The following is a 55,826-nucleotide window of genomic DNA, read 5'->3' on the forward strand; positions in this document are numbered from 1 at the left end:
CATCCGGCGCGAGATCGACCGCCATCGATTGCGTCAGCATCTTCACCGCGCCCTTCGAACCCGAGTACCCGATGCAGCCGGCCTGCGCGATGAACGCCGCGCCCGAGGCAATGTTGATGACGCAGCCTCGCGTCTGGCGCAACGCCGGCAGGAAGGCATGCAGCACGTTGAAGCCGCCCAGCACGTTGACATCGAAAACGCGGCGGATCTTGCGATGCGCGTCGGGCGTGTCGATGCCTTCGCGCAGGAGGATGCCGGCGTTGTTGACCAGCACGTCCAGCACGCCGATCTCGTTGCCGATCCGTTCGGCCAGGGCGGCGCAGGCCGCCACGTCGGTGATGTCCAGCGCGAAGGCCCAGGCGCTGCCGCCCGCTTCGGCGATCTCGCGCACGGCGGCTTCGCAGTCCTCGGCGCGCAGATCGGCCAGCACCACGCGAGCGCCGGCTCGTGCATAGCGCAGCGCGATGGCCCGGCCGATGCCGCCGGCGGCGCCGGTCACGAGAGCGAGCCGGCCGCGCAGCAGAAGGACGTCGGAACGCTCAGACATGGACAGCTCCAGTGTGTGTCGCGAGAAGCTGGGTCATGGGGTTCCCTCACGCGCCGTTGCGGAAGCGGCTGGGCCGGCGCGTGGGGCCCGGGGAGGCGTCGAGGACACTTCGGGAGGGGTGTTGCCGAGTCTCGTGCGACGGGCCAGGAACGCATTGATTTCGCCCACGATGCCCCGGCGGAACAGCATGACCACCACCACGAAGACGGCGCCTTGCACGATCAGCACCGCCTCCGCGAATCCGGAGAGCTCGTTGGCCATGGTCACGACCACCATGGCGCCCACCACCGGACCGAACATGGTCTGCAGGCCTCCGACGATGCCCATCAGCAGGGCTTCGCCCGAGGTGACCCAGCTCACGTCGGTGAGCGTGGCGATCTGGAACACGATGCTCTTCATTCCGCCGGCCAGTCCGGCCAGCGCGGCCGAGAGCGTGAAGGCCAGCAGCTTGTAGCGGTTGACCCGGTAGCCCAGCGAGATCGCGCGCGGCTCGTTGTCGCGGATCGCGGTCAGCACCTGGCCGAAGGGCGAATGCACCACGCGCCAGATCAGCCAGAAGGCGGCCACCACCGTGACCATGACCACGTAGTAGAGCGTGAGGTTGTCCTGCAGGCTCAGCAGGCCGAGGAGCTTGCCGCGCGGTACGTTCTGGATGCCATCCTCGCCGCCGGTGAAGGGCGAACGCAGCGCGATGAAGTAGACCAGTTGCGCGCAGGCGAGCGTGATCATCGAGAAGGCGATGCCCGCGCGACGGATCGCCAGCGCGCCGGTGGTGGCACCGATCGCCGCCGCCACGGCCGCACCGAAGAGCACGCCCAGCGCGGGATCGAAGCCCCAGACCTTGACGGCATGCGCCGTCGCGTAGCCGGCCGAGCCGAAGAACATCGCATGCCCGAAAGACAGCAGCCCGACGTAGCCAACCATCAGGTTCAGCGAGGCCGCGAGCAGCGCGAAGCACATCAGCTTCATCAGGAAGACGGGGTACGCCACGAACGGCGCCAGCACCAGCGCGAGCGCGCCAGCGACCAGCAGGGCCGCCCAGTGGCGCTCGGAGAACGAGGGGGTTGCGGTCACGTTGTCTCCTTCGACCGATTTCAACGCAGGCTGCCGAACAGGCCCTGCGGACGCACGGCGAGCACGATGAGCATCACCACGAACACCACCATGCCGGCGCCGTCCGGGTACACGAGCTTGGTGATGCCTTCGATCACGCCCAAGCCGAAGCCGGCCACGATCGCGCCCATGATCGAGCCCATGCCGCCGATCACGACCACCGCGAAGACCACGATGATCAACTGGGAGCCCATCAGCGGATTGACCTGGTAGATGGGCGCAGCCATCACGCCGCTGAAGCCGGCGAGCGCCACGCCCAGGCCGTAGGTCAGCATCAGCATGCGCGGCACGCGCACGCCGAAGGTCCGCACCAGATTCGGGTTCTCGGTGGCGGCGCGCAGGTAGGAGCCGAGCTTGGTCCGCTCGATGACGAACCAGGTCAGGATGCACATGCCCATGGAGGCGGCGATCACCCACAGCCGATACCAGGGGAAGAAGGCCATCGGCGTGTCGAGCCCGCCCGCAATCGGGTTCGGATAGGGCTGGCCGGTGGCGCCGAACTTGTAGCGGAACACGCCTTCGAGAATCAGCGCGAAGCCGAAGGTCAGCAACAGCGCGTAGACATGGTCGACGTGATAGAGCCGGCGCAGCAGCGTGCGCTCCAGCGCGACGCCGCTCAGGCCGACCAGCAGCGGCGCCAGCACCAGGGCCCACCAGTAGTTCAGGCCCAGGTACTCGAGGAGGCCCCAGGCCACGAAGGCGCCGAGCATGTACTGCGCGCCGTGCGCGAAATTCACCACGCGCAACAGCCCGAAGATGATCGCCAGGCCCAGGCTCATCAACGAATACAGCGAGCCGTTGATCATGCCCACCAGCACCTGGCCCGCGATGGCGGCCAGTGGGAATCCAAACAAGGTGTCCGGCATAGGTGTCTCTTTGTTCGCTCGTTTCTGGTCGGCTCGGTCAGACGCCGAGCAGCGCCTCGATCCGCGCGTGGTCGGAGGCCAGCGTCTGCCGGTCGAAATGCTCGGCGACCCTGCCTTCCTCGATCACGTAGAAGCGGTCGCCGACACCCGAGGCGAAGCGGAAGTTCTGCTCCACCATCAGGATGGTGAAGCCGCGCTGGCGCAGGATGCCGATGGCCTCGCCGATCTCCTCGATGATCACGGGTGCCAGGCCTTCGGTGGGTTCGTCCAGCAGCAGCAGCTTGGCGCCGGTGCGCAGGATGCGGGCGATCGCCAGCATCTGCTGTTCGCCGCCCGAGAGCCGCGTGCCGGGGCTCTTGCGACGCAGCTTGAGGTTGGGGAACAGCATGTAGATCTCGTCGATCGTCATGCCGCCGGGCATCAGCACCGGGGGCAGCAGCAGGTTCTCTTCCACGTCCAGGCTCGCGAAGATGCCGCGCTCCTCGGGACAGTAGGCGACGCCCAGGCGCGCGATGTCCTCGGGCGCCATGCCCTGGGTGGGGCGGCCGTCGATCGCGATGTGGCCCCGGCGCTTGGCCAGCAGGCCCACCACCGCACGCAGCGTGGTGGTCTTGCCGGCACCGTTGCGGCCGAGCAGGCACACCGCTTCCCCCGGCTGCACCACGAAATCGATGCCGTGCAGCGCCTGCGTTTCGCCGTAGAAGCCGGTGAGGCCACGCACCTCCAGGCAGGGTACGTTCTGCTCAGGCATGAGCGCCTCCCACGTAGGCCGCGCGCACGCGCGCGTCGTTCGAGACTTCTTCGTAGCTGCCTTCGGCCAGCACCTCGCCGGCCTGCAGCACCGTGATGCGGTCGCACAACTCGGCCACGACCTTCATGTTGTGTTCCACCATCAGCACCGTGCGGTCCTTCGCGACCTGCGCGATCAGGCGCGTCACCGGCCCGATGTCCTCGTGGCCCAGGCCGGCGATCGGCTCGTCGAGGAGGATGAGCTCGGGCTCCAGCGCCAGCGTGGTCGCCAGCTCCAGCGCGCGCTTGCGGCCGTACGACAGGTCGGCGGCGGAAAAGTTCGCGTAGGGCTCGAGGTTGACCGCAGCCAGCAGTTCGCGCGCGCGTCCGGTGTAGCGCTCCAGCACCCGCGCGCTGCGCCAGAAGGCAAAGGTGCCGCCGGCCTTGCGCTGCAGCGCCACGCGCACGTTGTCCAGCACGCTCATCTGGCCGAACACCGCCGAGATCTGGAAAGAACGCACCATGCCGCCGATCGCGACGCTGGCCGGGTCGCTCTTGGTGATGTCGTGCTCGTTGTAGTAGATGCGTCCGGCGCTGGCCGGGATGAAGGTGGTCAGCAGGTTGAAGCAGGTGGTCTTGCCGGCGCCGTTGGGGCCGATCAAGGCATGGATGCTGTGGCGCCGGATGTTCAGCGACACGTTCTTCACGGCATGGAAGCCGAGGAACTCCTTGCTGAGCCCTTCGGTGCGAAGAATGCAGTCGCTGGCGCGCGCGGGGTTCGTCATGCGAGCCTCCCGTCGTCGAAGAGCACCTCGGGCAGGCCGCGCACACCCAGGCCGTGGAAGGCGAACAGCGCGCCAGCATCCGGATGGTCGCTGCGCAGCAGGTTGCCGGTGTTGCGGATGCTGGTCAGGTACAGGACATCCAGGTCCGGCCCGCCGAAGCAGGGGCAGGTCGGAAACGGCGTGGGCACGTCGAGCAGCGTGAGCAGCTTGCCGTCGGGCTGGAAGCGGCCGAGCTTGCCGCACTGCACCAGCGCGATCCACAGGCAGCCTTCGGCATCCACCGTGGCACCGTCGGGCGCCGAGCCGTGCGGCTTCGTGCTGAAGAGCGTGCGGCGCGGCCCGACCGCTCCGGTCGCCGGTTCGTAGTCCACCACGCTGACGTTGCCGCTCAGGCTGTCGGCGTGATAGAGCCGGCGACCGTCGGGGCTGAAGCAGGTGGCATTGGCCAGCGCGATGCCGTCGAAGAGCGGCGTCGCGCTGCCGTCGGCCTCCAACCGGTAGTAGCCGCCATCGGTGTCGTGCCGGCCCATCACCATCGAGCCGGCGACGAAGCGGCCCTGCCGGTCGGTGCGGCCGTCGTTCATGCGCATGCCCGGGCCCTTGTGCCGCACCTCGGCCAGCCGCCGTACCGCGCCCGTGGACAGGTCCATCAGGTGGAAGCCGTCCTCGAGCGCCAGGACCAGCCGGCCGCTGCGCGTCAGCGCGATCGAGCCCACCTCACTCGGGGTGCTCCATTCGCTATATCGGCCTTCCGACATGCGCCGAACCAGCCTCGCCTTGGAATCGACCCAGTACAGCGACTGGTCGCGGACGTCCCACACCGGACACTCGCCCAGCCTGTCGCGCGTGTCGCCGATGATCTCGTGTCGTAGTTTCATGAAAGTACCTTCGCCTTCGTCTGCGGTACAAGCCCCCTTCGGAACGGCCGGGCTGGGGCGCATGTGGCACCCTGCCCCGCCCGCCGCGCCTACTTCTTGACGAAATCGCAGCCGCCTTCGGACAGCGGACGGAAGATCTTCTCGGCGGGGATGGCGGTGCCGATCGTGTAGAAGTCGTACTTGCCCTTGGACTGCGCGGGGGTCTTCACCTCCACCGGATAGACCGGGCGCATCACCTGGCCGTCCTCGCGGATCTTCACGTCCTTGGACATGAAGTCATTCACCGGCGTCGCCTTCATCTTCGCCACCACCGCCGGGCCGGCATCGGTGCCGGCCGCCTGCACGCTCTTCAGGTAGTGCGTCACGGCGCTGTAGACGCCCGCCATGATGTAGGTCGGCACCACGCCGTTGTTGCGCTCCATGAAGCGCTTGCTCCAGGCACGCGAGGCTTCGTCACGGTCCCAGTAGAAAGGCACGGTGATGTTCAGGCCCTGCGCGGTCTCCAGGCCCATCGCGGCGACGCTGTTGATCGTCATGCCGAACACGCTCACGCTCTGGCCGCCTTTGGTGATATGGAACTCGGCCGCCTGCTTGAGCGAATTGGACAGGTCCAGCCCCGCATTCAGGATCACGATCGCCTTGGCGCCGCTAGCCTGCGCCTGCAGCAGGTACGACGAGAAGTCGGTGGTGCCCAACGGATGCTTGACCGAACCCACCACCTTGCCGCCCGCCTGCTCGATGAAGCGCGTGGCCTCGGTCTGCAGCGCCGTGCCGAAGGCGTAGTCCACGGTCACGAAGAAGAAGGTCTTGATGCCCTTGTCGATCAGCGTCTGCACGCCGGCCTTGGGCAGCGAGTAGGTGTCGACCAGGAACTGGAAGGCCATCGGCGAGCAGGCCTTGCCGGTGAGGTCGGAGGTGACGGTGCCGGCGATCAGGTAGGGCTTCTGCTTCTCTTTCATCAGGGTCTGCACGCCCAGCGCAATCGACGAGGCCGAGCCGCCCACGATCGCGTCCACCTTGTCCGTCTCCAACCATTTGCGCGCGGCGTTCAGACCGACGTCGGGCTTGTTCTGGTCGTCCAGCGTCAGCAGCTCGACCGGCTTGCCGTTGACCTTGCCGCCGAAGTCCTCGATGGCCATCTTGGCGGCCAGCACGGAACCCGGTCCGCCGTTGCCGGAATAGGGGCCGCTCAAATCGCCCATCAGGCCGATGCGCACCATGTCGTCCGAGATCTGGGCATGGGCCAGGCCGGCGATCGCGGCCAGGCCGGCTGCGGCGAGCACGGCACGCAAGGCCGCGAGGGAGTGCCGAAAGTCATTCATTCCTGTGTCTCCTGTGCTGTCGTTGGTGAATGGTTGGCCGGGGTATCAGGCGCGGCCCGAAGGCAGCGCCAGGATCTGCTTGGCGAGGATGTTGCGCTGGATCTCGTTCGAGCCGCCGAAGATGGCGGGCATGCGCGAGTCCAGGTACTGGTTCATCACGTCGGCCGCAATGCCGCCGATGACCACGTCGTCGATCTGGCCGCCGTGGTCGCCTGCGAGCTGCACGAGTTCGTCCGTGATGCGCTGGTAGGTCTCGGTGCCCCAGACCTTGAGGTAGGAGACCTCGGGCCCGAGCTCTTCGCCGCTGCGCAATCGCCCCATGAAGAGTTCGAAGGCGGACTTGAGATCGCGCACATCGAGCACCAGCTGCGCGTAGCGGTCGCGGAAGTCGCCCATCGCGAGCGCATTCGTGGCCTCGGCCAGCCGATCGAGCTGTCCCAGTGCGTATTCGCACTGGCGAGGCGTGCCGAAGAAGATGCGCTCCTCGCGCAGGAAGGAGTTGGCCACGCTCCAGCCGTCGTCGATGCGGCCCACGACGTTCGAGACGGGCACGCGCACGTTGTCGAAAAAGACTTCGCTGAACTCGCCCTCGCCCTTGAGGTTGACGATGGGGCGCACCTTCACGCCGGGTGTCTTGAGGTCGATCAACAGGAAGGTGATGCCACTCTGCTTGGCGCCGTCGACCTTGCTGGTGCGCACCAGCGCGAACATCCAGTCCGCGCCCGGACCCAGCGTGGTCCAGGTCTTCTGGCCGTTGACCACGAGGAAGTCGCCGTCGCGCTCGGCGCGCGTGCGCAGGCTGGCCAGGTCGGAGCCCGCATTGGGCTCGGAATAGCCCTGGCACCACATGATCTCGCCGCTCAGCACGCGCGGCAGGTGGTAGTCGATCTGCTCGGGCGTGCCGTGCAGGAGCAGCAGCTTGCCGATGGCCAGGCCGTGGTCCGGAATGCGCGCGCAGCCATGGCGTGCGATTTCCTCGGCGTAGATCACCTGCTTGGTCGCCGACAGGCCCATGCCGCCGGCCGTCTTGGGCCAGGAGGGTGCGAGCCAGCCCTTCTTCGACAGCGCCTGGTACCAGTCGGAGATGTCGGCGTAATAGGCGCGCTTCTTCATGAAGCGCTTCTCGGGCGGGTAGTTGGCGGCGATCCAGGTCGCCAGCACGCGACGGAACTCCTCGTCCGGCAGCTCGGCCACGTCCACGTCGTCGGCCACCACCAGGGGCGCGTTGTCGGACTGGCGCACGCGGCCGGTCTTCATCATTTCGTCCAGGAAGCGGGCGCGCTGCCAGAGCGGATTTCCGAGCCAGGCCGACAACGCCAGCGCACGCTTCAAGCACAGGCCGATGTCCGTTTCATCGGCGATGCCCATGCCGCCGTGCAGTTGGATGGCCGCCTTCCCAACCAGCAGCGCGGTGGCGCCGGCGCGTGCGCGCGCCGCGCGCAGCGACTGGATTCGCGTGCCCTCGTCGGCCGGGCGGGCCCAGTCCAGCAGCGCGTTCTCGGCCGAGGCGCGCGCCAGCTGGCAATGCATCCACATGTCGACCATGCGATGCTGCAGCGCCTGGAACGAGGCGATGGGCTTGCCGAACTGGACGCGCTGCGAGGTGTAGGCCACGGTGGCGTCCAGCGCGCGTTCGGCCACCCCCACGAGTTCGAAGGCGCTGGCCAGGCGGCCCAGCTCGATGGCCTGTGCGACGGCATCGCGCACCACCGGGCCGCTGGCGAGCCGGGCATCGGCCGAGAGCACCAGGCCCTCGACGTCCACCTCGCCGAAGTTCAGTCCATCGACGGTGCGGGTCGTGCGAATCGCCGCCGGTCGCGTGATCCAGAACAGCACCGGGTTGCCGTCCTCCAGCGCGTAGACAAGAAAGCCGTCGGCGGCGTCGGCCAGTGGCACGAAACGCTTGACCCCCCCTTCCAACTGCCAGCCCTCGCCCTTTCGGACGGCTCGCATCCGGACATCGTCGATGCCCAGCTCGCCGGCGGCTTCCTGCCAGGCCAGCGCGACCAGCGTCTGCCCGGCGAGCACCTGCTCGAGCAGCGCACGTGCAGGCGCCGAGTCGGTGGCGATCGGCACCAGCGCCTGCACCACCATCAAGCCGCAGGCGACGTAGGGTTCCGGTGCCAGGCCGCGTCCCAGTTCGCTCGCGATCAGCATCGCCTCCGCCGCGCCGAGGCCGTGACCGCCGAGCGCTTCGGGCACCAGCACGCCACTCCAGCCCGCCTCTGCCATGTCGCGCCAGATGCTTCGGTCGAAAGGGATGGCCTGGTCGCGCAGGCGGCGCACGCGTGCCGGGGCCGGGTGTCTCTCATGGAATGCCTGCACGCTGTCGCGCAGCATCGTCTGGGTTTCGTCGAGATGAGTCATGGGTGGGGAGCCTTGGTGCTGTGCGGAAGGTCGCGCGTCTCATTCGGCGGGGCCGCTTCGGGCCACGTCCGTCGGAAGCTGGTGATCTCTGTACTGCTCGCGCAGCTTGAGCTTCTGCAACTTGCCGGTGGCGGTGTGGGGGAGCGCGTCCACGAACAGCACGTCGTCAGGCATCCACCACTTGACGACCTTGCCCGCCATGAAGGCGAGGATGTCCTCGCGTGTGGGCTGCGCGTCGGCCTTGGGCACGATCAGGAGCAGCGGGCGCTCCTGCCAGCGCGGGTGGGACACGCCGATCACGGCGGCCTCCTGCACGTCGGGATGGGCCACGGCCGCATTCTCGAGGTCGATGGACGAAATCCATTCGCCGCCGGATTTGATGACGTCCTTGGAACGGTCGGTGATCTGCACGAAGCCGTCGGCGTCGAGCGTGGCCACGTCGCCGGTCGGGAACCAGCCCGCGGCGTCGGTCGCGTCGCCGTCGGCGCGGTAGTAGCCCGAAGCGACCCAGGGCCCGCGCGCCTTCAGGTCGCCGAAGACCTTGCCGTCGTGCGGCAGCGGCTGGCCGTCCTCGCCGAAGATCTCGATCTCCACGCCGTAGATCGCGCGGCCCTGCTTCGCCTGCACGTCATAGCGCTGCGGCAGCGGCAGCTCGCGGTGCTTGTCGAGCAGCGTGCCGATGGTCGCGAGAGGACTGGTCTCGGACATGCCCCAGGCATGGATCACGTAGGCGCCGAAGAGCTCCTCGAACTTCTGGATCATGGCGCGCGGCGCCGCCGAGCCGCCGACGATCAGCCGTTTGAGCACGATCTCCGACAGGTCGAGCGCGGCGCGGTTGCGCTCGATGTAGTCGAACAGGCCCAGCCACACCGTGGGCACACCCAGCGAGAAATTGCAGCGCTCGTCGCGCAGCAGCCGATAGATGTTCTCGCCCGACAGATGCGGCCCGGGCAGCACCAGCTTGGCGCCGCACATCGCGCCCGCGTAGGGCACGCCCCAGGCGTTGACATGAAAGAGCGGCACCACCAGCAGCACGCTGTCGCGCGCGGAAATAGCCAGGCCATCGGCCGCGCATGCGGTGAAGGAATGCAGCACCGTCGAGCGGTGGCTGTACAGCACGCCCTTCGGGTTGCCGGTGGTGCCCGAGGTGTAGCAGAGCGACGAGGCAGTGTTCTCGTCGAAGACCGGCCATTCGAAATCAGCGGATGCCTGGGCCAGCAGTTCCTCGTAGCACAGCAGGTTGGGCAGCTGCACGTCCGGCATCTGGGAACGCTCGCAGAGCGCGACGAAGCCCTTCACGCGGCGCAGCTGCGGCGCCAGTTCGGCCAGCGTCGCGGCGAAGCTGTTGTCGAAGAAGACATAGCCATCCTCGGCATGGTCGAGGATGTAGGCGATCTGCTCCGGAAAGAGCCGCGGGTTTACCGTGTGCAGGATGGCCTGCATGCCCGAGACGCCGAAGTACAGCTCCAGGTGGCGGTGCGTGTTCCAGGCCAGCGTGGCGACCCGGTCGCCCGCGCCGACACCCAGGCCGGTCAGGGCGTTGGCCAGGCGCTTGGCGCGCTGTTGCACTTCGCGCCAGTTGCTGCGGTGGGTGCTGCCGTCCGGCATGTGGCTGACGATCTCGCGCTCGCCGTGGAAGGCGGCAGCATGGTCGATGAGTCCGGACAGCAGCAGGGGATGCTGTTGCATCAGGCCGTTCATGAAGTCTCCTTTTGTCCGGTCCAGCTCAGTGGTAACTGCGCCCGCCATCGACCGCCGGCACGATGCCGGTGACGAAGGAGGATTCGGCGCTGCTCAGGCAGGGCGCTTCCGACTTCAGGAAATTACCGGCCGACCGGTCAATAACGAAGCCGAGATGGGTGGAGGGCATGGTCCTGATCCTCATGGGTCAAGCGTCGGTCGTGATGGGGGCGCTGCGACTTCTGGTCGAGCGCGGCTTGGCGCGCGAGGTCGGCGACGGCACCATCGACGAGGCGGACGCGGACTGCGCTGCCGGCGGCCGGTTGTCTGCCGCCTGCGCCGGACGCGCTTCGACCAGCAAGCCGTACAGCGCCATGTCCAGGAACTGCTGCATCACCTCGGTGACGCCCAGGCGCCCATCGGGCCGGTGCCAGTTGGTCATCTGGTTCAGGCCGGAGAGCAGGAACCGGCCCGCGATGGCTGGATCGATGGCGCGCACCTCGCCGCTGGCGATGCCCTCGGCAATGCACTGCCGCAACAGGCTCTCGTAGCGGTCGCGTAGCGCGATCGCGGCCAGGTGCTGGCCTCTTCTGCCGCCTTCGCGAAAGGCCCGGGAGCCGGCGATCCACCGGTCGCGCGCCAGGTCGAACACGTCGGCCGAGGACTGCATGAAGGCGCGGATGCGCGCCGTCGGCGAGGACTCGGCGGCCACGGCGGCCGAGACATCGTCCACCAGCGACTGCATCGACTCCAGCACCACTCGCTCGTACAGCGCCTCCTTGTTCGGGAAGTAGTAGTACAGCGCAGCCTTGGTGATATCCGCGGCTTCCGCGATGTCCCGCAGCGAGGTGCGCTCGTAACCGTCGCGCGCGAACAGGCGGCGCGCGATGGCCAACAGCTGGTTCTCGCGCGTGTCCGGCGCACCGGACTTGCCCGCGCGAGCGGGTGGCGAAGAGGCAGTTCGGCGGGACATGATGATGCGATGGGGGCGACGGTGGAACGCGAACGCAGTGCCCGGCTCAGCGCCCGGTGAAAACCGGTTTGCGCTTCTCGAAGAAGGCGCGCTGCGCTTCCTTGGTGTCTTCGGTCTTCGACAGCGCCACCGTGTTGCCCTGCTCGTATCGATAGGCGTCGCGCGGCGGCATCGTCAACGTCATGCGGGCGGCTTCCTTGGCCAGACGCACGGCGATCGGGCTCTTGGACGCGATCTCCCGCGCGATGCCCATCGCGTAGGGCATCAGCTCGGCGGCCGGCACGCAGGCTTCGATCAGACCGAGGCGGTACAGCTCCTGCGCCGACACCTGCATGCCGGTGTAGAACATGCGGCGCGCGCGCGACTGGCTGAAGAACTTCTGCAGGAAGGTGACGCCGCCGGCCAGGCCGACGTTGATCTCGGGCATGGAGACATAGGCGTCCTCCGAGGCGACCCAGATGTCCGAACCCATCACCAGGCCGAAGCCCGCGCCGAGCGCGGCGCCGTTGATGGCGGCGATCACGGGCTTGGAGCACTCGACCACCGCGTAGTACGACTCACGCACCAGCCGGTTGTGCCGGCCATAGGCGCCCGGCGTGGCCGCCAGGTTGGGCCGCTCGCGGATGTCGGCGCCGGCCGAGAACACCTTGCCGGCGCCGGTCAGCACGATGGCGGCGACATCGTCCATGTCGCTGAGCGTGTCGAACAGCTCGGTGATCTCCGCGCGCATCTCGGCGTTCTGCGCATTGACCGGCGGGCGGTTCAGCGTGACGACGGCGATGCCGTCCTCGATCGTCAGAAGGAGTGTCTTGAGTTCCATCATGTGTGTTCTCTCGGGCTGGGGTTGGCGGGGGCTTGTCGCATGGAGATCAGGGCATCCAGGCACACGGCTCCCTGCAGGTTGACGACAAAGGGGTTGATGTCGATGCCGGCCAGCTGGTCGGCATGGCGCACCGCGAATTCGGACAGGCGGCTGAGCGCATCGGCCAGGGCCTGCGTGTCGTAGGCCGGCCCACCGCGCCAGCCCTTGAGCAGGGCCGATGAACGCACCGCGTCGATCAGCGACATCGCGTGCGCGGCGGTGAGCGGCGCGGAAGCAAAGGCCACGTCCTTGAACAGCTCCACCGCGGTGCCGCCCAGGCCGAACATGACCATCGGGCCGAACACCGGATCCATGTGGATGCCGATGATGGTTTCCACGCCGCCGCGCACCATCGGCGCGATCAGCACGCCATCGATGCGGGCCTGCGGCGCACGCTCGGCCGCTCGGGACATGAGCGTGCGGTAGGCGGCAGAGACCGCGCTGGCATCCGGCAGGTCCACGAGTACGCCGCCGACCTCGGTCTTGTGCGGAATGTCGGCCGAGACGATCTTCGCGACCACCGGGTAGCCCATGCCGTGCGCGGCACGCGCGGCCGACTCGGCACTGGTGCAGGTCTGTTCGGGCAGCACGGGGATGCCGGCCGCGCCGAGGAGCGCCTTGGCCTCGGCCTCGGTCGAGGCCGGCGGCAGGGGCTGCGAGCCGCTTGCCGCTGCGATGCCGCTGCGCATCCCGCGCCGCAGTCTCGCCATGCGAGCGGCACCGGCGATCGCGCGCACCGCCCGGGAGGGATCGGCGAAGACAGCCACGCCCGCGGCCTCGAGCCGCTCGGTCACGCCCTGCTCTGACAGCATCACCAGCACCAGTGGCCGGTCCGGATGCGCCGCCCGGATGTCGATCATTCGTCGCTCCGTCGCCGCGAAGCGCGACGGCGACAGGCCGACATGGGCCAGGTAGGCGAACAGGGTGCCGAAGGGCGAGCCGGGCAACAGCATCGCATCGAGCACGCGGGCCACGCCATCGGGCACCGAGGTGACCTGCGCGGTGGTGTCGTAGGGGTTGGCCGGCACCGCGAAGGGCAGCAGCTCGCGCAGGGCCTCGGCCGATTCGGTGGCGAGCGGCGGAAGCACCATGCCCAGATCGGACGCGTCGTCCGCCATCAGGATGCCGATGCCGCCGGAGCCGGTCATGATGCCGATGCGCTCGTTCGCCGGCAGCTGGCCGGTGACGGCGCACAGGTGCGCGATGTCGAGCATCTCCTCGATCGAGGCCGCGCGGTGCGCGCCGCATTCCGCGAATACCGCGTCGTAGATCGCGTCATTGCCGGCCAGCGAGCCGGTGTGCGTCGCGGCAGCGGCCGCGCCGACCTCGGTGCGGCCGATCTTCATGATGACCAGCGGCTTGCCGGCGGCGGCAGCCTTGCGCAGTGCCGCGCGCAATCGAGCACCGTCCTTGCAGGCCTCCAGCGCGGCGCAGATCACGCGCGTGTCGGCGTCGTCGGCCAGGTAGTCGATGCACTCCGCCACGTCCACGTCGGCCTCGTTGCCGGTCGCGATCACGCGGCTCAGGCCGATGCCGCGCAAGGTCGCCATGCCGTACGCCGCCGAACCGAAGGCGCCGCTCTGCGTGGCCATGCCGATCACGCCCGGCTTGGGCCGCAAGCCATTGAGGGCGGTGGAGAAGGTCGCGTAGAACTTGGCCGATGGATTGAGCAGCCCGAGCGCGTTCGGGCCGACCATGCGCATGCCTGCTTCGCGGCAGATGCGCACCAGCCGGGCCTGCAGTTCGGCACCCGCGGCATCGGCCTCGGCGAAGCCTGCGGTGAAGATCTGGACCACCTTGACGGCCTTGCGGGCGCAGTCCTGCAGTGCGGCCTCGACGCCGGGTACGGGCACCGCGACGATGACATGGTCCACCGGGCCGGGCACATCGGCCAGGCTGGCGAATGCGGGCAGGCCCTGGATCTCGGCGGCGCCGCTTCGGTTGACGGGGTACAACGCGCCGGCGAAGCCCGCTTCGACCAGGAAGCGAAGCGGCCGGCCGCCGATGCGCTCGGGGTCGGACGACGCGCCGATGATCGCCACCGATGACGGGAAGAAGAGAGGATGGAGCGAATGCATGGACGGTGTGCGATCAGAGGAATGCGTGCGTCACACCGCCGTCGATCAGCATCGATTCGCCGGTCATGAAGCCGCTGTCATCGCCCGCCAGGAACACCGCGGCATTCGCGATGTCGTCGACCTGGCCCAGGCGCCCGACCGGCGTGCGAGCAATGCGCTTCGCCATGCCGGCTTCGTCGACGTTGATGCGCACACCCTCGGTCATGATGGTGCCGGGCGCAATGGCGTTGACGCGGATCTTCTTCGGTCCGAGCTCGACCGCCGAGGCGCGCGTCAAGCCCAGCACGCCGGCCTTGACGCCGCAATAGATCAGGCTGTTGGGAATGCCGAGAAAGCCGGCGGCGGAGGCGATGTTGATGATGGAGCCACCGCCGCCCTTTGCCATCGAGGCAGCGGCGATCTGCGTGCCCCAGACCACCGACTTGAAGCCGGTGCCGACCATGCGATCGAGCATCTCGGGCGTGATCGCATCGATGGGACCGTAGCGCACCCAGATGGCGTTGTTGACCAGCACGTCGAGCCGGCCGTACAAGCCTTCGAGGGTGGCGACCGCCGATTCGAAGGTGGCACGCTCGGCCACGTTGCCGGCGCAGGCCACGGCCTGCCCGCCCTGTTCGCGGATCGCCTGCGCGGCGCGCTCGGCATGGTCGGCCTTGATGTCGAGCACCGCGACGATCGCGCCCTCCGCCGCAAAGCGATCGCAGATGGCGCGCCCGATGCCTTGTGCGCCGCCGGTCACCAGGGCAACCTTGCCTTCCATGCGTAATGCCATGCTTGTCTTCCGTGCTCTATTTGCACAAAATTCTACCGGCCGGTTAGTAAGTTGCGCAGCCCCATTTTGATCAGGAATTACCCTATGGACACCCTCGATATGACCCGGAAAGTAGGCGAGCTGATGGACCGCGAGGCCATCCGCGAATGCATGTTTCGCTATTGCCGCGGCATCGACCGCCAGGACGAGGCGGCCCTACGCAGTTCCTATTGGCCGGACGCCACCGACCGCCACGGCCCCTACCAGGGTAGCGCCATGGGCTTTGTCGACTGGGCCTTGGCCAAGCTGCGCACACAAGGCGAACGCTCGGTGCACAACGTCGCCAATCTGTCGATCACCTTGCGCGGCGAACAGGCGGCGGTGGAGACCTACTTCATGGCGCTGCAGCGCGACCGCGATGCGCAAGGCACGGCGCGCGAGGTCTTCTTGGCCGGTCGCTACCTCGATCGCTTCGAGAAGCGCTCGGGGGAGTGGCGCATCGCGCAGCGCACGGTGGTGTACGACTGGGTGCGGCCTCTGGGCACGCCCGAGGGGACAGAGGCGGAGCGCTTCGGTCCGCGGCAGCCGATCGGCGGGGTGCAGGGCAACGATCCGATCCACGCGTTCTTGGCGGCAGTGGAGCAGCCGGGCAGTTAGGAGCCTGCGCGGCAGAAGACCGCCGAAGCGAAAACGCGCGTCGAGCCATAGCCCGGTATGGACGACCGCTCGGCGCGGGATTACCGCCTCAAGACTTCGCTGTCTGCCGCCCCGCCATCGATCTCGCTGGCTTGGCCGCGCCGGGCGCCTTCATCCCGATCAGGACGATGTCGAGGTATTGCTCGATCACCTGCCTGGGCGTCAGCCGCCCGTCCCGCTTGATCCATCGCGTCATCTGATTGAGTGCCGATAGCAGCAAGCGCCCGGCCGTCGCTGCGTCGACCTCGCGAAACTCGCCCGAGGCGATGCCTTTGGCGATGCAATCGCGCAGCAGCTTCTCGAACCTGTCGCGGCGGCTGACCGCGGCCGAGCGGATCTGTGGGCCCATGCTGGACCAGAAGACATTCGATCCGGCGATCCAGGCATCGGGCGCTTCGGCAAAGACATCGGCCGCGGTGACCATGAAGGCGCGCACCTGCTCGGTCGCGCTGTCGGCCTGATCGATCGCGTCGCTGACGCGATCGATCAGGGCCTGGAGGTTGTCCACCACGATCTGCTCGTAGAGCGCTTCCTTGTTGGGGAAGTGGTAGTAGAGCGCGGCCTTGGTGATCTTGGCTTGCTGCGCGATGTCGCGCAGCGAGGTGCCGGCGTAGCCATGTGTGGCAAAGAGGCGGGACGCGATTTCGATCAGCTGGGTCGGTCGGTCCTCGACCGCGGCGCCACGGTTCGTCTTCGTCTTTGCTGCTCTATCGGTTGCCATCCATGCCTTCGTAGGTGGCCTTGAATATACTTCATGGCCTCGGGACGGAAGGGGCCGCTGTCGCCGTTTTGGCCGAACCGCGACCCGGGCGTCCACTGCGGGATGACTGACGATTCGGTCGCCATGCCCCCGTCAAGACATGATGGTCGCTCGGCATTGGCCGGCGAACCGAAAGTCACCATGCATGCGGGCCATCGGCGCTGAAGAACCCGGGGAGATCCTTCGCCATGGATGGAGCCCGACGCCGGTTCGAGCCGACCCTCGCCAGCCTGCCCCGTCTGATTCGGATCAGATCAGCGCTTGCGGGCCTTCGTCTCATCTGTCCCACCACCACTCGGGACGTAGCTCACACCATGATGGGCCAAGTAATCGCGAATCAGGCGCCTCACCACTTGAGAAGGCGTCACGTCCTGTTGCGCGCAAAGTGTCTCGAAGGCCTGTTTCTTGGCCGGATCAATGAGGACCGTAAGACGAGCAGTCTTGAGCTCCATGACGACTCCAAGTATGTCAATGTATGTTAATCCAACACACATACCAGTCAATCTATCAGCGAGGCAGCATTCTGAGTTCCTCAATCGCATGGCGTTCATATACTATGTGCATCGGGTACCTATTGCATTGCCATGCTGAGGATCCATGGAGCTCAAACCTGCGCGCTTGACCCTGCTCGCCGCCCCTCATGGGAGGGAAGCCTTCGAGCGGCCTTGTGCGCCGCAGGATGGGACGGCATCGCAGAGGGTGCGCCGGCTGCCCGGTGAGCCTGCGCAGCACGGTACCTGAGTCATGAGTGGCCTGCCCCCCATCGCGCAATGGATCCATCTCGATTGGATGCTTGTTGTGACGATGGCCTGGTTGGTCGTGGGGGCCACCGGGATCTTCGCCTTGCGTCGATTCAGCCTGGTGTCGCAGGTGCTCTTCCCCATCGGGGGACTGCTCGGGCTGGTGCTCTTCGGGCTGGCCCTGGACGCACTGTTCAGTCGCCCCGAGGTCGCCGTGTTGCCCATCGGGCTGCCGGCACTGCCCTTCCATCTCCGCCTGGACAGCCTCTCGGCCTATTTCCTGATGGTGATCGGTGGCGCGTCAGCCGGCATCTCCGTGTTTGCGGCCGGATACTTCCGCAAGGGCGAAGGCACGCCCCCCGGCCTGCTGTGCCTGGAGTACCACCTCTTTCTGGTCAGCATGGTGGGGGTGGTCCTCGCCGACGACGCCTATTCGTTCATGGTGATGTGGGAGACGATGGCACTGTCGTCGTTCTTCCTGGTGACCGCGAACCACCGCATGGCCGAGGTGCGCAGCGCGGGCTATCTCTACATCACGATGGCGCGAATCGGCGCGATCGCTGTCCTGCTGTGCTTCGGTGTGCTGCAGGCCAACACGGGCGACTACACCTTCGCCAACATGCGTGCCCAGGTGCTTTCTCCATCCTGGGCCTCCGTCGGCTTCTTGCTCGCCTTGCTGGGCTTCGGCGCCAAGGCCGGCATCCTGCCGCTGCATGTTTGGCTGCCCGAGGCCCACCCCGCCGCGCCGTCCCCCGTCTCGGCCATGATGAGCGGGGTCATGCTCAACACGGCCATCTACGGGCTGTTGCGCGTGTCTTTCGACCTGCTGCATGTCCGCCTGTGGTGGTGGGGCGGGCTGCTGCTCGGGGTCGGCCTGGCGACCGCCCTCTTCGGTGTGATCTTCGCGGCGGTACAGACGGATATGAAGCGGCTGCTGGCCTATTCGTCGATCGAGAACATGGGCCTGCTGTTCGTCGGCATGGGCCTGACCCTGATTTTTTCCGCCTACGGCATGCAGCCGATGGCCGCGCTCGCGTTGACGGCCACCCTCTATCACGTTGCAGGCCACGCCTTTTTCAAGAGCCTGCTCTTCCTCGGGACCGGCTGTGTGCTTCATGCCACGTCCGAGAGAAGCCTCGGCAAGATGGGAGGGCTGATCCGGATGATGCCCTGGGTGGCCTGGCTCACGCTGCTGGGCGTGTTGACCAGCGCGGGCCTGCCGCCGCTGGGGGGCTTCGTGTCGGAATGGCTGCTGCTGCAGAGCTTCCTCTTCACGCCGGGGCTGCCGGTGCCCTTGCTGACCATGCTGATTCCGGTCGTGGCCGCGCTCATCGCCCTGGTGGCCGCGCTGGCCGGGTACACCATGGTCAAGTTCTTCGGCGTGATCTTCCTCGGGCAGCCGCGCGAGGAGAAGCTCGCCCACGCCCACGATGCGGGCCACTGGGAGCGAGTGGGCATGGTGTGGCTGGCGCTTGGCTGCATCGCGTTGGGACTGCTGCCGACACAGTTCATTCAATTGATCGATCCGGTGACGCAGCAGCTTGTCCAATCGGGTCTCGGCGCCAAGGCGGCAGCCAGCGGCTGGCTGTTGGCGCCGAGCAGTCTCGCGCAGGCCAGCTACGGTCCCGTGATCTTTCTGCTCGGAATCCTGGGAAGCTTTGCGCTCGCCTTCCTGCTGGTCCGCAGGCTCTACCACGGTCGCATCCGCCGCGGCCTGCCCTGGGCCTGCGGCTTCCCGTGGGGCACGGCCCGCATGCAGGACACCGCCGAAGGATTTGGTCAGCCGATCCGCCAGATCTTCGAGCCATTTTTCCTGATGCGACGCGATCTGCCCACGCCCTTCGATGCGAAACCGCACTATCGCGTCACGATCGAGGATCACTTCTGGCGCTGGCTCTATGTCCCCGTGGCGGACCTGGCGGCGTACCTCGCTCGGCTGATCGGCCTGATGCAGCAGGGCCGGATCTCGGTGTACCTGCTGTACAGCTTCCTGACGCTCGCGGCCACGCTGCTCGTGGTGATGCGATGAGGTCGCCATGAGCTTCTCTGCCTTCATGTCGCAGTTGCTCGAGATCGTCATCGCGATCGGGCTGGCCCCCCTGCTGACCGGCTGGGTCAACCTGTGGCGCGCGTGGCTCCAGAACAAGACGGCACCCAGCCTCTGGCAGCCCTATCGGATGCTGCACAAGCTGTTCAACAAGGAGTCGATGCTTGCCGACCACGCATCGCGACTGTTTCGCGTCACGCCCTACGTGATGTTCGGCTGCATGGTGCTGGCTTGCGCCATCATCCCCACGCTGTCGACCGATCTGCCGTTGGCGCCGGCGGCCGATGCGATCGCACTGGTCGGCCTGTTCGCCCTGGCGCGGGTGTTCGTATCGTTGGCCGCCATGGACATCGGCACCGCATTCGGCACCATGGGGGCACGGCGCGAAATGCTGATCGGGTTTCTGGCCGAGCCCGCGCTGTTGATGGTCCTGTTCTCGGCTTCGCTGATTTCCCAGTCGACCTCACTCACCACCATTGTCGAGACGCTGACGCAGCGCGAACTCGCGATCTATCCCGGCATGGCCTTTGCCGGGGTTGCATTCACGATGGTGTCGCTGGCCGAGAACGCGCGCGTACCGGTGGACAATCCGGCCACGCACCTCGAGCTGACGATGATTCACGAGGCGCTCATCCTCGAGTACTCGGGTCGCCACCTGGCGCTGATCGAATGGGCGGCCAGCCTGAAGCTGTTCGCCTATTCGTGCATCGGCCTGGCCCTGTTCTTCCCATGGGGCGTCGCGCAGGCTCAGGCCCCGCTGGAGATGCTGTTGGCCCTGCCCGTATTGGCAGCCAAGCTCGCCGTGGGCGGCTTTCTGCTTGCCACGCTGGAGACGGCAAGCGCCAAGATGCGCATCTTCCGCGTGCCCGAGTTCCTGGCCACCGCCTTCCTGCTCGCGGTGATCGGCATGCTGGTACACCTGCTCCTCCATCAGTGACATGAGCAGCAGCATCCTGACCCAACTCGTCAACCTGCTCGGCGCGGTGCTGCTGATGCTCGCCTTCGCGATGATCTCGCAGCGGCGCATCCTCACCCTGATTCACCTGTTCACCATGCAGGGTGCGACGCTGGCGCTCGCGACCGCGGTGGTCGGCTATGCGACCGACCAGCACCACCTGTACCTGTCGGCCGGGCTGACCGTGGTGCTCAAGGTGCTGTTGATCCCGTACCTGCTGCACCGGGTGATCGACCGCCTCGACATCCGCTGGGACGTCGAGACGCTGATCAACATCCCGACGACGATGCTGATCGGCATCGGGGTCGTGATCTTCGCGTTCAATCTGGCGATACCCATTTCCCAGTTGTCGTCGGCGCTGGCCAGCGGCACGCTGGGCATCGCGCTGGCCTGCGTGCTGCTGTCGTTCCTGATGATGATCGCGCGCGCGAAGGCGGTTCCGCAGGTGATCGGCTTCCTTGCGATGGAGAACGGCCTGTTCTTTGCCGCCACGTCGGCCACCTACGGTATGCCGATGGTGGTCGAGTTGGGCATCGCGCTGGACGTGCTGATCGGCGTCCTGATTCTGGGCGTCTTCATGTTCCAGATTCGCGAGCAATTCGACAGCCTGGACATCCGCCACCTCGAAAAGCTGAAGGAAGACTGAGTTGCTCGCATTGGCCTTCCTACTCGCAACCCCGCTGGCCGGCGGGCTGGTGCTGGCGCTGGTGGGCCAGCGCGACAACGCACGCGACGTCAACGTCGCCTTCAGCCTGGGCACCTTCGTCGCCGCCTGCGTCCTCACCGCGCAGATCGTCGAAAGCGGGCCGATGCTGGTGTGGGACCGCGAGTTCTATATCGATCCGCTGAACGTCTTCCTCGTCACGCTGACCGCGTTCGTCGGACTGACCACGTCCATCTTCTCGCGCCCCTACATGCGCGTGGAGCGCGACCACGGCAAGATGACGCCGCCGCGCCTGCGCCTGTACCACAGCATGTACCAGCTGTTCAGCTTCACGATGCTGCTGGCATTGACGACCAACAACATGGGCATCATCTGGGTCGCGATGGAGGCCGCCACGCTGACCACCGTGCTGCTGGTCAGCGTCTATCGCACTGCGGCCAGCCTGGAGGCCGCATGGAAATACTTCATCCTGTGCGGCGTAGGGATTGCGCAGGCGTTGTTCGGAACCGTGCTGCTGTACATGGCGGCCGAGAAGGTGATCGGCCCCGAAGGAGGCGCCTTGCTCTGGACCAACCTCGACGCGATGAAGGATCAGCTCGACCCGAACATCATCACGCTGGCATTTGCGTTCCTGTTCATCGGCTACGGCACCAAGGTCGGTCTGGTGCCGATTCACAACTGGCTGCCGGATGCCCACGCCGAGGGCCCAACGCCGGTGTCGGCCGTGCTGTCGGGCCTGCTGCTGAACGTCGCGCTCTATGCAATCTTGCGCTGCAAGGTGTTGACCGACGGGGCGCTGCACTACCCGCTGGCCGGACGGTTGATGATGGGCTTCGGCCTGCTGTCCGTCGTGGCGGCGGTGTTCTTCCTGATCCGGCAGAAGGACGTGAAGCGCATGTTCGCCTACTCGTCGATCGAGCACATGGGGATGATGACCTTCGCTTTCGGCATGGGAGGGCCGATTGCCAGCTACGCCGGGCTGCTTCACATGACGGTGCATTCGCTGGTCAAGTCCGCGATCTTCTTTGCCGTCGGCCACGCCGCGCAGAAGGCCGGCACGCAGCTCATGGAAAACATCCGCGGGCTCATCAAGGTCAGCCCGACGGTCGCCTGGGGTCTGATGCTCGGGTCGCTCGCCATCCTGGGCATGCCCCCGTTCGGGGTCTTCGCCAGCGAGTTCCTGATCGTCACCACGGCGATGCGCGAGCAGCCCTGGGCGACCCCATTCCTGCTGATCGCGCTGGGTCTGGCGTTTGCATCCGTCTTCAGCCGGGTCCAGCCGATGGTGTTTGGCGAGACCAACGTGAAGCCCCTGACGCATCCGCCGGCCCTGGTTCCGGTGTTCATGCACCTGGCGCTTGGCCTGATGCTCGGTGTCTACATCCCCCCCTATCTCAATGCCTGGTACGTCCAGGCGGCGGCGATGCTGGGGAACTGATCAAATGACGCGGCCGGAACTCGGAACCGATCTGCGACGCCTGCCGGCGCCCCTGCCTGCCTGGCATGCGCGGGTGAGTCGGGACGCCTGGGGCACCGCGGCGCGCAGCATCGCGCACGCGGGTGGACGGCTGGTTTCGGTCTGGGGCGTTGACCGCAGCGCGTCCGGCGACGGAATGGCAGCCTGTGCAGCCTATGCCGTTTCCGAGGGGCTGGTCTGGGTCGAACTGAAGCTCGACGACGCGGCGCAAGGGTTTCCCGATCTGGCCGTTGCATTCCCGTGCGCGGAGCGCATGCAGCGCGCCGTGGCCGACCTGTCAGGCATCCGGGCCGAGGGCAGCCGTGATGATCGCCCTTGGCTCAACCACGGGGTGTGGCCACCCGGATCATCGCCGCTGCAGCACGCGCCCCAGCCCGACGCAACTGCTGCCGCCGGCGCGCTACCTGCCAACTACCCCTTCGTGCGCGTCGACGGCGACGGGGTACACGAGATCGCCGTCGGGCCCGTGCATGCCGGCATCATCGAGCCCGGCCACTTTCGCTTCTCTGTCGTGGGCGAGAAGGTGCTCAGGCTGGAACAGCATCTTGGGTACACGCACAAGGGCATCGAGCGCCGGTTCACGGAACTGATGCCGCTCGAGGGGCACCGCCTCGCGGGACGAATCTCGGGCGACACGACGGTGGCTTACGCCTGGGCCTACAGCATGGCGCTCGAGACGGCGTGGAACTGCGAGATCCCGCCTCGCGCCGCCTGGCTGCGCGCGCTGATGCTGGAGCGCGAGCGTGTGGCCAATCACCTGGGCGATCTCGGCGCTCTCGGGAACGATGCAGCCCTGGCCTTCGGGCTGGCGCAGTTCTCTCGCCTGCGCGAGGACTGGTTGCGGCTGTCCAAGGAGATCTTTGGCCACCGCCTGATGATGGATGCCATCGTGCCCGGCGGCGTGGCGACCGATCTGACACCCCCGATGCGGGCTCGCCTGAGCACGCAGTGCGACGCGATCGAGCGAGAGGTGCGCGCGCTGCGTCGCATCTACGATGAACACGCGGGCCTGCAGGACCGCTTTGTCGGCACCGGACGGGTAATGCCTCAGCTGGCTGCACAACTCGGCCTGACGGGCCTCGCGGGGCGCGCCAGCGCGCAGATGGCCGACCTGCGCTGCGACTTCCCATGGCCGCCCTACGATCGGTTGAAGGCCACGATCGTGACGCACAGCGACGGCGATGTTGCCGCACGCGTGGCGGTGCGGTTCGAGGAAACATTCGAGTCATTGCGGCTCATCCGCGCCATCTGCTCGGGCTTGCCGGACGGCGCCGCTCATGTCGAGCTTCGGCCCCAGGCCTCGGCATCGCTGGGTGCAGGCTGGGTCGAAGGCTGGCGGGGCGAGGTTCTCGTCGCACTGGAGATCGATGGAGATGACCGCATCGTGCGATGCCATTGCCATGATCCGTCCTGGCAGAACTGGCCGGTGCTCGAGCACGCCATCATCGGCAACATCGTTCCGGACTTTCCGCTGATCAACAAGTCCTTCAACCTGAGCTACTCGGGTCACGACCTCTGATGTGGCACATCCTCAAGCAGATCGTCCGTACCGGCATCGTCACCGAGCCGGCACCCCAGGTTGATGAGGCCGACCACGCCGCTGTCGATCGCATCCAGCGCGACATCCTCGCCATCCTGGGTCAGGCGCTGACGATCCGCCAGGTCGATGCCGGCTCATGCAACGGGTGTGAGCTCGAGATCCACGCACTCAACAACCCTTACTACAACATCGAGGGACTCGGCATCAAGTTCGTCGCCAGTCCGCGCCACGCGGACATGCTGCTGGTGACCGGGCCGGTGTCGCGCAACATGGAAGAGGCATTGCGGCGCACCTACGATGCCACGCCGGAGCCGAAGCTGGTGGTCGCCGTGGGCGATTGCGGCTGCACCGGCGGCGTTTTCGGCGAGAGCTACGCCAGTTGCGGCAAGGTGGCGAATGTGATTCCTGTGGATGTGGCGGTACCCGGCTGTCCCCCGCCGCCGATCGAGATCCTGCGTGGGATCCTTGGCGCTGTTCAGGAGCGACAGCAGGTCCATCGCCGTAGGCGCTCTCCATGAAGATACCGGGCAGTGGCATGGCCGAGGGGATTCTTGCGAATGCAGCGCAAGGCCCTGATGCCTTGCACCGTCGGCTGCAGGAGGATCAACCCAAGTCGCAAAGTTGGAGGCTGAACCGGCTTGCCCCGACGGAGAGCGGGAAGAGCGCGGGCAGCAAACCTGAAAACGAAAGATCGAAATGGATGCGCAGCGATTTTCTGTCCTGAGCAAGCGTGCCTTGGATGAAGTACGTTTGCAGGATGCGCGGATGGGCTTGCGGGAGATTCCGTCGTGCGCACTTCAACGCCTTGCCGCAGCACTGGACTGTGACTGGGCGACGTACTGGAAGGTCGACGCGGTCACCATGACGTTGCGCGCAGCCGTCGTCTGGTCCAAGCCAGGTTTGCAGACGGCGTCGCTGCAGTCGAACACTGTTGCTCGCAGACTCTCGCTGAGCGAAGGCACAGCAGGTCACGTTTGGCGAAGTCGACGCTCGATCTGGACAACTGATCTGGTGAGGGACATGTGCTTGCCGCGATCGCTGGACGCTCGGGCCGCCGGCATGCAAGGTGGCATCTGGATCGCAGTGCAAACCGACGCGGAGGTCTTGGGGGTCGTGGAAATGCTCGGTACCAAGATCCCACCTCCCAGCCGAGCCTTGCTGGCGGCGGCCGATTGCCTAGGACTTGAGTTGGCGACGCTTTTGGTGTGATGTCGGTCGACTCGCGCATCGTTCGGCTGGAGCCCATGGGCTGAACAACGGCGCTTTTGCGCACCAATGCGAAGTCATCCATCGACACGAATCGACGCCGCGACGGACATGCCGACGCGCAACCTGGCCGCCGCCGCTTGCCCTGGGTCGATGCGAATCCGCACAGGCAGGCGCTGGACGATCTTCGTGAAGTTGCCGGTGGCCTCGTGGGGGGCGACGGCGGAATAGCTGACACCACTGGCCGGGCCCAGGCTTTCCACGACACCCTTCAGCTTCTCGCCCGGCAAGGCGTCGACCTCGATCTGCACGGCCTGCCCCGGCCGTACACGCGCCAACTGGGTCTCCCGAAAATTGGCGGTGATGTAGGCATCTGCCAGCGGGACGATCGCCAGCAGGGGCTGGCCGGCGTTGACGAAGGCGCCGACGCGAACTGATTTGTGATCGACCGTCCCTCCGATCGGCGCCGTGATTCGGGTATACGAATGCTTGAGTTCAGCGGCCGATTCTGCAGACCGTGCCTGGTCGAGAGCTGCCCGCGCGTTTTCCAAGTCCGCATTGAGAATCGTCACTTGCTGCCGGGCGGCCGAGACGCCCGCCTGGTTCTTCTCGCGGATGGCCAACTGGATGCTGACCTGCGCATCGGCCTGTTGCAAGGCCTGCACCGTACCGGCCCCGTCCTTGGACAGATTGCGATAGCGCACCTGGTTTTCCCTGGCCAACTGGAGCGAGGCATCGTCTGCTGCAAGCGCCGCTTGCGCCTGGCGAATGGCAGCCTCCTGCTGAACCAGGTGCGCCTGCAGGCTTCCGATGCTCGCCTGGGCACTGGCGACCCGGGCCTTCGCCGCATTCAGGGCCACGACCAGGTCACGGTCGTCGAGCACGGCCAGGAGATCGCCTGCCCGGACCGGCTGATTGTCCTTGACCAGCACGTTGTTCACGATGCCGGGCACTTGCGGCGCAACCATCGTGAAATCCGCCTGGACGTAGGCGTCATCCGTGGACTGGGTTGATGCGCTGGATTCGGCCCGATTGAGGTAGAGGGTGCAGCCGGTCGCCACCGCGAGCAGCAGCGCAACACCGGTGATCTTGGCCTTTTTTGGTGATGCCATGGTGGTCATCCTTGCGAAGGAGATGGGACAGGGGAGGTCGCGGAGGGCGCGCGCGTGTCCGGCGGGGGAACGTAGCTGAGCTTGAGGACCATCGGGATCAGCAGCAGTGCCAGCACGCCAAGCACGAGATAGGCATCGCCGACTGACATCACCAGCGATTGCCGGCCGACGATTCCCAACAGTTGCGAAGGGGGCAATGCATCCGGGACCGAGTGGGCCACCCGCGCCGCGTGATCGAGGAGCATTTCGGCGTGAAAGCGCTTGCGGACGATCATGAGCTGCGCGACCAGTGCCACGCCGGCCAGCGACCCGAAGGCGCGCAAGGTGTTGATCAGTCCGGACACATAGGGGCCTTCGTGGGGCTGCACGACGCTGGTCGCCAGGAACAGCATGGCCACGACGGCCATGGGCTGGCCGACGGCCTGCAGCGTTTGCGCCATGACGAACTGGTCTCGGTTCCAGTCGGAGCTCAGATGCATGCCGAAGAAACAGGCCAGGGCAATCAGCGCCAGCCCTGACGCGAACACGATGCGCGCATCGACCCACTTCTGGTACAGCAACACCGCGACGGCCGACCCCAGGATCAGCTGAGGCAGCGCGACGAGCAACGCGACAGGCGCCATCTGCACGGGGCGGTAGTCCTGCACGTTGCCCAGGTAGTAGGCCGGCAGCAGGGAACCGGATGTCAGCGTCACCAACAGGAAGAGGAAGAGCGTGAAGCCCAGCCCCAGGTTGCGGCGCTCCAAGATCTGCAGCTTGACGAAGGGAGATGGGTGGTACCACTCGGTCAGCAGGAAGACGGCGAACAGAACCGACCCGGCCACCAGCGACACGGCGATCAGCGGCGACTGGAACCAGTCCAGCCGTACGCCCTGGTCCAATGCAACGACGATGAGGCCGAGCCCGGGCACTCCGCACGCCATGCCGGACCAGTTGCCTTCCCGGAAGCGTCCGATCTGGATCGGCTCGCGCGGCAAACCCCATGCCACCAGCGATGCCGCGATGCCTGCGAGAGGAATGATCTGCCAGTACACCCAGCGCCAATCGAACAATCCATCCGTCCAATGCCCGGCCAGCCAGGTCGACAGCTGGGGCGCGAAGGTCGCGGTCAACGCATAGAGTGCCAGCCCGTGCAGGCGGATCGATGGTGGCAGGGACTTCAAGGCCACCATCATCAGCAATGGAATGAGCGTGCCGCTTGCGAGACCTTGCAGGAATCGCAGGGCCAGCAACAGATCCAGGTTCTGGAGAAGGGGAAGGGCCACCGCGACGGTGGCGCAGACGCCCAGCGTCCAGAGACTGAAGCGGCGGACCGAAAGCGTGATGGCAAACCATGCAGCGAATGGCATGGCGATCAGCTCGCCGGCGTTGTAAGCGGTGGTCAACCAGGATGCGTCATCCAGGCCGAGGCCGAGTGCGCCGCGGATATCCGCGAGCGCCAGCGAAGCGACGCGGCTGTTCAAGCCTGCCATCAAGGCGGCCAGCAGAATGCCTGCGAGCCCGGCCAGCGCCCGCTTCGAGGGCTTGGCGGCGCCCGCTTCAGCGGCGGGCATGCCGGCGGGCTCAGGCCATGCGGCAGTGTTCATGGCCGCGCCTCCGGGTCCCAGCCGCCCCCCAGCGACTTGTAGAGATGCACCAGGGCGAGCGTCGCACCGGTTGCACTGGCGTTGAGGCTGCTCTGGCTGGCAAACACGTTGCGCTGCGCCGTCAGTACGCTGAGGTAGTCGGCGGCTCCCTCCTGGTAGCCCCGCTCGGCAACATGCAGGGCCTGCCTGTTCTGCTCATACGAAGCCAGCAGCTCGGCGTACTGCCGCTCCCGGGCCGTCAAGGCATCCAATGCGTTGTCGACTTCGTGCCACGCGCGCAGCACCGTTTGCCGATAGGCGAGCGCGGCCTCCCGTTGCCGCGCTTCGCTGAGCGCGAGGCGTTGCACCAACCGGCCGCCCTGGAAGAGGGGGAGATACACGGTCGGGCCCACGGAGAAGAATCGCGAGTCCCAACTGCCAAGGTCGCCGAGCTCGAACGCTTCCAGGCCAACCCGCCCCCGCAATCCGATGCGTGGATAAAAATCAGCCTTGGCGACCCCGATGGACGCCACCGCAGCATGAAGTTGTGCTTCGGCGCGCAGGATGTCGGGCCGGCGATGCGCCAATTCGGAGGTGATGCCTACCGGCACGCTTGCAGGAAGCGAAGGCAGCGGCATGGTTCCGCGCAATTGAGCGTCGAGTGCGCGCGGCTCCTCGCCCAGCAACAAGGCAAGGGCGTTCATGAGTGCGTTGCGATGCTCGGTCAGCCCGGGGATCGTGGACTTGATCGTCCCCAGCTGCGCGAGAGCCGAAGAGATCTCGAACCGGGTCGCGATGCCGTTGCGCCCGCGGCTTTCCGCCAGGCCAACGAGGCGTTCCGCGACCGCAAGGTTCTGCTGCGCAATGTCCAGTTGCGCCTGCGTGCCCCGCAACTCCAGGTACGTGCGTGCCACTTCGGCGGACAGCGCCACCCGCGTCGCTTCACGGTCGTACAGCGTGGCTTCCAGCGAAGCCGTGGCTCCCTCGCGGGCGCGTCGCGCACGGCCCCACAGGTCGATCTCCCAGCTGGCATCGAATCCAAGCTGCCAGAAATCGCTGGGGCGCGTAGGCGCTCCCAGTGCGGCGAATTTGCCGTGTTCGCTGAGCGCCTCACGGACGTAGCTCGCCCCGGCTCCCACGCTGGGCAGTAGATCTGCGGAGGTGATTCCCAGTTGCGCACGGCCTTGTTCAATGCGTTCGGACGCCATTTGCAGATCGAGGTTGTGGCCTTGGGCACGCAATTCGAGGTCCGCCAGCACGGCATCGTTGAACAGCATCCACCATTGAGAGGGAACTCCGGCGTCGGAAGTCGTGGGAACGCTTGCGCCCTCTTGCCGGGGCGTCAGAGCCATGTCATGAAGCGCGGTCACCGGCTTCGCGAAGTCGGGGCCGACCGCGCAGCCGGCCAGCGACGCTGCGCACAGCGCCGCGCCGATGCACCGCTGCAGTTGTGACAGAGCCCACGGCAAGTTCATTGGTCAACTCCGTGGCTTGGGCGCCGTGACCGGCCCACCGTGAAGGCAAGCATGGCGTCGACCGGCTGTCCAGGCGGCGAATCCATGGAAGTCTCGAACTGGCCGCCGAGACGATTCCCGGCCGAGTCCTCCAAAGTGCCGCGGGCTACGAGCTGGTACGTGCCTGCTCGCCAACGCGCGTTCGGCGTGAACGTCCAGGTGTTTTCGCCGTCCGTGAGCCGGGCACGCCCGGGCACTCGGCGCTTGTGGGCGTCGGCGACCGCCAGGTAGTCGGCGTCCCGTCCGTCGATCGGCGCGTCGAGCCTCACCACGAGGGGTTCTTTCGACTCGACGCGCACGTCGGACACCTTCCACGCCGACGCCACCGGGCCGGTCTCATCCGCGGGCCCGACCCTCCATCGCTTGATGGGACGTCCATCGAGCGCAAGCGCCACCTCGTCTCCCGTCGAGAAGATCGGACCCATCGCCGCGCGTGCGTTCAGTCCGCTCTTGACGCGTCCAGGATGCATCATGATCGTCAGCACCTTGCCGCCTGGAGACCAGAGCTCCTGCTCGAGAAAGGGCTCCTCGATCGGCCTTCCGTCGGCACGCATCAAGGAGAGCCTGGGAAGCAATGCGCCTTCGACCGACGCTGCAAAGCGCATCGAGATGCGAAGAAGGTTGGCCGGGACCTCCGGCCCCGACGGTTGAACCTCGACGACGCGTGCCGTTGGCTGCCGGGCCTGCGAAGGACCACAAGCGAGCGCAATCGCGAGACCGGTCACGCCGGCCCATCGATGCAGCTTCATGGCTAGTTCGACGGTTTGATCTGATCCGCGAAGCCCTCCTCCTGCAGGAGGATGTCCTGTCTGGGCTTGATGTACTTCAGCTGAAAGTCATCGCCCTTGAAGCTGTACTCCTGGAAGGCGTACTCGGAAACGAAGTCGCTCAGCCTGAAGCTCAGGTCCTTCCCGATGGTCACCAGCTGCAACGCGTCCTTCTCGAGCTGCCGGCGAACGACGATGAACGACTTCTCGTCGAGGTTGTCGATGCGCATCGCACCGGCCAGCGGTGCCGGCGTCGTATCGAGGCCTGTGAGCTGCCCGAACGGGACCACGGTCTCGATGCCTGGCCGGGCGCTTGCGTCCTGCACTTGGGACACCGGAATGACGCTCGCCCCTCGTTCGAAGTTGACCAGCATCAGGAGGTCCTCGGTCTTGCCCTGGTCGGTCTTCGTGTAGGCGACCATCCCGGCCGGGGTGTTTCCATAGCCGAGCTCGGCAATCGTCTTGCCACGAATGTGCGCGCCATCCTTCAGATCTTCGAGCGGGATGGTGACGATCGGCGTGCAGGTATAGGCCGCCACGAGGTAAGGCTTGCCGCCCCAGCTCGCAAAACTCATCGCCCGAATCGGGGCGCGTGTTTCGACCAGGTTGTGACCGGTGTGGTAGATCTCCACCGACGTGGTCGACTGTTGCGAGTCGAACGGGTATTTGACCCGGCGCAGCGTCGACGTAAAGTCCTGGTTGGACAAGCCGGCGATGAAGAGTTCGCCCTCGCGCCACTTCATGTCGGTGACCGTGTAGCTTCGCTCGGGCGCGTCTCTCCAGAACTTATAGTCCGTGTCAGGCGCGTCGCGAAGGGCGATCGAAGTCGACTTCGCCGCCTTCAGGTCGACGCGGCGAGCCTTCTGATCGCTGGTGATCACGAACAGCGCCGGCTCCTTCGCGGCACCGTAGCTGACGGCAACATAGACCTCGGCGGTTCCCGGACGGGCGACCATGTCTTCCACGCTGATCTTGGCGCGACCCACCTGCTTCGAGAGAAGCGCTTCGAGATCGAGGATGTTGAAGGACGCGCCTGCCGGCTTCTGCGCCGCTTCCGGAAGGGCGATCGCGTGCACGCGCGCTGTCTTCCAGTCCGCGACGAACAGCACATTGTTCGGCCCGGCGGAAAGGCGCGATATCGACTTGATGTCTGCCGCAGACGCATTGACGGCAGCACCCAGGCAGCAGGCAACGGCAATAGCAAAGTGACGCATAAATACTCCTCTGAGCAATGATTGAATGACCAATGAGCCTTCTTGAAAGGCACTAGACGAGCACCCGGACGGAACTCACGATGCCCTGGCGAACCAGCTTGGCGTAGGGGCAGATGCGCTCCGTCGCGCGGACCAGTTCCTGCGCGACCTTCAGCTCGAGACCCGGTAGCCGCACCATGACGTGCGCGGTCAGCGTGTGCTGGCCGTCGATCGGGTCCCGGCCGAACGCGACCTCCACCTCCACCGAAAGGTCCGGGATTGCGATCCTGTGCTTGGTGGCAAGCAGGCTCAGCGCGCCATGAAAGCAGGCGCCGTAGCCGGCGGCGAATAACTGCTCCGGATTCGTGCCGCCCCCCTCCCCGCCCATCACCACGGGCAGGCGCAAGTCGAGCTCGAGCTCGCCATCGTCCGACCGGACCTTGCCCGAGGCACGGCCATGCCGCGCCTCTCCGCCGGTGACGGTGACCTTGGTCGCATAGACCGGCTCGAAGGTCGACCCGCGGTACCTGTCCAGCAGGCTGGCGGGCGGGGCCATCAACTTCTTCACCGCGCTTCAGTCCAGCTTGGCCTTGTCCAGGCCCCAGGCTTTGTCGTGCGCGCCGGGCACCATCCTGAACCCGACGTTGAGCCGGTTCCATGCGTTGGTTGCCGCGACGACGAAGCTGAGGTCGGAGATTTCCTTCTCGGACAGCTGTGTGCGAACGCGTTCGTAGATCTCGTCCGGCACGCCCTGCTCGGAAAGCTTCGTCAACGCCTCGGTCCAGGCCAGCGCCGCGCGTTCGCGCGGGTTGAACAGGGGCGATTCGCGCCACACCGCCAGATGGTGGATGCGCAGCTCACGCTCGCCATGGATCTTGGCTTGCTTCACATGCATGTCGACGCAGAATCCGCAGACGTTCAACTGTGATGCGCGAACGGCGACCAGATCGCGGATCGATGCTTCGATCGAGCTGCGCTCCACCAGGTAGTTGAAGTCGATCAGCTTCTTGAAAAGTTCCGAGGACTGCTGCATGTAGTCGAGGCGTTGGGTCATGTCTTTGCTCCTTTGCGATTGGTAAACAGGCCGCGTTCAGCGCGGCGACTTGGGAAGGGCGAACCAGGCGTCGAAGCCCAGTGCGCCGATGCGCGGGTTGGCTCCCGGCACCAGGGTGTCATCGTCCAGCAGTGCGCCGAAGTAACGCGCCTGCGGATCGCGCACCACGATGCGAGAGTCCTGAGTCCGTGTGAGGAACCGCTCGACGAGATCCGCCAGCCGAACGCGTTCCGGGCCGGCGATTTCGATAAAGCCGTTGGCAGGCTGGCCCAAGGTGGCGTCGGCCATTGCAGCGGCCACATCGTCGGAGGCGATGGGCTGCACGAAGGCGGTGGACAGGCGCACCTGCTGGCCTTCCGTCGCCGCCTGCGCAATGCTCCCCAGGAACTCGAAAAACTGCGTCGCGTGGACGATGGTGTAGGGAATGCCTGATTCGCGAATGAGCTTTTCCTGCGCGATCTTTCCGCGCATGTAGCCGCTCTCCACAAGGCGCTCGGTACCCACCACGGACAAGGCCACGTGATGCTTCACGCCGGCGGCGGTTTCTGCCGCCAGCAGGTTGCGTCCGGAGGTCTGGAAAAACTCGAGCACGGCCCGGTCCTCGAAGGAGGGGGAGTTCGCGACGTCCACCACGACCTGGGCTCCGCGCAGGACCTCGACCAGCCCTTCGCCCGTGATCGTGTTCACGCCCGATGCCGGCGACGCCGCGATGGCCTCGTGATGGCGGGCGCGCAGGAGGGAGACGAGCTTGCTTCCGATCAGGCCGGAGCCGCCGATGACAACGATCTTCATGATCACTTTCCTTGAGAGGCCCAGAGGGCGGTGGTTGAGGGAAAAACCTTGCATGAATCCTAGGGACCGTGCCTTCGCTGCACTAGGCCCGAGGGAGGCGCCATGGTGTTGATCGCGATGCATCAATGCCGGCGGCGGACGCTCAGCGCATTTCCTCCGCATCGCGTGCCATAACGAGGATTGACATGCATTAACTGGATCTCGTGGGGGGTCCGCGAGCAGAGTTGGCAGGACTCGAACAGCGGATCGCCCCATGACCATCACTGCCCTGCCCCTCTCCTCGAACGCGCCTGCCAAGCCGCACCCCGACCCTTTGGCCTCGAGTTTTGCGACCACCTATGCGGGCGTGGTCGCCTTCATTGCCGTTGCGACGGAAGGGAGTTTTGCACGCGCCGCCGACCGGCTGGGAGTGGGCCGCTCCGCCGTCAGTCGCAGCGTTCAGAAACTCGAAGACCAGCTGAACGTCCGCCTTTTCCGTCGAACCACGCGCAGCACGACCCTCACGCACGAGGGCGACCTGTTCTATGACAGGTGCCACACCGGCGTCGACCGGATCGTGGAGGCGGTCGAGGAAATGCGGGATCTTCGAGAGGGTGCCCCCCGCGGTCAGCTGCGCATCAATGCAGCGGTCGGCTTCGGCCGCAAGGTCATCGCCCCCTTGCTGAGCGAGTTTCAGGTCGCCTACCCGGGCGTGTCGCTCGACCTGGTGCTGAGCGACAAGCCGATGGACTTCATATCCGACCGAGTGGACATTGCGTTCCGCAACGGCCGCCTGGAGGATGCGGAGATCATCGCGAAGCAGATCGTTCCCATGCAGATGCTGGTCTGCGCTTCCCGCGAGTACGTGCGCAATCACGGATTGCCCTCCACCGTGGACGACCTGGCGCAGCATCGCTGCATCAACTTCCGCCTGCCCTCCGGCCGGGTCTTCGAGTGGGAGTTCAAGGTCGACGGTCAACTGCGCAAGTTCCTGCCGCACGCGAAACTCGCCTTCAACGACGCTGATCTGGTCCTCCAGGCCGTCCTCGCCGGGCAGGGGATCGCCCAGATGTCGGGCTACCTGATCTGCGACGCGCTCAAGACCGGAGCGCTGGTTCCGTGCCTGGTGCAGTACGCCCCCGATGACAGGGCCCATTACATCTGCTACCTGAGCCGGCAGCACCTGCCGTCACGCATGCGAGTCTTCATCGACTTCATGACCGCCAAGATTCGCGCGGCCGACCTCCAGTGCCTCGCCGACCTCGGCATCGCTGCCTGAAAGGAGCTCGACATGGGTCACCTCTTGCATCAGACCCTCCGGCAGGAAAACATCGCCTACGAAGGAAGCGGTGGAGTCAGTGCGGGCAATCGCTCACTCGGATTCCGGCCCGCCTTCCGCAACCTGGAAACCGGCCATGTTTATCCATCCTGCTTCGCCGATGGCCGGCCGGCACCCATCCACATGATCGATGGACTGCCCGACGAATTGGTCGTCACGCGGTCCCCGGCGGGCAAGGTCACGGCGGTGAGTGATTCCCTGCAGTCCGGGTTCCTGCTGGACGGCTGCTTCTACGACCGGCAAGAGGCGGCGGAGTTTGTGCGAACGGCCTCTCGCGCCCCTGCACACCAGGCGGGCGCGTATTAACAAAGCTTGACAAACGCTCGAGGCGCGGGGATGTCGTGTTCACCGATGATGGACCGACGTCCTGGAGGATCACCATGACACTTTCACGCGAGCCGGGGCCCGTCGATGCGCCTGCCGGCATGTCAGTGCCCGTTGCGGCTTATATCGCTGCCACCAATGCCGGCGACGCCGATGCGCTGATCGGCTGCTTTGCCGAAGGCGCCTTGGTCAATGACCAATTGCGAGACTACTGGGGCCTGGGCGCGATCAGGTCGTGGGCCGAGCAGGAGATCATCGCGGACAAGGTGAAGATGAGCGTCGTCAAGGTGGTCGAGCACTTCGGGGATGCGATCGTCACGGCCCGCCTGGATGGCGACTATGACAAGACCGGCCTGCCGGGCCCGTTGGTCCTTGCGTTCCATTTCACGGTCAGGGCGGACAAGATCGTGCGCTTGCTCATCCTCAACAATCGCCCTGTCGACTCCCTCGACCTTCGAAGTCTGCGCGCCGCGCTCGCCGATCGAGCTCCGCCTGCGATGCCAGAGGACTGAAGGTCGCGCTGAAGTCATTCGCGGCGCGCTGAATTTACGGCGCCAGGCGGGTATCCGACAATGGGGCTCGATCCCGTTCGAGAGACCCCGAAGATGACAAGACCGACGAGCGACGGCGCCGAGCGCGACAGCCAGGCCACTTGGGTTGCCTCGTTCGGCCCTTTCCAGCTTTCCGCATCGCCCGGGCTCCTCGCCAAGGATGGCGTTCCCGTCCATCTCGGCAGCCGTGCGCTCAGCCTGTTGATCGCCCTGGTCGATTCGGCGGGACGGATCGTCAGCAAAAAGGAGCTCATGGCGCGAGCCTGGCCCGACGTCATCGTCGATGAAGGCAGTCTCCGGGTCCACATGGTCGCGATACGCAAAGCGCTGGGCGACGGGCTGTCGGACGCAAGGTACGTGACGAACGTGACCAGCCAAGGGTATTGTTTTGTGGCACATGTTACGCGCTTGCAACCCGTCGTCGCTCCGAATGCGGCGGCCGTTCCTTCCGATGCCGCCAACGGCCTCCCCCCGTTGCCGGTACGCATGGTGGGCCGCGAGACGACGGCGGCTCTGATTCAGGCCGAAGTGGAGCAGAAACGATTCGTGACCATCGTCGGGCCCGGCGGCATGGGCAAGACCACGATTGCCGCTGCAGTTGCGCACGCCATGCTTCCCGGCTTCGATGGCGCGGTCCGCTTCGTCGACATGGCAGCAGTGACCGACGGCGCTTACGTGGCCGGCACGATCGCAGCGACGCTGGGACTGGCTCACTCCGACGCGGCTTCGGGCATCGTCACCTACCTGCGCGACAAGCGCATGCTGCTCGTGCTGGACAGCTGCGAGCACGTCATCGGCCCGGCGGCTGAACTTGCCGAGCGAATCTTCATGGAGGCGCCTCAAGTCCACATCCTCGCCACCAGCCGCGAGGCATTGCGCGTGCAGGGCGAGCAGGTTCATCAGCTGCAACCCCTCGCTTGTCCGCCGGACAGCGACACGCTGAAGGCCGAAGAGGCCCTGGCTTACGCCGCAGTGAAACTGTTCGTCGACCGCGGCGCCGCCGGTGCCAACCGGTTCGAGCTTACCGACGCCGACGCGCCGGCTGTCGCCAGGATCTGCCGCGAGCTCGACGGCATCGCGCTCGCCATCGAAATAGCGGCCGGACGGCTCGATGCCTACGGTGTGCAAGGCATCGCGGCCCTGCTCAACAAGAGCATCACCATGCTGTGGCACGGCCGCCGCACCGCGGTGCCGCGGCACCAGACGATGAGCGCTGCGCTGGAATGGAGCTACAACCTGTTGCCGGACGCGGAGCGGATCATCCTGCGACGCCTTTCGGTGTTCGTCGGGGCCTTCTCGCTGGAGGGTGCCCGGGCCGTGGCAGGTTCTGGCAAAACCGGCGACGCGGAGGTCGTCGAAGCTGTGGCCAACCTGGTCGCCAAGTCCTTGCTCGTGGGCGATGCCGGCGGCAAGGCCATGCGCTATCGGATGCTGGACAGCACACGGGTCTATGTGCTGAGAAAGCTGGTCGACTCCGGCGAAAGCTTCGTCGTCGCCTCGCGCCACGCATCCCACTACTGCCAGCTCCTCGAAGGCGCGCCCCTGCCCGCTGTCGGCACCGACAGGGACAGGCTGGTCCAGCAGGCGGAGATACTCGGAAACGTCCGGGCCGCGCTCGACTGGAGCCTGTCCGACGGCGGCGACGTGCAGATCGGCACGGCGCTGGCCGCGAGCGCAGCGCCGCTGCTGCTGGAGATGTCGTTGCTGAGCGAATGCCGCGACTGGATGGAGAAAGCCATCGCGGGGCTGGGCGACGAGATGCGCGGTACCCGGCGGGAGATGGAACTTCAGGCGTCGCTCGGCCAATCGCTCATGTTCACCGGCGGCGACGGCGAGGAGGCCACCCGCGCCTTCTCGCGCAGCCTGGAGCTTGCGGAAGCGCTCCACGATCTCCCATTCCGATTCAGGCTGCTCGGCGGGCTTGGGACCTTGCTGGCCAGGACGGGGGACTTCCGAGGGGCCCTGGCGCTTGCGCGACTCGCCAAATCGGTCGCCCAGGAAATGGATGATCCGGCGGCGCAGGCAACAGCCGATTCCATGCTGGCGGTGGCCCTGGACCTGAGCGGAGACATCGTCGAGGCCGAGCAGCATTGCGTGGCTGCACTCCAGGCTGCCGCCGGGGCGCTCCGTACCCGCGCGATACGTCCTGGCTTCAATCACCGCATCTTTTCCTTGTGCGGCAAGGCGCGCTACCACTGGCTTCGCGGCGAGTGCGACCATGCGGCAGTCGTGGCCCAGTACGCCATCGAGCAGGCCGAAATGTTGAAGCACCCGGTCTCCATGTCCATCGCACTGATCTGGGCGGGCTCCGTATTCCTGTGGCGGGGAGACTGGTCAAAGGAGGAAGAAATCCTCGATCGGCTGGTTGCCCTCGCGACGAAGCATTCACTGTCGCCCTATGCAGCGGTTGCATTGGGATTGAAAGGCGAGGTGCATGTCAAGCGCGGAAGGCCCGAGCTCGGCGTGAATCTTCTGCAGGAGAGCCTGCGCGCCGTGCGCGCCAACGGCTATGAAATGCGGACCGGCGCATTCATGCATGCGTTGGCGGAGGGGCTGAGCCACCTGCAACAACATGCGCATGCCTTGGGAACCATCGACGAAGCGCTCCTGCTGGCCGAACGGCAGGGCGGCTATCTCCACATGCCGGAAATGCTGCGCGTGAAAGGAGAGATCCTGGCCAGCACCCCCGGAGCCGATGCGCAACTTGCCGAGCAATGCTTCGTAGAAGCGATTCAATGGTCGCAGCGCCAGTCGGCGTTGTCATGGGAACTGCGCGCGGCCAGCAGCCTCGCACGCCACTGGTCGAATCAGGGCCGGATCGATTCGGCCCTGCGCCTGCTGGCGCCGGTCTACGGCCGATTCACCGAAGGACATGGAACAGAGGACCTGGTCGCGGCGAGGAGCCTCTTCGCGAAGCTGGGATCGCCCGTCCAACCTATTTCGCAAGGCTAGGGGGCCGAGCCCATGGGGTGGTTCAACTCGATCATCAGCCGCTCGGCCATTTCGAGATCGGGCGTCCCGAAGCCCTCATTGAAAGAGCGATAGACGCCGGAAAGAAGCTCATGCGCCTCCTCGCGGCGACCTTGGGTGATTCGCAGCCGCGCGAGCGATGTGGCCGTTCGCAGCTGCCAGGCCGATGCATGCTGGCGACGGGCGCACTCCAGCGAACGCATGAAGCAGTCCTCGGCTTGCGACTCGCCCTGACCGGGCATGAGGAGGAGGACGGTGGCCCGAAGCCGGAGCAACTCGGGCAACTCCAGCGCCTCTTCGCCCCGCTGCATCGGCGCCAACGCGTCGGCGATGACGGCGAGCGCCTCGTCGAGCTCTCCGCTTCTGATGAGTCCTTCCGCGAGCGCGCAAGCTGCCCGATTGACGAGCACCGCATGTCGCTCGGCCTTCATGGCCCTCAAGGCCTCGCGCAAGATCGCCGTACCCCTCTCGGTCTCTCCACGATGGACAAGGAGTTCGCCTTCCAAGGCAAGGCCGGTTGTGTGAAACGACAGCAAGGCCTGCCAGTTCGAGTGTTGTTTCAACTTCGCGAGCGAGGTCTCCGCGGCGCTCCAATCACCGCACCAGAGGAACACCGGAGCGCTGTAAAGAAGGGCGAAGCAGACATCGACCGACCTTCCGGAAGCGGCCGCCTCGCCGATCGCATCTTGCGCGATCACTTTCGCGCGATCGGGGCGGCCCGCGAGCCAAAGGACACGGGCGTACGTCACCAGCGCCCGCACGTGGTAATCGAGCCCGAACAAATGCAGGTTGCGGGGCCCCGCGCGCCCGAATCCTTCCTGGAAGTCGCGCTCCGCGGCCTGTTGGTCGCCGAGAAAGTGATGCGATCCTCCCAGCATCCAGTCAGCCACGACCCTGTACGACAAGTCGTTCGAGGTCCGGGCCGCGGTTTCCAATTCTTCGGCCACGGCGAGGGAAGCTCGAAAGTCTCCCGCGCGGACGAAAAAGATGTGCAGCCCCACCAGCAGTCGCAGGCGATTCGAGGTCTCCCCGAGCTGATGCGCAATAGCCAAAGCGCGCGTGATGGCAGCACGTATGTCCGTGCCGCCTCCTTCAGTCCACATCGCCGCTGCGGCGAGCGTTTCCTGCAGAAGCATCTCTTGCCTGCTGCCGCGATCGGCATCGCCCAGCAGTGAAAGGGCCTTCGCGCTCCATTTGTGGCACTCGGTCAGCAAGAGGCGCTGCAGAAGCGCGGGGGCTGCAGCGACCGCCAGATCGATTCCGAGGGCCGCATCGCGAGGCCGCAATCCGACATCGCCGAAGCACCAGTCGAGCGCCGCCCGCACGTTCCCCAAGTCTTCATTGAGGACGAGCGCCCGAGAGCCCCGGTACAGCTCGATGCGCCCGCCGGAAGCAGAACCCAGAAGTCGCGAGAAATACCTGGCGTGGCTCTCCGCGACGGCACGCATCTCGCCGCTTGCTTCCAGCTTCTCCGATGCGTAGGCCCGCGTCGTCTCGAGCAGCCGATAGCGCACGGCTCCATCTTCCGCGGTCGCCGTCGACACGAGAGACTTCGCGATCAGGTCTCCGACATGGATGACAACCTCGTCTTCGTCGATTCCCTTGCGGTGCGCGATTGCCTGAGCGGCCTCGAGGGTAAAAGTGCCGACAAACACGGCCAGCCTTCGCAGCACGGCCTGCTCGCTCCCGGAAAGGAGCTCGTGACTCCAATCGAGCGTTGCCTGGAGTGTCTGCTGCCGCGGCAGGGCAGTGCGTCTGCCGCCCCAATCCAGACCGAAGCGGCTGTCCAACAGACTGGCGACGCCTTCGATGCCATAGGCACCGACCCGGCCTGCTGCGAACTCGATGGCGAGCGCGATGCCATCCAGCCTGCTGCAAATGCCGGCCACGACGACCGCATTCTCATCGCTTAACTCGAATCCGCTTCCGCTGGCAGCCGCGCACGCCATGAAGAGCTGGACCGCCGGGAACGCCTGTGCTTCGTCGGCACGCGGGCCGGGACCTGGTGGCGGACACTCCAGCGGGGGCAGCAGGTAGGTGAACTCGCCATCGACCCGCAAAGCCTCGCGGCTGGTCGCCAGGATGTGCACCTGGGGTGCTTCGCGGAAGATCTGCTCGGCGAGGGCAGCCGAAGCCGAGATGACATGCTCGCAGTTGTCGAGGACAAGGAGCATCCTCGCCCCCCGGAGCGATTGCTTCAAGCCCGGCAGCGCATCTTCGGCCTGGATCGTCACCCCGAGCGTCGACGCGACGGTGGAAGCAACGTGCGCCGGGTCCGAGAGTGCGCCCAGGTTCACGAAGCACACCGCTTCGGGAAATTCCCGCAGCATGGCGTGGGCAACGGCAACGGCCAATGTCGTCTTGCCCATGCCTCCAGGTCCGACGATCGTCAGGAAACGATGTGACATCAGGTCTGCGGCGATCGCGCAAGCTGCGCCTTCGCGCCCGATCATCCGCCCGGGAGCCGGTGGCAGGGCCAGCTTTGACAGGGTGGCGCTCTTCGAGGAGGCCGCCCTCGAATCCACCGGCGGCGCGCTATTCAGGGGGCTGACCGGCGCCACGAAGCAGTAGCCTCGGCCCCGGACAGTTTCGATGTATCGAACGCCATCCTCGCCGTCACGCAGCGCTTTGCGCAAGCTGGTGATCTGCATCCTGAGGCTTCCCGAGTCCACTACCAGTCCGCGCCACACACGCAAGGTCAACTCTTCGTGGCCGACGGTCTCACCGGCATGCTCGACGAGCACGATCAGCAGATCGAGAGCCCGGCTGCTCAATGGAAGCGGAACGCCCTCCCTCTCGACCTTGCGCTCGGCAGGAAACAGCCGGAACGGCCCGAATGACGCGTTGGCGCCGCGAGCAGGCGAAATATCGATCGCTTTCTCAGCGTTTGAACGGCCTACCAATGCGAGCGCCCCCCAGTTTCGGGACTAGAAAGAACGTTTGACTTATTGTAGATGCCCGACCCGATGGGTTCCGCGCGATCAACACGCCTGGAACCCGACGCTGACGTGGCCAAGACCTCTCTTCACTCGGCTGTCACACAGGGCGCACGCCGTCCCTCCGACACATCACGAGGAGAATCTGTCCATGACCGCCTGAAGAGCCTCTGTTCCGCCCTGCTGGGCCTGCTGCTGGCTGCTGCCGCGCCGGCCGCCGCACATGACGAGAGCGTGCGTCGGCGCGCTGACAACGCGCCGCTGGTGATCGGCCACCGCGGCGGCGTCAGCGCCTACCTGCCCGAGCACACGCTGGAGGCCTTTGCGCTGGGCATCGAGCCGGGCGCCGACTACATCGAACCCGACCTGGTCGCCACCAAGGACGGCGAGCTGATCGCGCGGCACGAGCCCAACCACTCATACCAAAGCCGTGGCGGCAGGCTTCACAGCATGCGGCGCAACAGCCCGTCGCGTCGGATGAAGGTATGGTGCACGACGCCCGCCAGATGTCCCAGGATCATCAGCCCGATCGCGATCGCCCCGCACAGGTGCAGGAACGACAGCACCTTGGCGAGCGCCTCGTTTTTGCCTACCGGGGACGGAATCGGCAACACATTGAAAAACGAAAGGGGAAAGCCCCAGGCGTTGGTGGCAAGGAAGCCGATCAGCGGCATCAGGACCAGCAGCGCATACAGGCCGATATGGTTTGCATGAGCGACATGGCGCATCCATGTCGGCATGTCGCTCGGCAGCGGTGGCGGAGGGTTGAGGCGGCGATTGACGATGCGAATCAGCACCAGCACGAACACCAGCACGCCCACGCTTTCGTGCACGTTGTACAGGCGCAGCTTGAAGTGCTCGTCGGCCGGCTCGAAGAAGGCGATCCAGATGCCGAATGGAATGCTGACGAGCAGCAGCAGCACGGTCAGCCAGTGCAGCCAGCGGGACGAAGCAACGTAGCGCGACACAGGTGTCATGTCAGACCTCCAGATTCTTCAAAGGCTGCCCGAAGCGCGCGCATGAGCGGCGTCATTCGGACCCTGTCGAGGGCAACTGACCCTTGCACCGCCGGTTCAATGGCAAGGGAGATCGGCACGCGATTATCCGCGGCCGGGATCATTGGGAAGAAAGCGGCTTGGCCGAATTCTGACCTACGCAGGCCAGCACGCACAGCATGAGCGGCCAGGCGCGCGCAAACTGTGGATGCCCTCCCCTCACCGATTCAGGAACTCGGCTCGCAGCAATTGAGCTGCCTGCTCACGAACGCCACATGCCCTGCTGCGCCATCTCGCCGACGATGCGCACCAGGTGGCCCGCAACGGCGGTGACGGCTCGCGATGGCCCCTTGGCCTTGGCAAAGGCCATCGCCACGGTGCGCTGGAACGGCGGCTCGACGATGCGCGCCGCCTGCAGCTTGCCCTCTTGCACTTCCTGCCAGACGGCATGCAGCGGCAGCACCGTGTACAGCCGCTCCTGAGCGGTCAGCTGCTTCTGCAGCGGCAGCGAGTCGGCCTCGATCACCGGTGCCAGCGCGATGCGCGCCAGGCGCGCGCCCGCGTCGAGCGCGGTGCGCAGCCCGTTGGGCGCGCCCGGGAGGATGAAGGGCAGCCCATTCAGGCTGGCGAAGGGCACCGAGCCGGCCGCGGTCAGGCGGTCACCGGCAGGGCCGATGAGATAGCTGTCGACCGTGGCCAGGGCCTGCTCCTGCTCGGGCAGCGTGGGGCCGTAGCGGTACAGGATGGCGATGTCGACGCGGGCATCGGTCAGCCATTCCTCGACCTGGCCGCTGGAGCCTTCCAGCACCTTGAGGCTGACGCCGGCATGGCGGGCGCGCAGCTCGGCGAACAACCGGCCGATCAGGATGGTGCCGATCGAGGGCAGGCCACCCAGGGTCACGGTGCCCACCGGTTCCCGCAGGTCGGCGCGGATGCCGTGCTCCAGCGCCTGCGCACGCTCCAGCAGTTCCTTCACCTGCGGGAACAGGCGCTGTCCGGTCTCCGACAACTCCACGCCGCGGCCGGTGCGGTTGAACAGCCGCGCGCCGCATTCGCGCTCCAGCGCGTTGACCTGGCGGCTCAGGAACGACTGGTTGCTGTCGAGGAACAGCGCGGCTCGCGTCAGGCTCCCCAGCTCCCCGATCGCGACGAACGAACGCCACTTGTGGAGGTCGGCAGCGATGTCCAGTGCGAAGTCGGTAGCCTTGGGCTTGTGCATCAGGCCGGATTATCGAGCCGTCGCACCCATTCGGCGATGGCGGCTGCGACCGCGTGCGGCTGCTCCGGCACCAGCGCATGGCCGGCACCGTCGATCACCTGCACCGTGGCCTTGGTGCCCAATGCGTCCGCCAGCTCGGCGCGCGTGCCCGGCGGCCGCCATGCATCTTCTGCTCCTTGCAGGTCCAGCACCGGTGCATGGCTGCGGCCGAACCATTCGTCCTTCGGTGGATGCCGTGCGGCCTGGCGATAGGCTGCGCGCCATTGCGGATACCAACCCTGCAGCCAGGGCCGCGGGTCATTGCCCGGCGCGAACATGCAAAACCGCAGGGCGTCGAGCCGCTCCCGCTGCGCGCACGCAGGATCGGAAGCGATCGCCAGCGCCTGCGCCAGGCCGGCAGGGAAGTCGCGAGCGGCGGCCCCCAGCACCACCACGCCACGCACGCACGCGGAATGGCGCAGATCGGTGACCCGCGCCACCCAATGGCCGTAGGCATGGCCCACCACGACCGCCGGGGCAGCATCGAGCTGCGCGATCACGCCGGCAACGTCGGCTGCCAGCGTCTCCAGCGTCATGCCCGCGGGTGGCGCACTGCTGCGGCCCATGCCGCGCGGCTGCGGCCGCAGCACGACGAAGCCCTCGGCCGCCAGCAGTTCGGCGAGCAGATCGAAATCCTCCGAGTCCCGCAACGAAGACGGCAGCAGCACGATGGCCGGGCCCCTGCCCTCGACGATCACCTCGATGCGTGCCGGCCCGAGCTGCAGCAGTTCGCGCCGGCGGCTCATTCCACCGTCGCGCCGGAGGTCTTGACGAGCTGGGCCCACTTGGGGATCTCGCTGCGGATCAGGGCGGAGAACTCGTCCGGTGTGGACGCCGCGGGCTCGATGCCGAGGGCGGTGAGCTGCCGCTTCATGCCGGCGTCCGACATGGCGCGGATCACCGCCGAATGCAAGGCGGTCACGACCTCCTTCGGCGTGCCGGCCGGCGCGAGCACGCCCAGCCAGTTGGAGACTTCGTAGCCGGGCAAGCCTGCTTCCGCCAGCGTGGGCACCTGCGGCAGCGCCGCCATCCGCGTGCGTGAGGTCACCGCCAAGGCGCGCACCCGGCCCGACCTGATGTGTTCCTCGTACACCGTGAACGAGTCGAAGGTCGCGTCGACCCGGCCAGCCAGCAGGTCGGTGAGCAGCGGCGCACTGCCCTTGTACGGCACGTGCACCAGGTCGACGCGGGCGAGACTTTCGAACAGCGCGCCGGACAGGTGGCTGGAGCTGCCGTTGCCGGCCGAGCCATAGGTGAGTTGGCCGGCCTTGGCCCGCGCCAGCGCCACCAGTTCGCCGACCGTGCGCGCCTTCACCGAGGGGCCCACCACCAGCACCCGCGGCGTGATGTGCGTCAGCGCGATCGGCGCGAAGTCCTTCAGCGGGTCGTAGCGCAGCTTCGAATAGAGCGCCGGATTGATGGCCTGTGTGCCCATGGTGCCGAACAGCAGCGTGTAGCCATCGGCCGGGGCGCGTGCCACGATCTCGCAGGCCACCGTGCCGCCGGCGCCGCCGCGGTTGTCGATCACCACCTGCTGCCCGAGTTGCTCGCCCAGGTGCTGCGCCAGGCCGCGCGCCATCATGTCCGCGGCGCCGCCGGCCGGAAAGGGCACGACCAGCCGCAATGGGCGCGCGGGGAACGCGGCCCAGGCGGCCAACGGCGCGCCCGAAAGGGCGGCGGCCAGCAGGATGCGGCGGCGAGTCGGGCTGTGCATGGTCTTGTCTCCTGGGTTCACGGCGACTCTAGCCCTCGGTTCGGCGTGCGCCCATGCGGGCACGCACAAGGCTGCTATGCAGGACGGATCAGGTCGGCCTGCATAGCAGCCTTGCGCGAATGGTGCATGGCTGGCATGGGTCGTCGCTCCTAGACTGCCCCATCGCCCCATTCGGCCCGACCGCCGGACCCACCGCATCCCAGGAGACAACACCATGGCACTGAGCCGCCGCCCGTTTTTCGCCAGCATCGCCCTGACCTTCATGGGCGGCCTTTTCATCGCCGGTACCACCGCGCACGCCGAGGACTGGCCGGCCAAGCCCATCAAGCTCATCGTGCCCTATGCGGCGGGCGGTCCGACCGATGCCATCGCGCGCCTGCTGGCGACGAAGGTCGGCGCCACCCTGGGCAAGCCAGTGGTGGTCGACAACCGAGCCGGTGCGGGCGGCACCATCGGCGTCGATGCGACCGTCAAGGCGCCCGCAGACGGCTATACCTTCGCCCTGGTGGCGCCCGGCCCTCTCGCCGGCATGCCCAACCTGATGAAGGCGCCCTACGCGCTCGACGACCTCCAGTACCTGACGCTGGTGGCGAAGATCCCCAGCGTGCTGGTGGTCAACAGCAAGTCGGGCATCGATTCGCTCGAGACGCTGGTGAAGAAGGCCAAGGCCGAGCCCGACAAGCTGAGCTACAGCTCCGCCGGGCCCGGCACCACGCCGCACATCGGCATGGAGATCTTCAAGGACCAGGCCAAGATCAACATCCTGCACGTCCCGTACAAGGGCGCTGCACCGGCCATCACCGGCTTGCTGGGTGGCGAGGTGCAGGTGGCCATGGTGGACCTGCTGCCGGTGATGGCACACATCAACAACGGCTCCCTGAAGGCGCTGGCGGTGGCTGCCGCCAGCCGCGCGCCGCAGCTACCCGACGTGCCGACCACGGCCGAGAAGGGATTGCCCAAGGTCACGATGGAAACCACCTACGGCATCGTCGCGCCCAAGGGCGTGCCGGCCGCCATCGCGACGCGGGTGCGCGAGGCGTTCGTCTCCGCCGTCAACGCGCCCGAGATGAAGCAGCAGTTCCTGCAGCAGGGCGCATTGCCGGTTACCGCCACCGGTGCCGAGTACCGGCAGCTGATGCAGGCCGAATCGGCCAAGTGGAAGGACATCATCAGCAAGGCCAAGATCACGCTGGAGTGATGCACTTCCCGCTGGACGCCTTGCCATGAAGATCACCACAGCCACGCTGCAACCCTGCACGCAGGCGCTGGCCGACCCGCAATGGAAGTTCGCGCGCGCCCAGCTGCCGCGGCTGGAGGGCTGGGTGCTGCGCCTGTCCGATCAGGATGGGCATGTGGGCCTGGGCTATTGCCATGCCATCCCCGCCATCTCGACCCACGGCGCCGGCGCCGAGGCCGCCCTCGCCTTCCTGACGCGGGGGCTGGTCGGGCGGCCGGTGGACGACCTCGCCGGCACGATGGAAGAGATCGACACCACGCTGGCCTGCCAGCCCACCGTGAAGGCCGCGATCGACATGGCGCTGCACGAACTGCTGGCGCATCGCCTGGGCGTGCCGGTGCATGTGCTCCTGGGCGGCAAGCTGCGCGACGCAGTGTCGCTGTCGCGCATCCTGCCGATCAAGACGCCGGACGAGATGGCCGCCATGGCCGCCCGGCTGGCCGAAGAAGGCTACAGGCAATTGAAGCTGAAGCTCTCCGGGGACACCGACCTCGACGTGCTGCGCGTCGCGGCGGTGCGCGCCGCCGTCGGCGAGGGAGTGGCACTCACGCTGGACCCCAACCAGTCGTACAACGCCAAGCAGATGATCGCCGCCTTCGGCCGCATGGAGCGCTATGGCATCGCGCTGATCGAGCAGCCGGTGCCGGCTGCCGATGTCGCGGGCCTGGCCTTGCTGACGCGCACCTTGCCCGTGGCGATCGAGGCCGACGAAAGTGCCCAGAGCGTGCGCGACGTGTTCCGCCTGGTTTCCGAGCGTGCCGTGGACGTGATCAACCTGAAGCTCACCAACCTCGGCGGCATCCGCCGCTTCCTGCAGGCCGTGCGCATCTGCGAGGCCGGCGAAGTCGGCTGCCGCATGGGCGCGGCCTTCGGGCCCGCGCTGCTGCAGGCCATGAGCCTGCAAGCCGCCAGCGTGATCCGGCGCTTGCCGCATGCCTGCGAGCTGTCGGAGCACCTGCACCTGCAGGACGATCCTTTTACGCCGCTGCCGGTGCACGGCGGACAGCTGCGGCTGCCGGAAGGCCCCGGCTGCGGCGTGCGCTACAAGAACTGAGGAAGACATGAAGACAAGTATTCGCCGGAGCGCTGGCCTCCTCCTGGCCGCATTGGCCATCGGCGCCGCGGCGCAGGACTATCCCAACCGGCCGCTGCGCCTGGTGGTGCCCTTCGCGCCGGGCGGCGGCGCCGATATCGTGGCCCGTGCCGTGGCGGCCCCGCTCGGCAAGCGGCTCGGGCAGCCGGTGGTCGTCGACAACAAGCCGGGCGGCGGCGGCACGCTGGCCGCCGACCTGGTCGCCAAGGCGCCGGCGGACGGCTACACGCTGCTCTACACCACGCCAGGCCCGCAGATGACCAACCCCTACCTGATGGCAAGGCTGCCCTACGACGCGGTGCGTGACCTGGTGCCGGTGTCGGAAGTGGCCATCGTCCCCAATGTGCTGGTGGTGAACAAGGACCTGCCCGTGCGCACGCTCGAGGAGTTCATCGCTTACGCCAAGTCCCATCCCGGCAAGGTCAATTTCGCCAGCGCCGGCCAGGGCGCCAGCAGCCACCTGGCCGGTGAGTCGTTCAAGCAGGCGGCCGGCGTGTCCATCGTCCACATCCCCTACCGCGGCACCGGACCGGCACTGACCGACTTGCTGTCGGGCCAAGTGCAGATGGCGATCGACAGCATCGCGGTTTACAAGCCGCACATCGACAGCGGCGCCTTGCGCGCGCTCGGTGTGGCCACTCCCAGGCGCTCGCCACTGCTTCCCGACGTACCACCCATCGCCGACGAGCTGAAGGGCTTCGATGCGGCGCCGATCAACTACATCTCGGTGCCGGCGAAGACGCCGCAGGCGGTCATCGACCGTTTGAACCGGGACATCAACGCCGTGCTGGAGTCGAAGGAACTCAAGGAGCAACTCGCCGCCAGCGGTGTCGTTCCCCAGGGCAGCACGCCGGCCGAGATGGCCGCGCTGATCCGCAGCGAGGCGGCCAAGTGGAAGAAAGTGATCGAAGTCTCCGGCGCCAAGCTCGATTGATCCGAACAAGGAAAGGAACCCTCATGAACGACCTGACGCAACTCGAAGTGCGCATCGAGGACTTCGTCGCAACCCTCACGATGAACGCGCCGCCGGTCAACGCATTGACCCGCACGCTCAACGACGAACTCACGCTCGCGCTCGATCGCATCTCCGAGATGGACGAGGTGCGCGCGGTGGTGCTGACCGGCGCCGGCAATGTGTTCTGCGCCGGCGCCGACCTCAAGGGCCGGGCCTCGGTGATCAAGGGGCCGGGCGACCTGCCGGCCCATTCGCGCCGCACCCGCGAGTGCTTCCATGCGATCCGCGAATGCGCGAAGCCGGTGGTGGTCGCCATCAACGGCGCGGCCCTGGGTTCCGGCCTGGCCATGGTGGCTTCGAGCGATGTGCTGATCGCCTCCGAGAAGGCATCGCTGGGCCTGCCCGAAGTGGACGTCGGCCTGCTGGGCGGCTGCCGCCATGCCATGCGCCTGTTCAGCCACTCGCGCCTGCGCCGCATGGCACTCACCGGCATGCGCGTGGACGGCGCCGAGCTGTACCGGCTCGGCGTGGTGGAGGCTTGCGTGCCGCCCGAGGCGCTGATGCCCAAGGCGCTGGAGATCGCGCGCACCATCGCCTCGAAGAGCCCGGTGTCGACACGGATGGGCAAGCACACCCTGAACGTGATCGAGGACATGAGCCTGCGCGACGGCTACCGCTACGAGCAGGACATGACGGCGCAGATCGGCAAGACCGACGATGCCAGGGAAGCGCAGCGCGCCTTTGCCGAGAAGCGGGCGCCGGTCTTCACCGGCCGCTGAGGCGAGACCCGCTCGGCCTTCCTGATGACGCAGCCCGCGGTGGCCTCGCCGAGGCCTCTGTCACGAGCGCACCGTAGAGTTGCGCGCGGGCGCATCACAGGGTTGACGCCGGGGCGCTAGTCGGGCGGCACGGCGACTTCGAGAATGCAAGGCATCAAGGAGATTCGCCCCATGAGCACTGCCACCGGCCCGCTGTCCCACGTCAAGGTTCTCGACCTCAGCCGCATCCTCGCCGCCCCCTGGGCGGGCCAGATCCTGGCCGACCTGGGCGCCGAAGTCATCAAGGTCGAACGGCCCGGCACCGGCGACGACACCCGCACCTGGGGCCCGCCCTTCCTGAAAGACGCCGAGGGCCATGACACCCGGGAAGCCGGCTACTACCTCGCGGTCAACCGCGGCAAGCGTTCGATCACGGTCAGCCTCGAGAAGCCGGAAGGCCAGAAGATCGTGAAGGAGCTGGCCTCCCGCGCCGACATCGTGCTCGAGAACTACAAGGCCGGCACGCTGACGCGCTATGGCCTCGACGAGGCCTCGCTGCGCGAGATCAACCCGCGCCTGATCTACTGCTCGGTCACCGGCTTCGGCCAGACCGGCCCGCGCCGCGACCAGCCCGCCTACGACTTCCTGATCCAGGCCATGGGCGGCCTGATGAGCGTGACGGGCGAGAAGGACGGCAAGCCGGGCGGCGGACCGCAGAAGGTGGGCGTGCCCATCGTCGACATCATGACCGGCATGTACGCCGCGGTGTCCGTGCTGGCGGCGCTGGCGCGGCGCGACCGGACCGGCGTCGGCGACACCATCGACATCGCCATGCTCGACGTGCAGGTCGCGACGCTCGCCAACCAGGCCATGAACTACCTGGTCTCGGGCAAGGTGCCGCGCCGCAACGGCAATGCCCACCCCAACATCCAGCCCCAGGACGTGTACGCCTGTGCCGATGGCGATGTGATCCTGGTGGTGGGCAACGACGGCCAGTTCGCCAGGCTGTGCCAGGTGTTCGACCAGCCTGAGTGGGCGGCCGACCCGCGCTTCGCCACCAATGCCCAGCGGGTGCGCAACATCGGCGAGCTGTCGGCGCTGCTGCGCGACCACTTCGCCGAATGGGAGCGCGAGAAGCTGATCGCCGCGCTCGACGGCGCCGGCGTGCCTTGCGGGCCCATCAACACCGTGGCCGACGTGTTCAAGGATCCGCAGGTCAAGGCGCGCGGGCTGCTGCGCCACGCGCCGCATCCGAGCGGCGTGGATGTCCCGCAGGTCGCCAGCCCGATGCGTTTCAGCGGGGAGGCCCTGCCGGCCGGCAGCGCGCCGCCCGTGCTCGGCCAGCACAGCGAGGCGATCCTCTGCGAACTGGGCTACGGCGGCGCCGACATCGATGCGCTGCGGAAGGCGGAGGTGATCTGATGGCGGCCTCCCTGACCCTGCACTGGTCGCCCAAGTCACCCTACGTGCGCAAGGTGATGGTGTGCGCGCATGAGCTGGGCCTCTTGCCGCAGCTGAAGCTGGTGCGCTCGGTGGCTGCCATGCTCCGGCCGAACCCCGAGGTCATGGCGGTCAACCCGCTGTCCAAGATCCCGACGCTGGTACGCGAGGACGGCTCCGTGCTCTTCGATTCGGTCGTGATCTGCGAGTACCTCGATGCGCTGGCCGGCGGAACGCTGTTCCCCGCGGAAGGCGAGCGGCGCTGGCAGGCGCTGCGCTGGCACGCCTTCGGCGACGGCCTGCTCGATGCCCTGATCCTGTGGCGCAACGAGCGCGAGCGCCAGGTGCCGCTGCAGCCGCTGCTGGAGGCCTTCGAGCTGAAGACACACGCCTCGCTAAGCATGCTCGATGCGGAAGCGGCGTCGCTCGCGTCGGAGCCCTTCTCGATCGGCCAGGTCACGGTGGGCTGCGCGCTCGGCTACCTCGACTATCGCTTCGACGCCTTCGGCTGGCGGGCGCAGGCACCGCGCCTGGCGGAGTGGTTCGCTGCGCTGTGCGAGCGGCCCTCCTTCGAGGCGACCCGGCCGGTCGATGGGTGAGAGGATCAGCGGTAGAGGCTTCCGGCATTGGTGCTCAGAACCTGGCGCACCACGGCATCGCTACCCGCCCATTCCATGAACATGTCCAGCAGTTGGACGGGATCCGGAGCCGGCGTCACGCGCAGGTGGGGCCAGTCACTGCCCCACACCAGCCGCTCCGGATTGGCGGCGATCATCTTCTGCTGGAACTCGCGCCCCACCCCCCAGTCGCTCTCGTTCAACAGGTTGCGGTAGGCGCACAGCTTCACCCACACTTTTCCGGTCTCCAGAAGGCCGAGCAGGGCCCGGAAGCCGGCGTCGTCGACGCCTGCCTTCGGATCGAAGCCGCCCATGTGGTCGATGACGAGGGGGACCGGCAGCGCCCGCAGCTGCGCTGCGATCTCGACGAGTGCGCGGCAGTCGGTCCAGAGCTCCGCATGCAGCCCCACATCGGCGAGCCGGGGCGCGAGCGCGTGCAGGTCGGCCAGCGACGCGCTGCCCGCGAAGTTGCCGCCGGCGCCGCTGCGATGACTGAAGCGGGCGCCACGCACGCCCTGCGCACGCAGGTTCGCCAAGTCAAGAGAACTGCCGGGCCGCACCACGACCACGCCACGCAGCGCAGGCTGAACCGCCAGTGCATGCAGCAGCAGCGAATGGTCATCGCCATAGGCGCTGGGATGGACCAGCACGCCGTTGCTGAGGCCGAGGCGTCGCAACAACGCGGTGTACTGCGGCTCGATCGCCTCCGGCGGCGTGTAGCTGCGCTCCGCCGCCAGGGGGAAGCGTTCGTAGGGGCCGAAGAGGTGGGCGTGGCAGTCCCAACTGCCCGGCGCGTCGGCGGTGTTCATCGGAGCGCTTCGTGCTGCGGCAGCGGGAAGGCAGGCTGCACACCTTCGGGAAGCGGAATCTCGTGGCAGTTGAGCGTCATGGCGACCATGGTGTAGTAGCCGATCAGCGCCGTGAGTTCGACCACCGTGCGCTCGCCGAAGCGCTGCAGCACCGCGGCATACGTCGCGTCCGACACCGACTTGTCGCGGTTCAGCTCCACCGCGTAGCGCCACACGCGCGCATCGTCATCCGACATCCCCGGCGGCTTGGTCTGCGCCAGCAAGGCATCGATGATGAGCGGCTCGATGCCGGCCTTCTCGCCCTCGAGGCGATGCGCGTACCACTCGAAGGGCGAGCGGCAGGCGCGCCCCGTCACCAGGATGGCGATCTCCGACAGCCGCGGAGGCAACGAGGTGCCATAGCGCAGCAGCGCGCCGAGCGCCTGCCACCGGTCTGCGAGTTCGGCGTTGTGCAGGACCGCGCGCAACGGTCCCTGGATCTTTCCGCGCGGGCCGGAAACGATCTTCTCGTACACCGCCCGCTGGGCAGCGTCCATGGTGTCTGGGGAAGGGAGTGAGATCCGTGGCATGGCATGTTCCAGAGGACGCGACCGGAAGGTCGGCACGATGTGGCCATCATAGGCAACGACGCCGCGCCGGCCTCGAAGTCGACGGCAACGCTGCTATGCGGAAACTCGCAAGGCGAGGCAGTCGACCCGTTGCGCCCGTGGTCTTGGATGCGAGGTGGGGCGATGGGCCTGCCAAGAGCGACGGTCACGATGACCATGCGCGACGCGCGGTCGGACTTGCAGCAGCACTCAACAGCAAGACGTCGCGCGCCGGGGCTTCAGCAAGGCGGACACTCAACTCGCCCCCGAGAAGGGGTAGCGACTTCCTGCCGGCTTGATGGCCTGAGGCATGGGCGTGACCATGACACTTGCATTCTCTTGGGCCATGGTCTCTTGCGTCGCCTCGGGGCCGAGATAGGCAAGGCGTGCAGTGCTCACGTGCTTCCCAACCTCCAGCGTGATCATGACGGGCGTACGCACCGGCATGTTCGTTTGCTTGGCCGTGACGAGGATTTCGTTTCCCGCGGCCGAAAGGCGGGCCACACTGTCGTCATTCAACTTCACCGCGTACACGAGATCGAGCCGGTTGCGACCGACAACCCGGTATTCGCACCGCGCGTTGCTCGGGCAAGAAGGTCGGGCGCCATCCACGGGCGTCTCCCCGCCAGCCCTCACGCTGGAGATCTTGGCCGTGACGGTTGCATAACCGACCCCCCGCACCGGCGGGAGTTCCAGGGACGAGGCCTGAACTCCGTCCGGGCTCAACACCTGGAGATGCACGGCAGACGCTTCGCTTGCCGGTTCCTCCGACACTGATCGAAGAATACTGCCGGGTATTGCGACTGGACTCGCGCGCACGGGAGACTGTGCAGCAGCGGGTTGATGCTCGGCTTGCTTGAAAGCCCCGCTTTCAGGCGAAGCTGTCAGGCCCAGCGGCGCCAGAACAACGCCTGGCGCTTCGCTGCTCCCGCCGCCACAGCCGAACAAGACAGGCAGGATCGCGAGGGCGCTGAGCCTGACGGTCCAGCGGAGGAAAATCGACATGGCAGTTCCATGGAGAAAGAAAGATGGCCGGGGCATGACGCGCCCCGGCTCATCCCGATCAGATGGCTGGCGGCCAGATCTTGACGGCCAGGCCACTGTAGACGGCGTTGAGCGCTACGCTGGAGGAGGTCAAGGACACTGAAGTCCATACGCCGTCCGTCCCCTGATTTCCCGGGCACACGCCACCAACGACGGGAACGCTGCCCGTGGACGTCGGGGTTCCCGAGAAGCCTGTCAGGTTGAACCCCGTGATCTGATTTCGAACCCGGACGTCATACGCAATCGTGCCGGCCACACCCACCGTCGTGGTGTGCCCGACATTGTGAGTCTGCTCTCCGCGGGTTCCTTCGCCGGTGGTCCAGGTGCAGACGGCGGTATAGACCTCGGATGCCACATACGTGAACGTCACGCCCGCTGCCCTGGCTTGCAATTGCGCGTTGTTCCAGCCGAAGGCCAGTTGCACATCGCCTTTGCCGGCGAAGCCGGTACCCGTTTCCGGGTTGAAGGTCACCGTTGCACTGGCGAGGCCTGCGGCTGCCATCAATGCCAAGGCGGCGCTCATCTTGAATAACTTCATCTGCTTCTTCTCCAACGGGTCCGTGTTGCTGTAGGTGGTGCGCCGGCCCAAGCGCATTGGCACTTTAGTTGTACTTCCGACCGATTCAGTGCCGGCAACGATTTCTCTGCAATGAATAGGGCAAAAGTTCACACTCAGTTCGATCGGACATCGAGCACGTCAGTGCCCAGGTCAGGCAAATGAGCCAAATGTCATGGGTCGGACCTCACGATGCTGAAGCCGGGAGCAACCAACTGCGACGGCATCGGGCCGGTGGAACCGGACGGAAACAGGACGGCCGATCCTGGCCGTTGTGGGCTCCTGGCGACAACGACGACAAGTCTCGTGGTACGTGCGAAATTGCTCGGGTTGCGGCGGGCAATGCAGCTCACAATTTCTTCCATGCCCTCCCCTCGCCTGCCGCTCTGGTATCGCCATTCCTGGTGGCTTCCAGGCGCGTACTCCGCATTCGCGGTCGCGCTCGCGGCCTCGGCGCTGAACCCTACTGAAGGTAGCGTACTGCTGCCTCTGGCGATCTTGTGCGCGCTCCCGTGGTCACTGGTTCTGCTCTTGCTGGATGTCGAAAGAGGACTCGCGGACATCGGCGCAGTCATTGTTCTGCTCGGCCTGTACGCAAACGCTGCGCTGCTATGGTGGTCGATCGCCCTCCTGCGCGCGCGTTTCCGCGAACGGCAAAGCGCGGATCTGCATGCTGCCGAAGCCTGACCAGTCCTGAAGGATGAGCTTTCTGCCGTGCGCCGTAAGACCGGATGGACTAGCGATTCAGCCCGCACCCTACAGGCTGTGATTGCACCTGCCTACCGGCTGAATCGCGCCGACTGGACAGACTGCCTGCGGTGCCGCGAGGGCAGCATCAGCGGTGCGGGGCCGCTCGGAACAATGCCTCGCCAACAGACATCAAGGACGACTCCAATGAAAACACTCCTCACGCTCACGGTGGCTGCTTCCTGTTTCGCCATGACCGGCGCCTTCGCAATGACCAGGAGCGAATACAAGGTCGCCAAGGAAAAAATTGAAGCCGACTACAAGCTGGCGAAAGCGAAGTGCGACGCACTGAAGGACAACGCCCAGGATGTCTGCATGAAGGAAGCCAAGGGCAGGGAAAATGTTGCCAAGGCGGAGCTGGAGCAGCAGTACAGGCCCAGCGCGGGCCACGCGCGCAAGGTTGCCGAACAAAAAGCGAACATGAGATACGAAGTGGCCAAGGAAAAGTGCGATGACCAGGCTGGCGACGCCAAGGATGCCTGCGTCAACCAGGCCAAGGCCGATCACGACAGGGCGAAGGCATCCATGAAGAAGACGAAGGGCTGAGCCGCTGGCCCGCATTCTTGGCAAGGGCGTCGATGGCGTTCTTGTCCCTTTCTGCCAGATGCGCCTAGCACGGCTGTCAGTTCGCCGGGCCACAACTGCACAGTGTGAAGAACTCGCAGGGAGGCGAACGCAATCCTTCCCGATCCGACAGACCACGATGTACGGCGTGCCGCGAACGACCTATGCGCGATACCGAACAGACGGAGTGCGCGCTTCCGGTCACAGTGACTGATGCGGCCTTTTCGAGCTCAATCAGGGGCCGGGCGTGTGCACCTCGCTCCAATCTGCGCTGTTCGCATCACTCACTGAAAGGTGGACATCATGAAAACATCCTGGAT

The 55,826-nt window shown here is 66.5% G+C and carries 56 protein-coding genes and 1 pseudogene (2 of these 57 cut by a window edge); 24 read left to right on the forward strand and 33 right to left on the reverse strand.

Annotation, left to right across the window (positions count from 1 at the left end; translation table 11 throughout):
- From J2739_RS10335 to J2739_RS10400, 14 genes are all read right to left on the reverse strand, one after another.
- Positions 1-547, reverse strand: partial view of an SDR family NAD(P)-dependent oxidoreductase gene (locus J2739_RS10335; protein ID WP_309901205.1) — the 5' portion only. The gene continues 224 nt to the left of window position 1, outside the view; 547 of the gene's 771 nt are visible here — the first part of the coding sequence; its start codon is at positions 545-547; its stop codon lies off the left edge, out of view.
- Positions 548-580: 33 nt separating this feature from the next.
- Positions 581-1,621, reverse strand: coding sequence for a branched-chain amino acid ABC transporter permease (locus J2739_RS10340; RefSeq protein WP_309901207.1), 1,041 nt, complete (start codon positions 1,619-1,621; stop codon positions 581-583).
- 20 nt (positions 1,622-1,641) lie between these two features.
- Positions 1,642-2,526, reverse strand: a complete 885-nt coding sequence (locus J2739_RS10345; RefSeq protein ID WP_309901209.1) for a branched-chain amino acid ABC transporter permease — start codon at positions 2,524-2,526, stop codon at positions 1,642-1,644.
- Between the two features lie 37 nt (positions 2,527-2,563).
- Positions 2,564-3,277: an ABC transporter ATP-binding protein gene (locus J2739_RS10350; protein WP_309901211.1), complete on the reverse strand. Its 714-nt coding sequence runs from the start codon at positions 3,275-3,277 to the stop codon at positions 2,564-2,566.
- Complete coding sequence (locus tag J2739_RS10355; protein WP_309901213.1) at positions 3,270-4,040, reverse strand: ABC transporter ATP-binding protein; 771 nt, start codon at positions 4,038-4,040, stop codon at positions 3,270-3,272. Before J2739_RS10355 ends, J2739_RS10350 begins: the two co-directional genes overlap by 8 nt.
- Positions 4,037-4,918, reverse strand: a complete 882-nt coding sequence (locus J2739_RS10360; protein ID WP_309901214.1) for an SMP-30/gluconolactonase/LRE family protein — start codon at positions 4,916-4,918, stop codon at positions 4,037-4,039. The genes J2739_RS10355 and J2739_RS10360 overlap by 4 nt, the downstream gene beginning before the upstream one ends.
- 89 nt (positions 4,919-5,007) lie before the next feature.
- On the reverse strand, positions 5,008-6,240 hold the full coding sequence (locus J2739_RS10365) for an ABC transporter substrate-binding protein (protein WP_309901216.1): 1,233 nt from the start codon (positions 6,238-6,240) through the stop codon (positions 5,008-5,010).
- 45 nt (positions 6,241-6,285) lie between these two features.
- A complete protein-coding gene (locus J2739_RS10370; protein WP_309901218.1) occupies positions 6,286-8,607 on the reverse strand; it encodes an acyl-CoA dehydrogenase family protein in 2,322 nt (773 codons plus the stop codon).
- Positions 8,608-8,646: 39 nt separating this feature from the next.
- The gene (locus J2739_RS10375; protein WP_309901221.1) at positions 8,647-10,308 is read right to left on the reverse strand and encodes a 3-(methylthio)propionyl-CoA ligase; all 1,662 of its coding nucleotides are present in this window, start codon (positions 10,306-10,308) and stop codon (positions 8,647-8,649) included.
- 25 nt (positions 10,309-10,333) lie between these two features.
- Entirely contained in the window at positions 10,334-10,477 is a 144-nt protein-coding gene (locus J2739_RS10380) for a hypothetical protein (protein WP_309901223.1), read from the reverse strand.
- A gap of 18 nt (positions 10,478-10,495) precedes the next feature.
- On the reverse strand, positions 10,496-11,260 hold the full coding sequence (locus J2739_RS10385) for a TetR/AcrR family transcriptional regulator (RefSeq protein ID WP_309901225.1): 765 nt from the start codon (positions 11,258-11,260) through the stop codon (positions 10,496-10,498).
- 46 nt (positions 11,261-11,306) lie between these two features.
- Entirely contained in the window at positions 11,307-12,080 is a 774-nt protein-coding gene (locus J2739_RS10390) for an enoyl-CoA hydratase/isomerase family protein (protein ID WP_309902105.1), read from the reverse strand.
- A complete protein-coding gene (locus J2739_RS10395; protein ID WP_309901227.1) occupies positions 12,080-14,200 on the reverse strand; it encodes an acetate--CoA ligase family protein in 2,121 nt (706 codons plus the stop codon). The genes J2739_RS10390 and J2739_RS10395 overlap by 1 nt, the downstream gene beginning before the upstream one ends.
- Positions 14,201-14,213: 13 nt before the next feature.
- Positions 14,214-14,972, reverse strand: coding sequence for an SDR family NAD(P)-dependent oxidoreductase (locus tag J2739_RS10400; RefSeq protein WP_309901229.1), 759 nt, complete (start codon positions 14,970-14,972; stop codon positions 14,214-14,216).
- An 84-nt stretch (positions 14,973-15,056) separates the two neighbouring features.
- On the opposite strand from J2739_RS10400, the gene J2739_RS10405 reads away from it, so the two are divergent.
- On the forward strand, positions 15,057-15,608 hold the full coding sequence (locus tag J2739_RS10405; protein WP_309901231.1) for a nuclear transport factor 2 family protein: 552 nt from the start codon (positions 15,057-15,059) through the stop codon (positions 15,606-15,608).
- A gap of 88 nt (positions 15,609-15,696) precedes the next feature.
- Here J2739_RS10405 and J2739_RS10410 read toward each other — a convergent pair whose 3' ends face one another.
- Both J2739_RS10410 and J2739_RS10415 read right to left on the reverse strand, forming a co-directional pair.
- Positions 15,697-16,368, reverse strand: a complete 672-nt coding sequence (locus J2739_RS10410) for a TetR-type transcription factor C-terminal domain-containing protein (protein ID WP_309901233.1) — start codon at positions 16,366-16,368, stop codon at positions 15,697-15,699.
- Between the two features lie 293 nt (positions 16,369-16,661).
- Positions 16,662-16,859, reverse strand: coding sequence for a CopG family transcriptional regulator (locus tag J2739_RS10415; RefSeq protein ID WP_309901235.1), 198 nt, complete (start codon positions 16,857-16,859; stop codon positions 16,662-16,664).
- Between the two features lie 145 nt (positions 16,860-17,004).
- On the opposite strand from J2739_RS10415, the gene J2739_RS10420 reads away from it, so the two are divergent.
- Genes J2739_RS10420 through J2739_RS10460 form a run of 9 tightly spaced genes read left to right on the forward strand, consistent with a single transcriptional unit; the run spans position 17,005 to position 25,039 of the window.
- Positions 17,005-17,148 carry a CopG family transcriptional regulator gene (locus J2739_RS10420; RefSeq protein ID WP_309901237.1) on the forward strand — a complete coding sequence of 48 codons (144 nt, stop codon included), beginning with the start codon at positions 17,005-17,007 and terminating at the stop codon, positions 17,146-17,148.
- A 3-nt stretch (positions 17,149-17,151) separates the two neighbouring features.
- On the forward strand, positions 17,152-19,176 hold the full coding sequence (gene hyfB / locus J2739_RS10425) for a hydrogenase 4 subunit B (protein ID WP_309901239.1): 2,025 nt from the start codon (positions 17,152-17,154) through the stop codon (positions 19,174-19,176).
- Positions 19,177-19,183: 7 nt separating this feature from the next.
- Positions 19,184-20,131 carry a respiratory chain complex I subunit 1 family protein gene (locus tag J2739_RS10430; protein ID WP_309901240.1) on the forward strand — a complete coding sequence of 316 codons (948 nt, stop codon included), beginning with the start codon at positions 19,184-19,186 and terminating at the stop codon, positions 20,129-20,131.
- 1 nt (position 20,132) lies between these two features.
- Positions 20,133-20,795: a formate hydrogenlyase gene (locus J2739_RS10435; protein WP_309901243.1), complete on the forward strand. Its 663-nt coding sequence runs from the start codon at positions 20,133-20,135 to the stop codon at positions 20,793-20,795.
- Position 20,796: 1 nt separating this feature from the next.
- Positions 20,797-22,251 (forward strand): hydrogenase 4 subunit F, encoded by a 1,455-nt coding sequence (locus tag J2739_RS10440; protein ID WP_309901245.1) that lies wholly within the window; start codon positions 20,797-20,799, stop codon positions 22,249-22,251.
- Positions 22,252-22,255: 4 nt separating this feature from the next.
- Entirely contained in the window at positions 22,256-23,809 is a 1,554-nt protein-coding gene (locus J2739_RS10445; RefSeq protein WP_309901247.1) for a hydrogenase large subunit, read from the forward strand.
- Positions 23,809-24,348, forward strand: a complete 540-nt coding sequence (locus J2739_RS10450; protein ID WP_309901249.1) for an NADH-quinone oxidoreductase subunit B family protein — start codon at positions 23,809-23,811, stop codon at positions 24,346-24,348. The genes J2739_RS10445 and J2739_RS10450 overlap by 1 nt, the downstream gene beginning before the upstream one ends.
- On the forward strand, positions 24,345-24,554 hold the full coding sequence (locus tag J2739_RS10455; protein WP_309901251.1) for a hypothetical protein: 210 nt from the start codon (positions 24,345-24,347) through the stop codon (positions 24,552-24,554). Before J2739_RS10450 ends, J2739_RS10455 begins: the two co-directional genes overlap by 4 nt.
- Positions 24,527-25,039, forward strand: a complete 513-nt coding sequence (locus J2739_RS10460) for a hypothetical protein (protein ID WP_309901253.1) — start codon at positions 24,527-24,529, stop codon at positions 25,037-25,039. The genes J2739_RS10455 and J2739_RS10460 overlap by 28 nt, the downstream gene beginning before the upstream one ends.
- 74 nt (positions 25,040-25,113) lie before the next feature.
- On the opposite strand, the gene J2739_RS10465 is transcribed toward J2739_RS10460, so the two are convergent.
- From J2739_RS10465 to J2739_RS10500, 8 genes are read right to left on the reverse strand one after another with little or no spacing between them, the layout of a single operon-like run.
- Positions 25,114-26,148, reverse strand: a complete 1,035-nt coding sequence (locus J2739_RS10465; protein ID WP_309901254.1) for an HlyD family secretion protein — start codon at positions 26,146-26,148, stop codon at positions 25,114-25,116.
- Between the two features lie 5 nt (positions 26,149-26,153).
- Entirely contained in the window at positions 26,154-27,734 is a 1,581-nt protein-coding gene (locus tag J2739_RS10470) for an MFS transporter (protein WP_309901256.1), read from the reverse strand.
- A complete protein-coding gene (locus J2739_RS10475; protein WP_309901258.1) occupies positions 27,731-29,188 on the reverse strand; it encodes an efflux transporter outer membrane subunit in 1,458 nt (485 codons plus the stop codon). Before J2739_RS10475 ends, J2739_RS10470 begins: the two co-directional genes overlap by 4 nt.
- Positions 29,185-29,976 (reverse strand): Ig-like domain-containing domain, encoded by a 792-nt coding sequence (locus tag J2739_RS10480; RefSeq protein ID WP_309901260.1) that lies wholly within the window; start codon positions 29,974-29,976, stop codon positions 29,185-29,187. The genes J2739_RS10475 and J2739_RS10480 overlap by 4 nt, the downstream gene beginning before the upstream one ends.
- Positions 29,977-29,978: 2 nt before the next feature.
- Positions 29,979-31,241 (reverse strand): hypothetical protein, encoded by a 1,263-nt coding sequence (locus J2739_RS10485; protein ID WP_309901262.1) that lies wholly within the window; start codon positions 31,239-31,241, stop codon positions 29,979-29,981.
- A 19-nt stretch (positions 31,242-31,260) separates the two neighbouring features.
- On the reverse strand, positions 31,261-31,743 hold the full coding sequence (locus J2739_RS10490) for an Ohr family peroxiredoxin (protein ID WP_309902107.1): 483 nt from the start codon (positions 31,741-31,743) through the stop codon (positions 31,261-31,263).
- 18 nt (positions 31,744-31,761) lie between these two features.
- Positions 31,762-32,241, reverse strand: a complete 480-nt coding sequence (locus tag J2739_RS10495; RefSeq protein WP_309901263.1) for a carboxymuconolactone decarboxylase family protein — start codon at positions 32,239-32,241, stop codon at positions 31,762-31,764.
- Between the two features lie 36 nt (positions 32,242-32,277).
- Positions 32,278-33,033 (reverse strand): SDR family oxidoreductase, encoded by a 756-nt coding sequence (locus J2739_RS10500; protein WP_309902109.1) that lies wholly within the window; start codon positions 33,031-33,033, stop codon positions 32,278-32,280.
- 253 nt (positions 33,034-33,286) lie between these two features.
- Between J2739_RS10500 and J2739_RS10505 the strand changes: the two genes are divergently transcribed.
- From J2739_RS10505 to J2739_RS10520, 4 genes are all read left to right on the forward strand, one after another.
- Positions 33,287-34,291, forward strand: a complete 1,005-nt coding sequence (locus J2739_RS10505) for a LysR family transcriptional regulator (RefSeq protein WP_309901265.1) — start codon at positions 33,287-33,289, stop codon at positions 34,289-34,291.
- A gap of 12 nt (positions 34,292-34,303) precedes the next feature.
- On the forward strand, positions 34,304-34,657 hold the full coding sequence (locus J2739_RS10510; protein ID WP_309901267.1) for a hypothetical protein: 354 nt from the start codon (positions 34,304-34,306) through the stop codon (positions 34,655-34,657).
- A 35-nt stretch (positions 34,658-34,692) separates the two neighbouring features.
- Positions 34,693-35,187 (forward strand): nuclear transport factor 2 family protein, encoded by a 495-nt coding sequence (locus J2739_RS10515; protein ID WP_309901268.1) that lies wholly within the window; start codon positions 34,693-34,695, stop codon positions 35,185-35,187.
- A gap of 93 nt (positions 35,188-35,280) precedes the next feature.
- Positions 35,281-38,178 carry an ATP-binding protein gene (locus J2739_RS10520; RefSeq protein ID WP_309901270.1) on the forward strand — a complete coding sequence of 966 codons (2,898 nt, stop codon included), beginning with the start codon at positions 35,281-35,283 and terminating at the stop codon, positions 38,176-38,178.
- Here the strand turns inward: J2739_RS10520 and J2739_RS10525 are convergent.
- Positions 38,175-41,099, reverse strand: coding sequence for an ATP-binding protein (locus J2739_RS10525; RefSeq protein WP_309901271.1), 2,925 nt, complete (start codon positions 41,097-41,099; stop codon positions 38,175-38,177). The two genes, J2739_RS10520 and J2739_RS10525, sit on opposite strands and share 4 nt — an antisense overlap.
- A gap of 63 nt (positions 41,100-41,162) precedes the next feature.
- Here J2739_RS10525 and J2739_RS27880 point away from each other — a divergent pair.
- Positions 41,163-41,486, forward strand: a pseudogene (locus tag J2739_RS27880) (hypothetical protein); the annotation flags it as partial.
- 89 nt (positions 41,487-41,575) lie between these two features.
- Here J2739_RS27880 and J2739_RS10535 read toward each other — a convergent pair.
- From J2739_RS10535 to J2739_RS10550, 4 genes are all read right to left on the reverse strand, one after another.
- Complete coding sequence (locus J2739_RS10535; RefSeq protein WP_309901273.1) at positions 41,576-42,100, reverse strand: cytochrome b; 525 nt, start codon at positions 42,098-42,100, stop codon at positions 41,576-41,578.
- Positions 42,101-42,389: 289 nt separating this feature from the next.
- Complete coding sequence (locus J2739_RS10540; protein WP_309901275.1) at positions 42,390-43,346, reverse strand: LysR substrate-binding domain-containing protein; 957 nt, start codon at positions 43,344-43,346, stop codon at positions 42,390-42,392.
- Positions 43,346-44,131: an alpha/beta fold hydrolase gene (locus J2739_RS10545; protein ID WP_309901277.1), complete on the reverse strand. Its 786-nt coding sequence runs from the start codon at positions 44,129-44,131 to the stop codon at positions 43,346-43,348. The genes J2739_RS10540 and J2739_RS10545 overlap by 1 nt, the downstream gene beginning before the upstream one ends.
- A complete protein-coding gene (locus J2739_RS10550; RefSeq protein ID WP_309901279.1) occupies positions 44,128-45,099 on the reverse strand; it encodes a Bug family tripartite tricarboxylate transporter substrate binding protein in 972 nt (323 codons plus the stop codon). Before J2739_RS10550 ends, J2739_RS10545 begins: the two co-directional genes overlap by 4 nt.
- A 214-nt stretch (positions 45,100-45,313) precedes the next feature.
- Between J2739_RS10550 and J2739_RS10555 the strand changes: the two genes are divergently transcribed.
- From J2739_RS10555 to J2739_RS10580, 6 genes are all read left to right on the forward strand, one after another.
- On the forward strand, positions 45,314-46,297 hold the full coding sequence (locus tag J2739_RS10555) for a Bug family tripartite tricarboxylate transporter substrate binding protein (RefSeq protein ID WP_309901280.1): 984 nt from the start codon (positions 45,314-45,316) through the stop codon (positions 46,295-46,297).
- A 25-nt stretch (positions 46,298-46,322) separates the two neighbouring features.
- Positions 46,323-47,390 carry a mandelate racemase/muconate lactonizing enzyme family protein gene (locus J2739_RS10560; protein ID WP_309901282.1) on the forward strand — a complete coding sequence of 356 codons (1,068 nt, stop codon included), beginning with the start codon at positions 46,323-46,325 and terminating at the stop codon, positions 47,388-47,390.
- Between the two features lie 7 nt (positions 47,391-47,397).
- Complete coding sequence (locus tag J2739_RS10565; RefSeq protein ID WP_309901285.1) at positions 47,398-48,363, forward strand: Bug family tripartite tricarboxylate transporter substrate binding protein; 966 nt, start codon at positions 47,398-47,400, stop codon at positions 48,361-48,363.
- Between the two features lie 23 nt (positions 48,364-48,386).
- The gene (locus J2739_RS10570; RefSeq protein WP_309901288.1) at positions 48,387-49,163 is read left to right on the forward strand and encodes an enoyl-CoA hydratase/isomerase family protein; all 777 of its coding nucleotides are present in this window, start codon (positions 48,387-48,389) and stop codon (positions 49,161-49,163) included.
- 171 nt (positions 49,164-49,334) lie between these two features.
- Positions 49,335-50,564: a CaiB/BaiF CoA transferase family protein gene (locus J2739_RS10575; protein ID WP_309901289.1), complete on the forward strand. Its 1,230-nt coding sequence runs from the start codon at positions 49,335-49,337 to the stop codon at positions 50,562-50,564.
- A complete protein-coding gene (locus tag J2739_RS10580) occupies positions 50,564-51,181 on the forward strand; it encodes a glutathione S-transferase family protein (protein WP_309901292.1) in 618 nt (205 codons plus the stop codon). The genes J2739_RS10575 and J2739_RS10580 overlap by 1 nt, the downstream gene beginning before the upstream one ends.
- Before the next feature lie 5 nt (positions 51,182-51,186).
- Here the strand turns inward: J2739_RS10580 and J2739_RS10585 are convergent, their stop codons facing one another.
- The 4 genes from J2739_RS10585 to J2739_RS10600 all read right to left on the reverse strand — a co-directional run bounded on the left by J2739_RS10585 (position 51,187) and on the right by J2739_RS10600 (position 54,177).
- Positions 51,187-52,008 carry an amidohydrolase family protein gene (locus tag J2739_RS10585; protein ID WP_309901294.1) on the reverse strand — a complete coding sequence of 274 codons (822 nt, stop codon included), beginning with the start codon at positions 52,006-52,008 and terminating at the stop codon, positions 51,187-51,189.
- Positions 52,005-52,544 (reverse strand): carboxymuconolactone decarboxylase family protein, encoded by a 540-nt coding sequence (locus J2739_RS10590; protein ID WP_309901296.1) that lies wholly within the window; start codon positions 52,542-52,544, stop codon positions 52,005-52,007. Before J2739_RS10590 ends, J2739_RS10585 begins: the two co-directional genes overlap by 4 nt.
- A gap of 306 nt (positions 52,545-52,850) precedes the next feature.
- Positions 52,851-53,600 (reverse strand): hypothetical protein, encoded by a 750-nt coding sequence (locus J2739_RS10595; RefSeq protein WP_309901298.1) that lies wholly within the window; start codon positions 53,598-53,600, stop codon positions 52,851-52,853.
- A gap of 58 nt (positions 53,601-53,658) precedes the next feature.
- Positions 53,659-54,177 (reverse strand): hypothetical protein, encoded by a 519-nt coding sequence (locus tag J2739_RS10600; RefSeq protein WP_309901300.1) that lies wholly within the window; start codon positions 54,175-54,177, stop codon positions 53,659-53,661.
- Between the two features lie 210 nt (positions 54,178-54,387).
- Between J2739_RS10600 and J2739_RS10605 the strand changes: the two genes are divergently transcribed.
- The 3 genes from J2739_RS10605 to J2739_RS10615 all read left to right on the forward strand — a co-directional run.
- Entirely contained in the window at positions 54,388-54,882 is a 495-nt protein-coding gene (locus J2739_RS10605) for a hypothetical protein (RefSeq protein ID WP_309901302.1), read from the forward strand.
- Positions 54,883-55,089: 207 nt separating this feature from the next.
- Positions 55,090-55,488: a hypothetical protein gene (locus J2739_RS10610; protein ID WP_309901304.1), complete on the forward strand. Its 399-nt coding sequence runs from the start codon at positions 55,090-55,092 to the stop codon at positions 55,486-55,488.
- 321 nt (positions 55,489-55,809) lie between these two features.
- Positions 55,810-55,826, forward strand: partial view of a glycine zipper domain-containing protein gene (locus J2739_RS10615; RefSeq protein WP_309901306.1) — the 5' end (the start) only. 253 nt of this gene lie beyond the right edge of the window; the window shows 17 of its 270 coding nt (coding positions 1-17); it begins with the start codon at positions 55,810-55,812; the stop codon falls past the right edge of the window.

Source organism: Variovorax soli (genome assembly GCF_031454625.1).
In the GTDB taxonomy this organism is placed as follows: domain Bacteria; phylum Pseudomonadota; class Gammaproteobacteria; order Burkholderiales; family Burkholderiaceae_C; genus Variovorax; species Variovorax soli_A.

Excerpts from the sequence above, each read along its gene's own strand:
- J2739_RS10415 (WP_309901235.1), bottom strand. The coding sequence starts at position 16,859 with ATGGAGCTCAAGACTGCTCGTCTTACGGTCCTCATTGATCCGGCCAAG.
- J2739_RS10555 (WP_309901280.1), top strand. The coding sequence starts at position 45,314 with ATGGCACTGAGCCGCCGCCCGTTTTTCGCCAGCATCGCCCTGACCTTC.
- J2739_RS10375 (WP_309901221.1), bottom strand. The coding sequence starts at position 10,308 with ATGAACGGCCTGATGCAACAGCATCCCCTGCTGCTGTCCGGACTCATC.
- J2739_RS10405 (WP_309901231.1), top strand. The coding sequence starts at position 15,057 with ATGGACACCCTCGATATGACCCGGAAAGTAGGCGAGCTGATGGACCGC.
- J2739_RS10410 (WP_309901233.1), bottom strand. The coding sequence starts at position 16,368 with ATGGCAACCGATAGAGCAGCAAAGACGAAGACGAACCGTGGCGCCGCG.
- J2739_RS10560 (WP_309901282.1), top strand. The coding sequence starts at position 46,323 with ATGAAGATCACCACAGCCACGCTGCAACCCTGCACGCAGGCGCTGGCC.
- J2739_RS10510 (WP_309901267.1), top strand. The coding sequence starts at position 34,304 with ATGGGTCACCTCTTGCATCAGACCCTCCGGCAGGAAAACATCGCCTAC.
- J2739_RS10540 (WP_309901275.1), bottom strand. The coding sequence starts at position 43,346 with ATGCACAAGCCCAAGGCTACCGACTTCGCACTGGACATCGCTGCCGAC.
- J2739_RS10400 (WP_309901229.1), bottom strand. The coding sequence starts at position 14,972 with ATGGCATTACGCATGGAAGGCAAGGTTGCCCTGGTGACCGGCGGCGCA.
- J2739_RS10580 (WP_309901292.1), top strand. The coding sequence starts at position 50,564 with ATGGCGGCCTCCCTGACCCTGCACTGGTCGCCCAAGTCACCCTACGTG.
- J2739_RS10475 (WP_309901258.1), bottom strand. The coding sequence starts at position 29,188 with ATGAACTTGCCGTGGGCTCTGTCACAACTGCAGCGGTGCATCGGCGCG.
- J2739_RS10370 (WP_309901218.1), bottom strand. The coding sequence starts at position 8,607 with ATGACTCATCTCGACGAAACCCAGACGATGCTGCGCGACAGCGTGCAG.
- J2739_RS10500 (WP_309902109.1), bottom strand. The coding sequence starts at position 33,033 with ATGAAGATCGTTGTCATCGGCGGCTCCGGCCTGATCGGAAGCAAGCTC.
- J2739_RS10520 (WP_309901270.1), top strand. The coding sequence starts at position 35,281 with ATGACAAGACCGACGAGCGACGGCGCCGAGCGCGACAGCCAGGCCACT.
- J2739_RS10390 (WP_309902105.1), bottom strand. The coding sequence starts at position 12,080 with ATGGAACTCAAGACACTCCTTCTGACGATCGAGGACGGCATCGCCGTC.
- J2739_RS10610 (WP_309901304.1), top strand. The coding sequence starts at position 55,090 with ATGAAAACACTCCTCACGCTCACGGTGGCTGCTTCCTGTTTCGCCATG.
- J2739_RS10565 (WP_309901285.1), top strand. The coding sequence starts at position 47,398 with ATGAAGACAAGTATTCGCCGGAGCGCTGGCCTCCTCCTGGCCGCATTG.
- J2739_RS10460 (WP_309901253.1), top strand. The coding sequence starts at position 24,527 with ATGGATGCGCAGCGATTTTCTGTCCTGAGCAAGCGTGCCTTGGATGAA.
- J2739_RS10350 (WP_309901211.1), bottom strand. The coding sequence starts at position 3,277 with ATGCCTGAGCAGAACGTACCCTGCCTGGAGGTGCGTGGCCTCACCGGC.
- J2739_RS10575 (WP_309901289.1), top strand. The coding sequence starts at position 49,335 with ATGAGCACTGCCACCGGCCCGCTGTCCCACGTCAAGGTTCTCGACCTC.
- J2739_RS10430 (WP_309901240.1), top strand. The coding sequence starts at position 19,184 with ATGAGCTTCTCTGCCTTCATGTCGCAGTTGCTCGAGATCGTCATCGCG.
- J2739_RS10490 (WP_309902107.1), bottom strand. The coding sequence starts at position 31,743 with ATGGCCCCGCCCGCCAGCCTGCTGGACAGGTACCGCGGGTCGACCTTC.
- J2739_RS10505 (WP_309901265.1), top strand. The coding sequence starts at position 33,287 with ATGACCATCACTGCCCTGCCCCTCTCCTCGAACGCGCCTGCCAAGCCG.
- J2739_RS10380 (WP_309901223.1), bottom strand. The coding sequence starts at position 10,477 with ATGCCCTCCACCCATCTCGGCTTCGTTATTGACCGGTCGGCCGGTAAT.
- J2739_RS10360 (WP_309901214.1), bottom strand. The coding sequence starts at position 4,918 with ATGAAACTACGACACGAGATCATCGGCGACACGCGCGACAGGCTGGGC.
- J2739_RS10600 (WP_309901300.1), bottom strand. The coding sequence starts at position 54,177 with ATGAAGTTATTCAAGATGAGCGCCGCCTTGGCATTGATGGCAGCCGCA.
- J2739_RS10455 (WP_309901251.1), top strand. The coding sequence starts at position 24,345 with ATGAAGATACCGGGCAGTGGCATGGCCGAGGGGATTCTTGCGAATGCA.
- J2739_RS10395 (WP_309901227.1), bottom strand. The coding sequence starts at position 14,200 with ATGCATTCGCTCCATCCTCTCTTCTTCCCGTCATCGGTGGCGATCATC.
- J2739_RS10385 (WP_309901225.1), bottom strand. The coding sequence starts at position 11,260 with ATGTCCCGCCGAACTGCCTCTTCGCCACCCGCTCGCGCGGGCAAGTCC.
- J2739_RS10445 (WP_309901247.1), top strand. The coding sequence starts at position 22,256 with ATGACGCGGCCGGAACTCGGAACCGATCTGCGACGCCTGCCGGCGCCC.
- J2739_RS10545 (WP_309901277.1), bottom strand. The coding sequence starts at position 44,131 with ATGAGCCGCCGGCGCGAACTGCTGCAGCTCGGGCCGGCACGCATCGAG.
- J2739_RS10470 (WP_309901256.1), bottom strand. The coding sequence starts at position 27,734 with ATGAACACTGCCGCATGGCCTGAGCCCGCCGGCATGCCCGCCGCTGAA.
- J2739_RS10495 (WP_309901263.1), bottom strand. The coding sequence starts at position 32,241 with ATGACCCAACGCCTCGACTACATGCAGCAGTCCTCGGAACTTTTCAAG.
- J2739_RS10480 (WP_309901260.1), bottom strand. The coding sequence starts at position 29,976 with ATGAAGCTGCATCGATGGGCCGGCGTGACCGGTCTCGCGATTGCGCTC.
- J2739_RS10590 (WP_309901296.1), bottom strand. The coding sequence starts at position 52,544 with ATGGACGCTGCCCAGCGGGCGGTGTACGAGAAGATCGTTTCCGGCCCG.
- J2739_RS10450 (WP_309901249.1), top strand. The coding sequence starts at position 23,809 with ATGTGGCACATCCTCAAGCAGATCGTCCGTACCGGCATCGTCACCGAG.
- J2739_RS10435 (WP_309901243.1), top strand. The coding sequence starts at position 20,133 with ATGAGCAGCAGCATCCTGACCCAACTCGTCAACCTGCTCGGCGCGGTG.
- J2739_RS10605 (WP_309901302.1), top strand. The coding sequence starts at position 54,388 with ATGCTGAAGCCGGGAGCAACCAACTGCGACGGCATCGGGCCGGTGGAA.
- J2739_RS10355 (WP_309901213.1), bottom strand. The coding sequence starts at position 4,040 with ATGACGAACCCCGCGCGCGCCAGCGACTGCATTCTTCGCACCGAAGGG.
- J2739_RS10570 (WP_309901288.1), top strand. The coding sequence starts at position 48,387 with ATGAACGACCTGACGCAACTCGAAGTGCGCATCGAGGACTTCGTCGCA.
- J2739_RS10585 (WP_309901294.1), bottom strand. The coding sequence starts at position 52,008 with ATGAACACCGCCGACGCGCCGGGCAGTTGGGACTGCCACGCCCACCTC.
- J2739_RS10550 (WP_309901279.1), bottom strand. The coding sequence starts at position 45,099 with ATGCACAGCCCGACTCGCCGCCGCATCCTGCTGGCCGCCGCCCTTTCG.
- J2739_RS10595 (WP_309901298.1), bottom strand. The coding sequence starts at position 53,600 with ATGTCGATTTTCCTCCGCTGGACCGTCAGGCTCAGCGCCCTCGCGATC.
- hyfB (WP_309901239.1), top strand. The coding sequence starts at position 17,152 with ATGAGTGGCCTGCCCCCCATCGCGCAATGGATCCATCTCGATTGGATG.
- J2739_RS10345 (WP_309901209.1), bottom strand. The coding sequence starts at position 2,526 with ATGCCGGACACCTTGTTTGGATTCCCACTGGCCGCCATCGCGGGCCAG.
- J2739_RS10365 (WP_309901216.1), bottom strand. The coding sequence starts at position 6,240 with ATGAATGACTTTCGGCACTCCCTCGCGGCCTTGCGTGCCGTGCTCGCC.
- J2739_RS10465 (WP_309901254.1), bottom strand. The coding sequence starts at position 26,148 with ATGGCATCACCAAAAAAGGCCAAGATCACCGGTGTTGCGCTGCTGCTC.
- J2739_RS10420 (WP_309901237.1), top strand. The coding sequence starts at position 17,005 with ATGGAGCTCAAACCTGCGCGCTTGACCCTGCTCGCCGCCCCTCATGGG.